This is a genomic window from Chryseobacterium sp. KCF3-3 (genome assembly GCF_045865955.1).
GTDB lineage: Bacteria > Bacteroidota > Bacteroidia > Flavobacteriales > Weeksellaceae > Chryseobacterium.
The window spans coordinates 747,749-805,419 of sequence record NZ_AP035792.1 but is presented as its reverse complement, the minus strand read 5'-3'; the positions used below and the strand labels follow the sequence as shown (position 1 = coordinate 805,419).

At 35.9% G+C, this 57,671-nt stretch carries 50 protein-coding genes and 1 pseudogene (2 of these 51 running past the window's edge); 23 read left to right on the top strand and 28 right to left on the bottom strand.

Annotation, left to right across the window (positions count from 1 at the left end; all coding sequences use genetic code 11):
• Together ACKTTZ_RS03655 and folK are read right to left on the bottom strand one after the other, a co-directional pair.
• A protein-coding gene (locus ACKTTZ_RS03655; RefSeq protein ID WP_034694972.1) for a hypothetical protein crosses the window boundary here: on the bottom strand, positions 1-144 show its start. Its footprint begins 972 nt before the window's first position; 144 of the gene's 1,116 nt are visible here — the first part of the coding sequence; it begins with the start codon at positions 142-144; its stop codon lies off the left edge, out of view.
• Positions 145-161: 17 nt separating this feature from the next.
• Complete coding sequence (gene folK / locus ACKTTZ_RS03650) at positions 162-578, bottom strand: 2-amino-4-hydroxy-6-hydroxymethyldihydropteridine diphosphokinase (protein WP_034694973.1); 417 nt, start codon at positions 576-578, stop codon at positions 162-164.
• A gap of 20 nt (positions 579-598) precedes the next feature.
• Here folK and sppA point away from each other — a divergent pair, with 20 nt between their 5' ends.
• Positions 599-2,356, top strand: coding sequence for a signal peptide peptidase SppA (sppA, locus tag ACKTTZ_RS03645; protein WP_034694974.1), 1,758 nt, complete (start codon positions 599-601; stop codon positions 2,354-2,356).
• A 79-nt stretch (positions 2,357-2,435) separates the two neighbouring features.
• Here sppA and ACKTTZ_RS03640 read toward each other — a convergent pair whose 3' ends face one another.
• The 6 genes from ACKTTZ_RS03640 to rpmB all read right to left on the bottom strand — a co-directional run bounded on the left by ACKTTZ_RS03640 (position 2,436) and on the right by rpmB (position 4,899).
• A complete protein-coding gene (locus ACKTTZ_RS03640; protein ID WP_034694983.1) occupies positions 2,436-2,696 on the bottom strand; it encodes a GlsB/YeaQ/YmgE family stress response membrane protein in 261 nt (86 codons plus the stop codon).
• A gap of 72 nt (positions 2,697-2,768) precedes the next feature.
• Entirely contained in the window at positions 2,769-3,722 is a 954-nt protein-coding gene (ftsY, locus tag ACKTTZ_RS03635) for a signal recognition particle-docking protein FtsY (protein WP_034694984.1), read from the bottom strand.
• Between the two features lie 15 nt (positions 3,723-3,737).
• A complete protein-coding gene (locus tag ACKTTZ_RS03630; protein WP_253317436.1) occupies positions 3,738-4,205 on the bottom strand; it encodes a RidA family protein in 468 nt (155 codons plus the stop codon).
• Positions 4,206-4,294: 89 nt separating this feature from the next.
• Positions 4,295-4,447, bottom strand: a complete 153-nt coding sequence (locus ACKTTZ_RS03625; protein WP_002976755.1) for a DUF4295 domain-containing protein — start codon at positions 4,445-4,447, stop codon at positions 4,295-4,297.
• Positions 4,448-4,467: 20 nt separating this feature from the next.
• Positions 4,468-4,650, bottom strand: coding sequence for a 50S ribosomal protein L33 (gene rpmG / locus ACKTTZ_RS03620; protein WP_027373683.1), 183 nt, complete (start codon positions 4,648-4,650; stop codon positions 4,468-4,470).
• 6 nt (positions 4,651-4,656) lie between these two features.
• Positions 4,657-4,899, bottom strand: coding sequence for a 50S ribosomal protein L28 (gene rpmB / locus ACKTTZ_RS03615; protein ID WP_002976757.1), 243 nt, complete (start codon positions 4,897-4,899; stop codon positions 4,657-4,659).
• A gap of 243 nt (positions 4,900-5,142) precedes the next feature.
• Here rpmB and ACKTTZ_RS03610 point away from each other — a divergent pair, with 243 nt between their 5' ends.
• A complete protein-coding gene (locus tag ACKTTZ_RS03610; RefSeq protein WP_407847390.1) occupies positions 5,143-6,852 on the top strand; it encodes a T9SS type A sorting domain-containing protein in 1,710 nt (569 codons plus the stop codon).
• A gap of 225 nt (positions 6,853-7,077) precedes the next feature.
• Here the strand turns inward: ACKTTZ_RS03610 and lnt are convergent, their stop codons facing one another.
• On the bottom strand, positions 7,078-8,712 hold the full coding sequence (lnt, locus tag ACKTTZ_RS03605) for an apolipoprotein N-acyltransferase (protein WP_407847388.1): 1,635 nt from the start codon (positions 8,710-8,712) through the stop codon (positions 7,078-7,080).
• A gap of 56 nt (positions 8,713-8,768) precedes the next feature.
• Between lnt and ACKTTZ_RS03600 the strand changes: the two genes are divergently transcribed.
• Positions 8,769-9,182: a VanZ family protein gene (locus ACKTTZ_RS03600; protein ID WP_034694990.1), complete on the top strand. Its 414-nt coding sequence runs from the start codon at positions 8,769-8,771 to the stop codon at positions 9,180-9,182.
• Here ACKTTZ_RS03600 and proC read toward each other — a convergent pair.
• The 4 genes from proC to ACKTTZ_RS03580 all read right to left on the bottom strand — a co-directional run bounded on the left by proC (position 9,172) and on the right by ACKTTZ_RS03580 (position 13,133).
• On the bottom strand, positions 9,172-9,975 hold the full coding sequence (gene proC / locus ACKTTZ_RS03595; RefSeq protein WP_253317433.1) for a pyrroline-5-carboxylate reductase: 804 nt from the start codon (positions 9,973-9,975) through the stop codon (positions 9,172-9,174). The two genes, ACKTTZ_RS03600 and proC, sit on opposite strands and share 11 nt — an antisense overlap.
• 439 nt (positions 9,976-10,414) lie before the next feature.
• On the bottom strand, positions 10,415-11,428 hold the full coding sequence (gene murB, locus ACKTTZ_RS03590) for a UDP-N-acetylmuramate dehydrogenase (protein ID WP_034694994.1): 1,014 nt from the start codon (positions 11,426-11,428) through the stop codon (positions 10,415-10,417).
• A gap of 3 nt (positions 11,429-11,431) precedes the next feature.
• Complete coding sequence (locus ACKTTZ_RS03585; RefSeq protein WP_034694995.1) at positions 11,432-11,917, bottom strand: hypothetical protein; 486 nt, start codon at positions 11,915-11,917, stop codon at positions 11,432-11,434.
• Positions 11,918-11,927: 10 nt separating this feature from the next.
• Entirely contained in the window at positions 11,928-13,133 is a 1,206-nt protein-coding gene (locus ACKTTZ_RS03580; protein WP_034694997.1) for a pyridoxal phosphate-dependent aminotransferase, read from the bottom strand.
• Between the two features lie 227 nt (positions 13,134-13,360).
• Between ACKTTZ_RS03580 and ACKTTZ_RS03575 the strand changes: the two genes are divergently transcribed.
• Positions 13,361-15,853, top strand: a complete 2,493-nt coding sequence (locus ACKTTZ_RS03575; protein ID WP_407847384.1) for a GEVED domain-containing protein — start codon at positions 13,361-13,363, stop codon at positions 15,851-15,853.
• 100 nt (positions 15,854-15,953) lie between these two features.
• Positions 15,954-16,409, top strand: a complete 456-nt coding sequence (locus ACKTTZ_RS03570; RefSeq protein WP_253317432.1) for a DUF1801 domain-containing protein — start codon at positions 15,954-15,956, stop codon at positions 16,407-16,409.
• A gap of 253 nt (positions 16,410-16,662) precedes the next feature.
• Here the strand turns inward: ACKTTZ_RS03570 and ACKTTZ_RS03565 are convergent, their stop codons facing one another.
• The 5 genes from ACKTTZ_RS03565 to ACKTTZ_RS03545 are packed head-to-tail and all read right to left on the bottom strand — an operon-like array spanning position 16,663 to position 25,584.
• Positions 16,663-17,928, bottom strand: coding sequence for a TolC family protein (locus ACKTTZ_RS03565; protein ID WP_407847382.1), 1,266 nt, complete (start codon positions 17,926-17,928; stop codon positions 16,663-16,665).
• The gene (locus ACKTTZ_RS03560; protein ID WP_407847380.1) at positions 17,918-21,013 is read right to left on the bottom strand and encodes an efflux RND transporter permease subunit; all 3,096 of its coding nucleotides are present in this window, start codon (positions 21,011-21,013) and stop codon (positions 17,918-17,920) included. Before ACKTTZ_RS03560 ends, ACKTTZ_RS03565 begins: the two co-directional genes overlap by 11 nt.
• Positions 21,014-21,028: 15 nt before the next feature.
• Complete coding sequence (locus ACKTTZ_RS03555; RefSeq protein WP_407847378.1) at positions 21,029-22,132, bottom strand: efflux RND transporter periplasmic adaptor subunit; 1,104 nt, start codon at positions 22,130-22,132, stop codon at positions 21,029-21,031.
• Positions 22,133-22,189: 57 nt separating this feature from the next.
• A complete protein-coding gene (mgtA, locus tag ACKTTZ_RS03550; protein WP_034695004.1) occupies positions 22,190-24,862 on the bottom strand; it encodes a magnesium-translocating P-type ATPase in 2,673 nt (890 codons plus the stop codon).
• A gap of 23 nt (positions 24,863-24,885) precedes the next feature.
• On the bottom strand, positions 24,886-25,584 hold the full coding sequence (locus ACKTTZ_RS03545; protein ID WP_034695005.1) for an MgtC/SapB family protein: 699 nt from the start codon (positions 25,582-25,584) through the stop codon (positions 24,886-24,888).
• A gap of 405 nt (positions 25,585-25,989) precedes the next feature.
• On the opposite strand from ACKTTZ_RS03545, the gene ACKTTZ_RS03540 reads away from it, so the two are divergent.
• Positions 25,990-26,841, top strand: coding sequence for a DMT family transporter (locus ACKTTZ_RS03540; protein ID WP_034695039.1), 852 nt, complete (start codon positions 25,990-25,992; stop codon positions 26,839-26,841).
• 83 nt (positions 26,842-26,924) lie between these two features.
• Here the strand turns inward: ACKTTZ_RS03540 and ACKTTZ_RS03535 are convergent, their stop codons facing one another.
• Both ACKTTZ_RS03535 and ACKTTZ_RS03530 read right to left on the bottom strand, forming a co-directional pair.
• The gene (locus tag ACKTTZ_RS03535; RefSeq protein ID WP_034695007.1) at positions 26,925-28,286 is read right to left on the bottom strand and encodes an ATP-binding protein; all 1,362 of its coding nucleotides are present in this window, start codon (positions 28,284-28,286) and stop codon (positions 26,925-26,927) included.
• Positions 28,287-28,317: 31 nt separating this feature from the next.
• On the bottom strand, positions 28,318-29,019 hold the full coding sequence (locus tag ACKTTZ_RS03530) for a response regulator transcription factor (RefSeq protein ID WP_034695040.1): 702 nt from the start codon (positions 29,017-29,019) through the stop codon (positions 28,318-28,320).
• 101 nt (positions 29,020-29,120) lie between these two features.
• Here ACKTTZ_RS03530 and ACKTTZ_RS03525 point away from each other — a divergent pair, with 101 nt between their 5' ends.
• Positions 29,121-29,795, top strand: a complete 675-nt coding sequence (locus ACKTTZ_RS03525; RefSeq protein ID WP_407847375.1) for a YiiX/YebB-like N1pC/P60 family cysteine hydrolase — start codon at positions 29,121-29,123, stop codon at positions 29,793-29,795.
• A 160-nt stretch (positions 29,796-29,955) separates the two neighbouring features.
• Positions 29,956-30,267: an NIL domain-containing protein gene (locus ACKTTZ_RS03520; protein ID WP_034695009.1), complete on the top strand. Its 312-nt coding sequence runs from the start codon at positions 29,956-29,958 to the stop codon at positions 30,265-30,267.
• A gap of 384 nt (positions 30,268-30,651) precedes the next feature.
• On the opposite strand, the gene murA is transcribed toward ACKTTZ_RS03520, so the two are convergent.
• Positions 30,652-31,959 carry a UDP-N-acetylglucosamine 1-carboxyvinyltransferase gene (gene murA, locus ACKTTZ_RS03515; protein ID WP_034695010.1) on the bottom strand — a complete coding sequence of 436 codons (1,308 nt, stop codon included), beginning with the start codon at positions 31,957-31,959 and terminating at the stop codon, positions 30,652-30,654.
• Complete coding sequence (locus tag ACKTTZ_RS03510) at positions 31,959-32,627, bottom strand: DUF4290 domain-containing protein (protein ID WP_034695011.1); 669 nt, start codon at positions 32,625-32,627, stop codon at positions 31,959-31,961. Before ACKTTZ_RS03510 ends, murA begins: the two co-directional genes overlap by 1 nt.
• Before the next feature lie 187 nt (positions 32,628-32,814).
• On the opposite strand from ACKTTZ_RS03510, the gene ACKTTZ_RS03505 reads away from it, so the two are divergent.
• Entirely contained in the window at positions 32,815-34,254 is a 1,440-nt protein-coding gene (locus ACKTTZ_RS03505; RefSeq protein ID WP_034695012.1) for an alpha-amylase, read from the top strand.
• Between the two features lie 423 nt (positions 34,255-34,677).
• On the opposite strand, the gene ACKTTZ_RS03500 is transcribed toward ACKTTZ_RS03505, so the two are convergent.
• Both ACKTTZ_RS03500 and ACKTTZ_RS03495 read right to left on the bottom strand, forming a co-directional pair.
• Positions 34,678-35,088 carry a thiol-disulfide oxidoreductase DCC family protein gene (locus ACKTTZ_RS03500; protein ID WP_034695014.1) on the bottom strand — a complete coding sequence of 137 codons (411 nt, stop codon included), beginning with the start codon at positions 35,086-35,088 and terminating at the stop codon, positions 34,678-34,680.
• A gap of 4 nt (positions 35,089-35,092) precedes the next feature.
• Positions 35,093-35,560: a heme-binding domain-containing protein gene (locus ACKTTZ_RS03495; RefSeq protein WP_407847371.1), complete on the bottom strand. Its 468-nt coding sequence runs from the start codon at positions 35,558-35,560 to the stop codon at positions 35,093-35,095.
• A gap of 474 nt (positions 35,561-36,034) precedes the next feature.
• Here ACKTTZ_RS03495 and katG point away from each other — a divergent pair, with 474 nt between their 5' ends.
• The 6 genes from katG to ACKTTZ_RS03465 all read left to right on the top strand — a co-directional run bounded on the left by katG (position 36,035) and on the right by ACKTTZ_RS03465 (position 49,030).
• Positions 36,035-38,311 (top strand): catalase/peroxidase HPI, encoded by a 2,277-nt coding sequence (gene katG / locus ACKTTZ_RS03490; protein WP_407847369.1) that lies wholly within the window; start codon positions 36,035-36,037, stop codon positions 38,309-38,311.
• 137 nt (positions 38,312-38,448) lie between these two features.
• Positions 38,449-40,071, top strand: a complete 1,623-nt coding sequence (locus ACKTTZ_RS03485) for an IS1182 family transposase (RefSeq protein WP_407845762.1) — start codon at positions 38,449-38,451, stop codon at positions 40,069-40,071.
• Positions 40,072-40,659: 588 nt separating this feature from the next.
• Positions 40,660-42,201 (top strand): T9SS type A sorting domain-containing protein, encoded by a 1,542-nt coding sequence (locus tag ACKTTZ_RS03480; RefSeq protein ID WP_407847367.1) that lies wholly within the window; start codon positions 40,660-40,662, stop codon positions 42,199-42,201.
• A gap of 5 nt (positions 42,202-42,206) precedes the next feature.
• Positions 42,207-45,155 carry a hypothetical protein gene (locus ACKTTZ_RS03475; protein ID WP_407847365.1) on the top strand — a complete coding sequence of 983 codons (2,949 nt, stop codon included), beginning with the start codon at positions 42,207-42,209 and terminating at the stop codon, positions 45,153-45,155.
• 4 nt (positions 45,156-45,159) lie between these two features.
• Positions 45,160-48,720 carry a DUF6443 domain-containing protein gene (locus ACKTTZ_RS03470; RefSeq protein ID WP_407847363.1) on the top strand — a complete coding sequence of 1,187 codons (3,561 nt, stop codon included), beginning with the start codon at positions 45,160-45,162 and terminating at the stop codon, positions 48,718-48,720.
• Between the two features lie 10 nt (positions 48,721-48,730).
• Positions 48,731-49,030, top strand: coding sequence for a hypothetical protein (locus ACKTTZ_RS03465; protein ID WP_407847361.1), 300 nt, complete (start codon positions 48,731-48,733; stop codon positions 49,028-49,030).
• Positions 49,031-49,068: 38 nt separating this feature from the next.
• Here the strand turns inward: ACKTTZ_RS03465 and ACKTTZ_RS03460 are convergent, their stop codons facing one another.
• Positions 49,069-49,695 (bottom strand): hypothetical protein, encoded by a 627-nt coding sequence (locus ACKTTZ_RS03460; RefSeq protein WP_407847359.1) that lies wholly within the window; start codon positions 49,693-49,695, stop codon positions 49,069-49,071.
• Positions 49,696-49,920: 225 nt separating this feature from the next.
• Between ACKTTZ_RS03460 and ACKTTZ_RS03455 the strand changes: the two are divergent.
• The 7 genes and pseudogenes from ACKTTZ_RS03455 to ACKTTZ_RS03425 all read left to right on the top strand — a co-directional run.
• Positions 49,921-50,469, top strand: a pseudogene (locus ACKTTZ_RS03455) (RHS repeat-associated core domain-containing protein); the annotation flags it as partial.
• 719 nt (positions 50,470-51,188) lie between these two features.
• Entirely contained in the window at positions 51,189-51,533 is a 345-nt protein-coding gene (locus tag ACKTTZ_RS03450; RefSeq protein ID WP_407847358.1) for a hypothetical protein, read from the top strand.
• Between the two features lie 164 nt (positions 51,534-51,697).
• Positions 51,698-52,696 (top strand): RHS repeat-associated core domain-containing protein, encoded by a 999-nt coding sequence (locus ACKTTZ_RS03445; RefSeq protein WP_407847356.1) that lies wholly within the window; start codon positions 51,698-51,700, stop codon positions 52,694-52,696.
• On the top strand, positions 52,668-53,147 hold the full coding sequence (locus ACKTTZ_RS03440; RefSeq protein WP_407847354.1) for a hypothetical protein: 480 nt from the start codon (positions 52,668-52,670) through the stop codon (positions 53,145-53,147). The genes ACKTTZ_RS03445 and ACKTTZ_RS03440 overlap by 29 nt, the downstream gene beginning before the upstream one ends.
• 191 nt (positions 53,148-53,338) lie before the next feature.
• Complete coding sequence (locus ACKTTZ_RS03435) at positions 53,339-53,608, top strand: hypothetical protein (RefSeq protein WP_407847352.1); 270 nt, start codon at positions 53,339-53,341, stop codon at positions 53,606-53,608.
• On the top strand, positions 53,541-53,837 hold the full coding sequence (locus ACKTTZ_RS03430) for a hypothetical protein (RefSeq protein WP_407847350.1): 297 nt from the start codon (positions 53,541-53,543) through the stop codon (positions 53,835-53,837). The genes ACKTTZ_RS03435 and ACKTTZ_RS03430 overlap by 68 nt, the downstream gene beginning before the upstream one ends.
• Before the next feature lie 204 nt (positions 53,838-54,041).
• Positions 54,042-54,479, top strand: a complete 438-nt coding sequence (locus ACKTTZ_RS03425; protein ID WP_407847348.1) for a hypothetical protein — start codon at positions 54,042-54,044, stop codon at positions 54,477-54,479.
• Between the two features lie 43 nt (positions 54,480-54,522).
• On the opposite strand, the gene ACKTTZ_RS03420 is transcribed toward ACKTTZ_RS03425, so the two are convergent.
• A complete protein-coding gene (locus ACKTTZ_RS03420; protein WP_407847346.1) occupies positions 54,523-54,966 on the bottom strand; it encodes a hypothetical protein in 444 nt (147 codons plus the stop codon).
• A 398-nt stretch (positions 54,967-55,364) separates the two neighbouring features.
• On the opposite strand from ACKTTZ_RS03420, the gene ACKTTZ_RS03415 reads away from it, so the two are divergent.
• Positions 55,365-55,733, top strand: a complete 369-nt coding sequence (locus ACKTTZ_RS03415; RefSeq protein ID WP_407847344.1) for a hypothetical protein — start codon at positions 55,365-55,367, stop codon at positions 55,731-55,733.
• A 284-nt stretch (positions 55,734-56,017) separates the two neighbouring features.
• Here the strand turns inward: ACKTTZ_RS03415 and ACKTTZ_RS03410 are convergent, their stop codons facing one another.
• Positions 56,018-56,218 (bottom strand): hypothetical protein, encoded by a 201-nt coding sequence (locus ACKTTZ_RS03410; RefSeq protein WP_034696783.1) that lies wholly within the window; start codon positions 56,216-56,218, stop codon positions 56,018-56,020.
• Between the two features lie 9 nt (positions 56,219-56,227).
• On the bottom strand, positions 56,228-57,671 hold the 3' end of the coding sequence (locus ACKTTZ_RS03405) for a CotH kinase family protein (protein WP_407847342.1). 3,380 nt of this gene lie beyond the right edge of the window; only the last 1,444 of its 4,824 coding nucleotides appear in the window; its start codon lies off the right edge, out of view; its stop codon occupies positions 56,228-56,230.

The following is a 57,671-nucleotide window of genomic DNA, read 5'->3' as shown; positions in this document are numbered from 1 at the left end:
TTTGTTGTCGAAAGTTTGTACATTAGCGGAACCTGAGGAGAATGTATTAGGGTACTCTGTGGAAGAGTTTACTGTAGTGCCGCTGCTCTGTGCGAAAGCTGCAATTGGCAATGACGTAGCCAATAATAATAAACCTAATTTCATACAATATGTTTTATGTTTTAAATAAAATCTTTCAATAATATTCTGGAAAAATCCCTTTCAAAAAGATGTTTTTTATGAGGGACTTCTAACCTTTCTGACTTAAAATTTAACTCATTATACTTAATGATATCAATGTCTATAATCCTGTCAGTATAACCTCCGGATACTTTTGAATCATTAATTCTTCCCATCTCAATTTCTATATTCTTAATACAATCAAGCAGTTGGATTGGTGAAAGATGAGTGAATATTATTGCTGCAATATTACAAAAAATATTGGAACTGACAAACTCTACAGGGTCAGACATTAAAAATTCGCTGGTTTGTGAAATGTGATTTCCGGCTTCATTTATCATCTTTAATGCAAGCTCTACATTTTTTTTTTGCTCTCCTAAGTTACTTCCTAGTAACAAAACGACCTTATGCTGCGACATATTAGAAAATTGATTGATTTATGAGAAGTTTCTTTAAAAATGTTTTGGCAAATATAGTAGCAATTATCATACTTTGCGCTCTATTTTTCATCTTTTTCATTATGATGCTTGTGTTCAGTGCGATGGGGAATGATAAGTCGGTGGCGGTAAAAAAGAACTCCGTTCTTACGATTAATTTAAAGACAAATATAATCGATAGCCCCACTGAAGAAGAGATGGGATTATTCGGTTTAGGAGCTCAAAATAAAAGTATCCTTATATATGATGCATTGGAAGCTATCAATAAAGCAAAAACGGATGATAATATTAAAGGAATCAGTATAGAAACTGATTATTTATCTGCAGGACTTACTCAGATTGATGATCTTAGAAACGCTATTGAAGATTTCAAGAAGAGTGGAAAGTTTGTGTATGCATATGGAAACGGCGTATCACAGTCTGCTTATTATTTAGGATCTGTTGCTGATAAATATTATCTGCATCCTGCAGGAATGGTAGAATTAAAAGGTCTTTCTACAGAGGTTACTTTCTTCAAGGATTTTGCAGATAAATACGGGATCGGAATTGAAGTAATCCGTCACGGTAAATTCAAGTCTGCGGTAGAACCTTTTATAAGAAATGATATTTCACCTGAAAATAAAGAACAGTTAAGTACGCTTTTGAATGACCTTTGGAAAAATACTTCCAATAAAATGGCAGCTTCAAGAAAAATTGATACTGCTCAGTTCAGAATGATTACAGATAGTTTATATGGAATGATTCCTGAGCAAAGCCTAAAATATAAACTAGCCGATAAGCTGATTCAGAAATCAGAATACGAAGATCTTCTTAAGGCGAAGTTAAGTGTGAAAAATGAAGATAAACTGAACAAGATTTCTTTGACAAGTTATATCAACTCTTATGCGGATGAAGATAAATCTGGTGAAAAGATTGCAGTACTTTATGCTTCGGGATCTATTAATAACGGAGATGAATACAATGATATTCATTCTGAGAAATATGTGAAGTATATTAAAAAACTTCAGGAGGATGATAAAGTGAAAGCAGTTGTTTTCAGAATCAACTCTCCGGGAGGAAGTGCTAATGCTTCAGATGAAATCTTATTTGAACTACAGCAGCTGAAAAAGAAAAAACCACTGATCGTTTCTTTTGGTGACTATGCGGCATCAGGAGGATATTATGTAGCGATGGCTGCGGATAAAATTTATTCAGAGCCTAACACGCTTACCGGTTCTATCGGAGTGTTCGGGGTGATGCCTTACTACAAAGATATTGCAGCTAAAAACGGAATCCGTGCAGATATTGTTTCCACCAATGCCAACTCTATGTATTATTCCGGATTAAACGGAGTAACCCCTTACGGAGTGAATATGATGACAAGAAGTGTAGAAGGTACTTATAAGAGATTTGTACACTTTGTGACTCAGAACAGAAAGAAAACTTTTGAGCAGATTGACAATGTAGGAGGTGGTAGAGTATGGAGTGGCGTTCGTGCAAAAGAAATAGGATTGGTAGACGAATTGGGTACTTTAACAGATGCAGTGAAGTTTGCCGCTCAGAAAGCAGGATTAAAATCTTATCATGTAGAGGCTTTCCCTAAGAGAATGACTCCGTTTGAGCAAATCTTTAAAGACCTGAATGAAGAGGACGTTTCTGCCAGAATTATCAAGAACAAGATTGGGAAATCCAACTATGAGATTCTGCAGCAGATTACAAACAAGAAACTGCAGTCTGAGGTGAAAATGGAAATGCCTTATCAGATTAGAATTAACGACTAACTAAATTTTATATTGTATACAAAAATCCCGGACCTGAAATTTCAGATCCGGGATTTTATTTTTTTTATCAGCCTTTATATCAGCTTTTCTTTGTTGCCATTCCGTAAATCCAGAGAATGATTAAAGCGCCTCCAATTGAGAGAATCCAGCTTCTAGGATTCCAGAATGAAGTAACATCTCCCCAGTGTAAAACGTAAACTCCTATAGCTCCTCCTACAAATGCTCCAAGAATTCCAAGGATAATAGTGATAAGCCATCCTCCTCCCTGAGTTCCCGGCATGATCATTTTAGCGATAGCACCTGCGATAAGACCAAATAGGATCCATGTTATAATTCCCATAGTTGCAAATTTTTTTATTGTTAATATTTAAAAATGATTTGTTTGCTAATATAAGGGAAAACATGATATAAATCATCTTTTCTTGAAGAATGAGTCTACAAATTCCGTACCATTAAAAAGTTGTAAATCCTGCATTTTTTCGCCTACACCAATATACTTCACCGGAATTTGGAACTGATCAGAGATACCGATTACAACACCTCCTTTGGCTGTTCCGTCCAGTTTGGTTACTGCTAAAGCATTTACTTCTGTTGCTGCTGTAAACTGTTTTGCCTGTTCGAAAGCATTCTGTCCTGTAGAACCGTCAAGTACCAATAGAATCTCATGAGGTGCATCAGGAATTACTTTCTGCATCACTCTTTTGATCTTGGACAATTCATTCATCAGGTTGATCTTATTATGAAGTCTTCCTGCGGTATCAATGATGACAACATCGGCATTTTGAGCAACGGCACTTTGTACTGTATCGAAGGCTACTGAAGCAGGATCTGATCCCATTTCCTGTTTTACAATAGGAACACCCACTCTTTCGCTCCAGATAACAAGCTGGTCAACAGCAGCAGCTCTAAAGGTATCTGCAGCTCCAAGAACTACTTTTTTACCTTCCGATTTGAACTGGTGAGCCAGTTTTCCGATGGTTGTTGTTTTTCCAACTCCGTTTACTCCTACAACCATGATGACGTAGGGTTTTTTGGAAGTATCGATATTCCCTGTGCCGGCATGAGGATTTTCAAGCAATAATCCTGAAATCTCATCACGAAGAATTTTGTCAAGTTCATTTACTCCTACATATTTATCTCTGGCAACACGTTCTTCAATTCTTTCAATGATTTTGATAGTGGTAGAGGCTCCTACATCGGAAGCAATCAGTACTTCTTCCAGATCATCCAGAACTTCGTCATCTACTTTGCTTTTACCGACTACGGCTTTCGTCATTTTTTCAAAGAATCCCTGGCTGGATTTTTCCAATCCTTTATCTAAGGTTTCTTTTTCTTCCTTTTTGAAAATATTTTTAAACCAACTCATAGTTTTAGTTTATTCTTATTTATTTTTAATCACTGCTGTGGCTTCTACTTCTATAAGTACATCATCTCTGAAAAGCCTGCTCACTTCTACGAGGCTGCTTACGGGAGGATTTTGAAGATTGACATACAAATCCCTTACTTTTCTGAAATCAGGTGTTTTTTTGATGTCTGTGGTATAAATTACCAGTTTGATAATATCTTTTCCTGTACCTCCATATTCTTTCAGGATATTATCAATATTCTTGAAAACCTGCTGCGTTTGCTCTTCAATCGTATTTCCCACAAGATTACCTTCAGAGTCCAGAGGAACCTGTCCGGATAACAAAATCATTTTAGAATTTCCACAGTCAATACTTACTGATTGTGATAATCCTTTAATGTTGAAAACTTTTGGCGAACTTTTATATTCTGCAGAATTCATCGTTTTCTGACTGAATGAAAATAGAAAAGTTGCTGTGCAGGCCAGAACAAGTATCTTTTTCATACTTTACTGATTAATAATCTGGTGAGCAAAGATAACAAAAAAACTACCCAAAAAATGAGTAGTTTTTTATATTGTAAACAAAGTACTGATTATTTTTTTAAATAACCATCTACTTCATCAGCATTCATTACTTTTTCTTCGAAAACGTAAGCTCCTGATTTAGAAGACTTAACCATTTTCACCACTTTAGTCATCTTCTTAGATTGACCGCTTTGTAGGGTTGCTACTACTTTCTTTGCCATGGTAAGTTATTATTTATAAATTACTTAATTTCTTTGTGAAGGGTAGATCTCTTAAGAACAGGATTGTATTTTTTCAATTCCAATCTTTCTGTAGTGTTCTTTTTATTTTTTGTAGAAATGTATCTAGACATTCCTGGCATACCACTTTCTTTGTGCTCTGTACATTCAAGGATTACTTGAACTCTATTTCCTTTTTTTGCCATGATTTATTAATTCTTTTTAATCAATCCGTTTCTAGTAGCTCTTTCAATAGCTTCCTCGATTCCAATCTTGTTAATCACTCTCAATCCATGAGCTGATACTTTCAGTGTAACGTGCTTATCTTGCTCCGGAAGGTAAAACTTCTTCTCTAATAAGTTAATTTCAAAACGACGCTTCGTTTTGTTATTAGCGTGAGAAACGTTGTTACCAACCATTGCACGCTTTCCTGTTATTTGGCAAATTCTTGACATATCTCGATGTTCTTATTTGTATAATATTTGAGAGTGCAAAATAACGAAGAATTTTTTAGATAGACAAATCTTTTGGAAAATATTTATAAATAAGTGGCTGATTAATAATAATGAATTTTTAAAATAGTAGAATCCTTGGGATACAGCAGATAAAGGGTGCTGATATATTTCATACACGCTTTTTTTTACCCGCAGAATTTAATATTCTATCTTTGTTTTTAATTAATCTAAATAAAAACAACTATGAGGAGGATTTATATTTTATTGTCTATGGTACCTGTCAGTCTGATGGCTCAGAACTTTACTGAGGTGCAGACCAGCATGAGTAATTTTTATTATTCTGCAGCTGATATCGCAGATATAGATAACAATGGTACGCTTGATATTGTGCTCAATGGAGCGATTGATTCCGATGGTGACGGAAATGTAGATAGTACTTATAATGAAGTATATCAGAATAATGGGACAACTTTATTGCCGTTTGTTGGGTTGGGAGCAGATGTGACCCATCTTGGAGATATTAAATTCATTGATTATAATAATGATGGCCTGATGGATATTATTTCCACAGGACTCAGCTATATGGATGTTGTTAATTATAAACAATACCGATTCAAAAATACAGGTGCAGGATTTGTAAAAGAAGCAGAATTGCCGGGAAAAATTTATGGATCTCTGGAAGTTTTTGATTTTAACCATGATGGGAAATCTGATTATGCAATTAATGGAACTCAGTATGCTCACGGAGGAGGTTTTGGAAATAGTTTGGATTATTACAAAAATACGGGTACCGGTTTTGATCTTACAGGAAATTGGGTAGATGGAACTCAGAGCGGAAGTTTTAAAGTGGTAGACCTTAATAATGATAACCTGTTGGATCTTGTGATTATCGGATCAGATATCAATGGAGATGCAGTATCCAAAGTGTACATGAACCATGCTGGAGTTCTCACTCCTACACAAGATCTTGCGCCTGTAGCAGTGGGCAAAATAGATTATGCAGACTTTAATGCAGATGGTTTTCAGGATATTGTGGTGATTGGAAGAGATGGGAATGATGATCCCTATTTTGCTGTTCTCATGAATGATGGTACCGGGACATTGACTCCTCAGGCGATTGCCGTAAACGATATTTCAGATGTAGCATTGAGTGTTGGAGATTTAAATAACGACGGCTATTACGACTTTATTATTTCAGGAAATGAAGATTATAACGCTGTTGTGAAAACCTATATCTATGATGTTTCCAATCATAAATTCAATGAAGGAACTGTCATTGGTATTACTGCGCTTGGAGGTCCGGGACTGGTACAGCTTTTTGATTTTAATAATGATCATCATCTGGATATCTTATTGGGTGGATTCGATTGGGCTACTTCTGATCTGCCTTCACTGACTAAAGTATTTAAAAATAATTCCACAGCAGCCAATGCAAAACCTGCAGCACCTACTCAATTGAATCTGACTAAAAACGGAAATCGTTTTAATTTCACATGGAGTGGGGCATCGGATGATAAAACTCCGGTGAATGCATTACGTTATGAAATTACCGTAGGATCTACACAGGGCGCTCATGATATTGCAAAATATGTAGTAACAACACCATCATGGTTTCTTGAGCTTGATCCGTCCATTCAAAATGTATACTGGAGTGTGAAATCTATTGATGCTTCAAAAGTATATTCTGATGCTTCTGCACAGAGTGTGTTGGGAACAGCTGAAATCAAATCTGAAAAACAATTGGTTATCTACCCGAATCCGACATCAGATAAAGTATATATCAAAGGAGAAAAAGTTTCGGAAGCCGAAATGTATTCGATGGATGGAAGAAAACTGAATATCAGTGTAAATGGAGACCAGTCAATTGATGTTTCTCATTTACCTAAAGGAGTCTATTTATTAAAACTGAAGATAAAAAACGAAATAACCACAAAGAAGCTTACGATTAAGTAATTGAATCAATTCTATCTTCTATCAATGAGAAAAGCCAGACGTCCAGCTGGCTTTTCTCTTTTTTAAGTCTTAATATTTTACCTATTTAAAGCAAAGTAAAACTTCATAAAATAAAAATCAGCGTAATCTGCAAAATCAGCGAGAAAATATAAGGCTCGCAAATCTTGCAGATCACGCAGATCTTGTGTTATTTGTGCATCAATTTGTGCAATTTGTGTTCAAAAACTATCCTTTCTTTGTTTTCTTTTTGAACCATTCAATCAGGTAATAAAATAATAAAAACCCTAGCGCAAATATGGAAAACCTTGAAAGAAGGTCACCTGCTCTGGTATAAAAGGTCATACCATCATACAGATTCACTTTCGCAAATAAAGCGGTTTGATCCCCATAGAAAGTATCGGCAGTTATTTCACCTTTAGCATTGATATGGGCAGAAATTCCACTGTTGGCAGCACGGGCAATTTCTCTTCTGGTTTCAATAGCTCTTAGTTTAGCATAAGATAAAAGTTGTTTGTGTCCTTCTGTAACGCCCCACCAGGAGTCGTTGGTCATAATACCTAAGAAGTTAGCTCCTTTTTTTACATAGTCTGTTACAAATTCACCATAAATACTTTCATAGCAAATGATAGGAGCCAGCTTTCCTTTATTGTAAGGGTTTGAAAAGGCAACTCTTTCTTTATCTGTTCCCAAAGAAGCTACTGTTCCTCCCAGATTCAGCATGGCATCTCCAAGCAATGGTTTTAAAACATTCATATAAGGAAATATCTCAACACCTGGTACTAATTTTCCTTTGTGATAAGCCTGAACTTTTTGGTTAGGAACCAATTGAATAGCTGTGTTATAACTACTCACCCAAACACCACTGTTAATCTGGTACGCTTCCTTAGGCAAGTCGGCAGGGTTATAAAAAAATCGGTGTGAAGAAATTCCTGTTGCAAAAACAGATCCTGGATGATTGGATAAAAATCCTTTGATATTGTTTAAAAGTAAACTCTTTTCAAAAGCTGTTTCGGAAATAGATCCTCTTCCCGGCAGAGCTGTTTCAGGAGCAATATAATAATCAATTTTACCGGTTGAGTTTTTTTCAGCAAGTGCTAATAAATCCTGTTCTATGGTCAGGCTGTCTTTCGAATATTTTTCAGCATAAGGGTCAAGATCCGGCTGCAGCATCAGAACATTAACCTGTCCGATTGGTTTTTCATCAAAATTATTGTATTTGATTACTGAAATAATCATTGGTAAAGCAATTAAAGCTCCAATAATAGCCGAGTTTTTGATCAAATCCTTCCTCTTTCTTCCGGCTTCCCACGTTCTTACTGTGTAAAAAATCAGTACATTAATCAGGAGAATCCAGAAGCTTCCTCCGGTTGCTCCTAGAGTGTCATACCATTGGATTAGTTTTGGGTAGTCTGAGAATACATTCCCAAGGTTCAGCCAAGGCCAGGTAAGTTCCCATCCTAAATGAAATTTTTCAAAACTCATCCAGATAGCAATTAAAAATCCTAATCCCCAATAGGTTCCCTGAGCATTTTTGTACCAATGGTAGCATTGAAATACCAAAGAGTATAAAAGAGAATTAACCAGCACCGGAAATAAAACAGCCATCAGAGAGTGGCTTCCGTCAGGGTTTTTGGAACCATACAGCCATCCTGTAGTCACTACATTCCAGATGATAAAACACAGGTAAGACAATCCGAAGACCATCCAGCTTTTCCTTTTATAATCTGAAAATTTTGAAATTCCATGCTCCATCATAAGAAGAGGAACAAGAGCGAAAAATATAAAAAACGGAACTCCATAAGTTGGCCATGAAACCGACAGCAGCATTGCTGAAATAAGTGTAAGTAGAACGTATTTCATTAAATTATTTTAATACACAAATTTAATGTTTTTGAAATGAATATATTAGCAGTTCGATGTTAAAGAAAATTTATAAAATCATTATTGTTCCGTATACTCTGTTTTTGCTCTATCTGATGTTCTTAGGAATGGGCAGATTTCAATATGAGGAAAATCTTATTACGGTAGAACCTTTTTTTTCTACCATAAAATTTATTCAGGGACCTAATAAGACAATAGATATTGTGAGGATTGTTTTAGGGAATATCATAATGTTTATTCCTTTTGGTTTTCTGGGTTGGGTCATTCCCGAACTGAGAAAACTGAAGCCGTTATTATTTGGTTTTATCTCATGCATCGTTATTGTAGAAGCACTTCAATATTTTACCAGGATGGGAATATTTGAGGTAGACGATATCATCCTGAATACTTTTGGGGTGTATCTGGGATGGAAGATTTGTGGATTGATTGAAAAAAGATTTAACTATTAAGTTCCTTTGCTCGTTTTTCGGCGTTCAGAATTCCTTGTTTCAGAATTTCTTTAAAACTGTTTTCTTCAAACGTTTGTAAAGCAGCTTCAGTAGTTCCGCCTTTGGATGCAACATCTTTAATCAGTTCTTCAAGATTCTTTTCTGAATTATTGATCAGATGATAAGCACCCAGCATAGTCTGTTTTACAAAAAGTTTGGAAAGATTTTCTTCAATTCCCATTTCAATACCTGCTTTAATCATAGCATCGATGATATAATAGAAATAAGCAGGACCACTTCCTGAAAGGGCGGTGACACCATCCAGAAGTTCTTCATTCTCCAGATAAACCGATCTTCCTGTGCTGTTCAATAATCTTTCAATATTGATTAACTGGCTGAAAGAAATTCCATTGGCTGCAGTATATCCTGTGATTCCCATTCCCAGAAGGGTAGGAGAGTTCGGCATGGCTCTTACAACAAGCGGATGATTCAGTAATTTCTGGATTTTTTCAATATTGATTCCTGCCATGATGGATAAAACCATCTGGTTTTCTTTGAACGTAAATTGAATATTTTGGGCTATTGCATGAAAATCCTGAGGCTTTACAGCGATAATGATCAGATCAGCATCGATATCTTTTACTTCTTCAAAAGTGGAAATTTTAGATTTGGGAAATTCCTCAGCTATTTTGGCAATTTTTTCCTGATTTCTGATAATAAGATGCAGATTTTCAGGTTTGATCAGTTCATATTTCAAAAATGATTTTGAGAAAGAAAGCCCCATATTTCCGGCTCCAAGAATGGCTATTTTCATCGCAAATTGTAATTTTTAAGCTAAAATAATGATTTTCCGGAGACTGGATATGAATTGGTTCTGAATTAATTTTTGTTGGATAAGCGCAAAGTCACAAAGATTGTAAATAGTATGCCATTTAAGGGCAAGAATATTTCGATTTTGCTCAATATGAGATTTTTATTTTCGTCCTTTGCTTTTCCACCCCATCTATGCATAGATTCCTAATCGGAATGACAAAGTGTACGGATAAGCTAAGCGTTGTATTTGTCATTCTGAAAGAATCCAGCCTTACAATTTTCCAGCTATTATGCAGCCATAACGCATTCTTAGATAAAATCCTTGTGCCTTAAAATAATAACAAAGAAAATAAAGGATCCTTGCGTTAATCCAACACTTACAGATAATAAGCAATAAAAAAGACTGAAATCATATGAATCAGCCTTTATCTATTTTTAGATTAAATAATATTCACTTCCCGTTCAAGCTCTATCCCGAACTTTTCTTTTACAGAATTAATGATTTCCGTAGAAAAATCGAAAATTTCTTTTCCGGTTGCATTTCCTGTAGCATTGACGATGACCAGGGATTGCAATTTGTGTGAAGCCACATTTCCGATCTGCTTTCCTTTCCATCCACATTGCTCAATCAGCCATCCGGCAGGAACTTTTACCATCTCTCCATTCGGGTAACCCTGAATATTTTCAAACTGTTGTTTTAATGCTTCAAACTGAGTTAAGGGAATTGTAGGGTTCTTGAAAAAACTTCCGGCATTTCCGATTTTTTTTGGATCCGGTAATTTGCTTTGTCTTATATTGATTACAGCTTTGGAAACATCCTGAATGGTTGGGTTTTCAATGCCAAGATTTTCCAGTTCAGATTTGATTGCTCCATATTCTGTTTTGATAGGGTGATTTTTCTGAGTAAGCTTAAAAGTAACTTCCAGAATAACATATCTGCCTTTTCCTTCCTGCTTGAAAATAGAATCCCTGTATCCGAATCTGCATTGTTCAAGATTGAATGTTCTCAGTTCAAGATTTTCTAAATCCAGTACTTCACAGCTCACAAAAATATCTTTGATCTCTGTTCCGTAAGCTCCGATATTCTGCATGGGAGAGGTTCCTACATTTCCGGGAATTAACGAAAGATTTTCAAGTCCTCCATAATTTTTTTGCAGGCAGTACATCACGAATTCATGCCAGTTTTCCCCAGCTTTTGCAGTTACCCATACTTCATTTTCATGGATATGCTCTTCAGAAATTCCTCTTAAATTAAGTTGAATGGCAAGACCGTCAAAATCTTTGGTAAGAAGAATATTACTTCCGCCTCCTAAAAAAAGAAGCTGAAGAGATTGAGACTTCGAGAAAGTGAGAGCTTCTTTCAATTCATCAATAGAATTGACTTCAGTAAAATATCGGGCCTTGGCTTCAACACCAAATGTGTTATAAGGTTTTAATGAAAAGTTTTCTTGCATGTTTTATTGGTATTCTTTGGGAAGAATCTTGTATAGTTGTTCTTTAACTTGCTGTAACTGTTTGTAATGTAAAGTGTCTGCATAAGCATTCACATAGATATGAGACTTTTTTGGAGTCCGGATCTGGAAGGTTTCATCTATTCCGTCCACGGACTGTTGGCTGTGAGAACTTTTGATATGATCAAGATCTACAATATGAATGGATGATACAAGCTTTTTCCAGGTTTCAGAATTGATGGCAGATGACCACGCTTTATGGGTTTGATTGGCGGTCATTCCTTTTTCTGCAAAAACAGAATCTTTTGTAGCTTTAATAATCCTGTAGTTTCCGAGGTTTCCTTCAACATCAGATACACTGATGAAAGTAATCTCGTATGGATTTTTGTGGGGAACAGACTGTTCCGTTTTTTTAGAATCACATGAAAAAAATGCCGACAGCAAAAGAATCGAAAACAGGATTTTCAGATGGATTTTTTTTGTTGTCGGCATAGGATATATTTTACAGACTGAATTCTTCTCTGTACTTCTTTAAAGCTTCTTTAAGAATTTCAGCACTTCTTTTTAAATCTTCTTCTTTCAGAACGTAAGCAATTCTTACCTGCTTCTTACCTAATTCAGGATTGCTGTAGAATCCTCCAGCAGGAGCCACCATGATGGTTTCGTTATTAAGAGAATATTTTTCAAGTAACCACTGAGCAAATTTTTCAGTATCATCCACCGGAAGTTCTGCCACACAGTAGAAAGCTCCTCTCGGCTTAGGGCAGATTACCCCAGGAATAGCATTTAAAAGATCTACCAATACATTTCTTCTGTGAGTATATTCTTCTCTTACGGCTCTGATGTAAGGACCGTCGTTCTGGTGTGCTGCTGTTGCGGCAATCTGTCCTAAAAGAACCGGGCTTAATCTTGCCTGTGCAAAAAGCATGGCTGCATTACGGATCTTGTTGGAACGTGTTACCATACATCCGATTCTTACTCCACACATAGAGTAACGCTTGGATTCGGAATCAATGATGATACAGTTTTCAGCTAATTCAGGGAAGTCAAGCATTGAGATCTGCTGCTTTCCATCATATACGTACTCTCTGTAAACTTCATCAGAGATGATTACGATATCATATTTCAAAGCAATTTCTGCCAATTTCTGAAGTTCCTCACGGGTATAAAGATATCCGGTAGGGTTTCCAGGGTTGCAGATAATGATTGCTCTTGTTTTTTCTGTAATTTTTTTCTCGAATTCTTCAACAGGTGGCAAAGCAAAACCAGTGTCAATTGTAGAAGGAACTGCTACTACATTCACATCAAATGTGCTGGTGAACCCATTGTAGTTAGCATAATAAGGTTCAGGAATAATCACTTCATCCCCTTCGTCACATAAAGTAGAGATGGCAAAGTTTAGTGCTTCAGAACCTCCGTTGGTAACAATAAAGTTATCAGGAGTAAGATCTGAGAAACCTAAAGAATGATAGTATTCTGTAAGGGCTTTTCTGTATTCAATATTCCCTTCAGAAAGCGCATATTCCAATACTTTTAAATCGATGTTTTTTAAAGCATTTAAAGCTGTTTCCGGAGTTTCAATATCAGGCTGTCCGATATTAAGGTGATATACTTTTATTCCTTTTTGTTTTGCTTGTAACGCAAAGGGAACCAGTTTTCTTACCGGCGATGGCGGCATATGCAGTGCTCTGTTTGAAATATTCGGCATTGTTCAAAAAATTTGTATGACAAAAATAGGATTTAATTTCTCAATAATAAAATTATGAGTTAATTAAGAAGGAGTCCATTAAGTTTTTATATTCCCTTTAGATTCTGTTTATTTTAATGTAGTTTGATGTTGATGTTTTATTGATTTTAAATAAATGTTGATTTTTTATTAAAAATAATTATTTTGTATTGTTATTTTTCCTAAATTTCGCCACAAATGTGATTAAAATGGTAATAAATTTATTTTCTAGAGTGGTGCCTGCCGCTGCTCTATTCTCGGCCAGTGTAATGATGGCTCAAAATTTTCAGACAATGCCGGTTTCTTCAGGGTATACGGCAGACGTAATTGCTAATGGAATAGGTTCCTCAACAGTTTCAACAAACAATGATGTAGATGGTGTTTCTTACGCTTTTGTAGCTAAAGATTTCCAGCTGACTTCCACAAGTGCGGCTATTACGTATGGTATTCCTGTTGATGGGGTTATTAATTCTGTAGTGGGAACCACGCCAGGATTAAGCTTTCAGCTGGCAAGTTTAAATGCAAATAATTCTTTAAGATTGGCTGCTGTAAGTGATGTCGGAACTCTGGCTTTTACAACACCTAAACCCGTTACTAAACTGTATATGCTTGCTGTGAGTGGAAGTGGTACTTCTACGGTAAGTGCGGTGGTAAATTTTACAGATGGTAGTTCGCAGACATTTTCAAGTATCAGTCTTACCGACTGGTATGGAGGATCTAACTTTGCCATCCAGGGGATAGGAAGAATAAAAAAACCAGGTGCGACTCCTGCCAGTGGAGATGATGTTCCTTCTCCTGAAGGTGGAACAAACCCAAGGTTATATCAGATTGAGCTGGCAATAGATGCCGCCAACCAGGCAAAACCAATACAAAGTGTAACGGTTACCAAAGCGAGTGGCTCAGGTTTACCTAATATCTTTGCTTTTTCTGCAGATGTATATTCAGACTGTGCTCCGCCAGTATTGCAGGCGGTTTCCGGAATTACAGCTAATTCTGCTTTAGTTTCATGGACAGGTAGTGCTGCCAGTTATGATGTATACCACAGTACTTCAAACACAACACCATCAAGTTCAGTAACTCCTACTTATCCGGGAGTAATAGGAACAAGTACAACGATAGGAGGTCTTAATTCCAATACAACCTATTATTATTGGGTAAAATCCAACTGTAATACTGCAACGAGCCAAAGTGTATGGTCTTTTGCAGGAACATTTAAAACGGCTTGTTCTACTTTCACAGTTCCGTATACAGAGAATTTTGATACAACAAGTACAGGTTCTACCTCAAATACCAATGCTCCAAGCTGTTGGGCATATCTGGAAAGTGCATCATTTGCGGGGTATGGATATGTAAATGGATCCAATAGTTATTCAGCACCCAATTCTTATTATATGAATAATTCAAGTGGGACAACAGGTAGCCAAATGTTGGTTGCACCTCCTACTATCAATCTTTCAGATGGTACGAAGAGGGTAAGATTTTATGCAAAAGCGGGAGGAAGTAATTATACACTGTTAGTGGGAACATTATCAAACCCTGCAGATCCTGCTTCTTTCACACAAATTGGTTCTCCTATTGCTTTAACAACTACCCACACTCAATATACAGTTAATATTCCGGCGGGTACTGATTTACAGTTAGCATTTAAACATGGTTTAGGAGGTTCTTCACGTTCTATTTATATTGATAATATTACCGTTCAGAATATTCCTTCTTGCCTTGAACCAACGACACTTACGTCATCAAACGTAACAATGAACTCAGCAACAATCGGTTGGACGGCACCAGCTTCAGTTCCTGCAAACGGATACGAAGTATATTACAGTACAACCAATACTGCACCTGATGCTACAACGGTGTTGAATGCTACCAATTCTGTAACTTCTACTACTATTTCTGCGCCATTGAGTTCGTTATCTGCTGATACGAATTACTATGCATGGGTAAGATCTGTATGTAGTGCTAGTGACAAAAGTATCTGGAGTGAAGCTACTGCATTCAGAACAGGGTACTGTCTGCCTTCATCCAGTTCTCAGAATTCCTGGCTTTCTGACTTCAGTTCTACAGGAGGACTTGTAGATATGGCGTATTCATCCGGTTCAAGTGTTGCAGGTGGGTATCAGAACTTAACAACAAGTAGTAACAAAATAATCAATGCTCCGGGATCAAGTACTTCAGTATCTTTCACTGCCGGTGGCCCTACATGTGGAATTGGGGTTTGGGTAGACTGGAATAATAATTTAACTTTTGAAGCTTCTGAAAGAATGTTTGTTACGAACACTTATATTACAAGTACTTCGGGATCTATCACGGTACCTGCAGGAACACCTCTTGGAACTTATAGAATGAGAGTGGTAACGGATTATAACAGTACAGCACCTTCCAATCCTTGTACTGCTATTTCAAGAGGAGAGTTCATTGACTTTGCATTTGAAGTGGCAACCTCTTTATCCACTTCAGAAACGAAATTGAAGAAAAAAGAAATGAGTGTATATCCTAATCCTTTCAAAGATGTACTTCACATTGCAGATATCAAAGATGTTAAATCTGTAACAGTTACTGATGTAGCAGGAAGAGTAGTGAAAACTATTGACAATCCTACCACAGAACTGCAGTTAGGTGAACTGAATGCTGGTTTATACTTAGTGACAATGAACTTTAAAGATGGTTCAAAATCAACAGTAAAAGCCATTAAGAAATAAAATTTTTTGAGTTAATAATTTCTGTAGGCAGTTGCATTCGTGTAGCTGCCTTTTTTGTGATAATTTTATAAAATAGTCGTATTTTAGAAAAAATTACAATATGCAGATTCAGTCAGTTTCTATAGAAGATTATATCTCAAAAATTCCTGAAGAAAGACAGGAAGCTTTTAAAAGGCTTTACAATACGGTGAATGATAATCTTCCAAAAGGTTTTGAAGAGGCCACCAATTACGGAATGGTAGGATGGGTCGTTCCTTTGGCAACATTTCCTGCAGGATATCATTGTGCGCCCGGGACACCGCTGCCATTCATCAATCTTGCTTCCCAGAAAAATTTTATAGCACTGTACCATATGGGACTGTATTCAACGCCGGAACTTCTTGACTGGTTTGTGGCGGAATATCCTAAACACTCCAAAAAGAAACTGGATATGGGAAAATCCTGTGTACGCTTCAAGAAAGCAGAAGATATTCCTTTTGAGCTGATCGCTGAACTCAGTAAAAAAATGACTGCAGATGATTGGATTAAAATTTATGAATCGCAGTATAAGAGATAAAAAAAAGCTCTGAAATCTATCTGATTTCAGAGCTTTTTTTATGCTGGAAGAGGGAGGATTGAAGCTGGAAGTAATATTTGTGTTTTTAGAATCAATATGAGACAGGAAGTTGGAAGCTGGAAGTAATATTTGTTTTTAAAACTACCGATCGTCATTCCTTCATGAACATTCTAAATATTTAAAAGTTAATTAAATGGTCTGTATTTATTCACCGACTTCCATAAACCTCGGTCCTCCAGCTCCCATCTTCCAGCTAAAAATGAATATCCCAGATTCCGGCTTTCCGTTCAAGTTCAATCAAAGCTGCTGCGTTATCGGCAAGAGCCTGGTAATAATCTTTTCGCACATTATTATAGGTTCTCTGGGCATTCAGAACTTCAAGGATAGAACTTTCGCCTCTTTTGTAGCTGTAGATGATCCCTTCCAGAATGTTCTGTGCTTCTGAAAGCATGCCGTTATGAAACTGCTTGAGCTGTTTCTGGGTTGCTGTATACTGCTGATAGGCCTGCATTACTTCGGCTTTTATCCCTTGCTCAATCTGTTTGTATTCAACTTCTGCCTGCGAATGGCCCATTTCTGCTATTTTCAACCCTGCATTTCTTCTGTTGGAAAATTTTAAAGGAATACTAATGCCCATTTTTACAGCATTTACAGTGGGAGAAGGAGCAATTTCATTGGTAGCTTCGGTGTGTCGTTCTGCTCCGGCACTGATGCCAAGATTTATGACACGATTGGCTTTTTCAAGATTAATCTGGCTTTTGGCAACTTCTGTATTTTGTTTGGCTGCCAATAGATCTGCTCTTTCATTCAAAGCCTGAAGAATAAGATCATCCATACTGAAATCTCTATTGAAGGCATTAAAATCTCCGGAAACATCTCTGCCAGTTATTTTGTTATCTCCAAGAAATACTGACAAACCGATGATAGCCTGTTGTTCTGCACTTTGTGCCTGATATACTTCATTGAGTAAAGAAGCGGCTTCCAGTTTACTCTGTTTGGAAGCGACTAATGTTATAGTACCTAATTTGTAACGGATACTGTCGGATTTTGCCAGTTGCTGCATATTTTGATAAGAATCCTGTTGCACTTCAAGCAAAGCTTTGGATTTTAAAGCATCAATATATCCTAAACTGGCATCTGCACGGAGATTCCTGAAAAAATCCTGCAACTGTATTTTGCTCAGCTCAGATTGGTTTCTGGCCAGATTAACACGAGCTTTTCTTTTACCACCCAATTCAAGTGTCCACCCGATTGATGCTCCGTAAACATATCCCATACTTTGATTTATTCCGTTATTGCTGGTTTCCATTTCCAGTTCAGGGTCAGGAAACATATTAGCGGTCTGGATAGCAGCTTCGGCCATACTTACGTTGTATTTCTGAGAAGCATAGCCCAGATTCTGATTTCCGACAAGCCCCAGATATTCTTCAAATGGTAAAAGCTCTTTTTCCTGTGCCTTTATCCCTGTAGTGCTTAATAATACTACAGATAATATGATAATATGAACTTTAATTTTCATCTGATTCTAAATTTTGTTTTTCGTTGCGGTGTTCAGCCATAAAATAAATAGCAGGCAGCACGAATAGGGTTAAAATAGTAGAGAACATTAATCCATAGACGATTACTGTTGCCAGTGGACGCTGTACATCAGAACCGATTCCTGTAGCTAATGATGCCGGGAAAAGCCCGATTACAGCAACTGTTGCAGTCATCAGTACAGGTCTGAAACGGTCTTTTGCCCCTTTGATAGCCGCCTGTTTCAATTCATATCCTTTTTTACGCAGATCGTTGATGTGGGAAATCATAATGACCCCGTTCTGGATGGCAACTCCGAAGAGTGCGATGAATCCTACTGCAGAAGACACATTCAGAGACATGCCTCGTATATTGAGTGCCAGCATTCCGCCAAATAAAGCCAGTGGAACAATAGACATCAGAACCAAAGCCTGTCTGAAATCTCCAAATGCACCATATAACAAAAGAAACATGATCGCTAATGCCAATGGAACAATAAATGCCAATCTGGAATACGCTCTGTTTTGATTTTCAAACTGTCCACCCCATTTGATCTGGTATTTCTCATGATCGTATTTAATCTCTTTTTCAATTTTATCCTGAGCATTTTTCAGAAAAGAAGAAAGGTCGGTTCCTCTTAAATTCAGCTTTACCGTAAGATGTCGTTTATTCATTTCTCGGGTAATAGTACTTTCACCTGTACTTAATTTTACTTCTGCCACCTGAGATAAAGGAATTTTTGCTCCTGAAGCTGAGGTCAGCATCAGGTTTCCGATTTTATCTGGTGTGTCGCGGCTGTCTTCTGTGTAACGGCATGAAATATCATAGACCTTATTGCCGATAAAGATCTGGGAAATGGCCTTTCCACCTAGTGCAACTTCAATGAGATCGGCTACATCGGCTACATTCAAACCGTACTGAGCGATTTTGTCTCTGTTGGCAATAATCTGCAATTGAGGCAATGGCGGTTCCTGATCGATAGCAAGATCTGCTGAACCCGGAATTTTATTTAAAGTAGACAATACATTATCTGCAATTCGTCTGGTTTCTTTAAAATCTTCACCATATACTTTTACTACCAGTTCGCTGTGAGCTCCGGAGATTTTATCCATCACTCCGTCAATCATAGGTTGTGAGAAACCTACGGTGAATCCTGGCATATCTTTATAATCAGCTGCCAGTTCTTTGATGAGGTCTGCTTTTGTTTTTCCGGCTGGCCATTCGCTGTAAGGTTTTATTCCGACAGAAACTTCAAAATGGGAAGCCGTCCACGGGTCGGTACCGTCATCGTTACGTCCTGCCTGAACCATCATATAAGTGATTTCGGGATGCTTCAAAGTTCGGGCACGTAATGTATCACTCATTTCTTTTGATTTGGCTAAAGAAATTCCGGGTGGCAGCTGCACCTGCAACCATATAGAACCTTCATCCAACTCGGGAAGGAAATCTTTTCCAACATGATAGGAGAGAATTCCGGCAGAAACTAAGACAATCATAATAGGAATGATTACTCTTTTTGGGGTCTGCATTATTTTTTCAATACTCTTTCCGTAGGCTGTGCTTATTTTTTCAAGCCATTTATTGTGATAGATCTTCTGTGGTTTACGATAGATCACATAAGCCAATCCGGGGATCAGAATCAATGCTACAGCAAGTGCTCCTAATAGTGCATATCCTACAGTAAAAGCCATGGGGGTAAATAATTTTTTCTCTACTCTTTCAAAAGCGAATAAGGGCAGATAAGCGGTAATGATAATGATAGTCGAAAAGAAAATAGGTTTTGCCACCTCAATTACTCTTTGGGTAATGGTTTTTTCTTCCAGCGTTTCTTCAGAATTTTCTTCCCGTTTCTTCAGAATGGTTTCCAGCATGACGATGGCTCCGTCCACAATGATTCCAAAATCAATAGCTCCCAGTGAAAGCAGATTGGCCGGAATATTTGTGAATTGCATTAATATAAAAGCAATTAATAAGGAAAGCGGAATGGTAATAGCCACTAATAACGCTCCACGCCAACTTCCAAGAAATACAATCAGTACAATAATAACCAATACAATTCCTTCGGTAAGGGTATGGGAAACGGTAGTAAGTGTTGTTTTGACAAGGTCTGTTCTGTCCAGAAAAGGATGGATCTTTACACCGGGAGGAAGCGTTTCATTATTCAGTTCTTCAATCGCTTCATGTACTCCTTCCAGTACTTGTGAAGGGTTTTGACCTCTGAGTAAAAGTACGATACCTTCCACACTTTCAGAATAGTTTCGTTTTCTGTCGGTATAGCCAAGAATCCCTTTTCTTTCCAGATTTCCGTATTTCAATGTTCCTACATCATTTAAGAAAACAGGAACTCCGTTTTGGGTTTTGACTACAATTTTTCCAAGATCATCTAAGTCTTTTACCAAACCTATTCCACGGATTACATACGCAAGATTTCCACGGGGAAGCATACTTCCTCCGGCACTCACATTGTTTTTGGAGATGGTTTCGGTAACTTCTGAAAGAGATAGTGAGTATTGTTCAAGTTTATGCGGATCCAGTTCAATCTGAAACTGGGTAGTAATTCCCCCGAAATTGGTGACATCAGCAATTCCTGAAACCTGTTTGATACGGGGAATAATCACAAATTTTTGTAAATCCGTAAGTTCCCGCAGACTGTGGTTATTACTTTCGATAATATAACGGTACACTTCGCCAATGGGAGAGGTGAGTGGATCTAATCCGGGCTGTGCACCATAAGGAAGCTCCACGTCTGTCAGTCTTTCCTGAATACGTTGCCGTGCCCAGTAATCGTCTATACCATCATCAAAAACAATGGTAATAATGGAAAGGCCGAAAGTGCTTTTGCTTCGCATCACATGCATTCCCGGAAGTCCGTTCAGAGATCTTTCCAACGGAATGGTGATCTGCTGTTCTACTTCTTCAGCGGCCAGACCCGGAACCTGTGTTACCACCTGAGAGGTTACATCAGCAATATCAGGATAGGCTTCAATGGATAATCTGGTCCAGGAATAATACCCGAAGAACCCCAGTAAAAGGAATAGCGCCAGCATCAGCCATCTTTTCTGTATAGAGATTGTTAGTAATTTCTTCATAGTTTTTCTTTTACATTATTTCGCATCCAGCATATAAATTCCTCCTTCAGTCATGATGGTTTCTCCGGGTTGTAAGCCGGATGTAATTCTTACTGTTTTCTGATCAGTTTCTCCTGTTGTAACGAAGCGTTTAGCATATTGATTCTTACCTGCTTTCACCCATACATATTGAGAATTGTCCTGCTGCATCAAAGCGGTTACAGGAATCATCACTGCTTTTTCAGGAGTTGTTGAAAAATTGACGGTAGCATACATCCCCGGTTTTAATTTTCTGTCAGGGTTATCACATTCAATAAGAACTTTTATACTTCGGGTATCTTCGTCTACAATTTCATTGATGTGGTATACTGTTCCGGTAATATTTTTGTCGGGATAGGCGCTTACCTTGACGGAAACCTGATCTCCGGTATTGACAAAACGGATGTCTTTTTCCTTTACGTCACCGGAAATCCAGACTTTTGATAATTCTGCGATAATCATGACGGGATCTGCATCTCCTTTCAGATATTGGCCGTTTACAATTTTGTTGGAAATAATTTCTCCGTTAATGGGAGCTCTTACCACAAGTGGACTTCCTATACCTCCACCTTTACTGTTGTAGACTTTCAAGGCAGAAGAAGCATTGGATAGGGATGTTTTTTTATTTTTAAAATCAGTTTCTGCTTCGTCCAGTTCTTTCTGAATCCCCACTCCATGTTTTACAAGATCCTGCTGTCGTTTGTAATTTTTTTCTGCGAGCTGTACATCATTCAGTGCATCTGTATAATCCTTTTGAACTGAAAAATAATCTGAAGAAAGAATTTCAAAAAGAGGACTTCCGGCGGAAACATTTTGTCCAAGCTTAATAAATGATTTGGTAATTCTTCCGGAAAAAGGGCTGGCAATTTCTGCATAGTGATTGGGAATGGCCTGAATTGTTCCCGCTGAAACCACACCATCACTGTGTTCCTGTTCAGTAACAATCTGTGTTTTAATTTTTTTGAAAACAGGACTGCTTTCAGGAACAGTGACCTGATCATTTTTTAGGAGGAGATCCTGCGCCTGCGGGGTTTCATTTTTTGGATTTTTACAAGAGGTAACAAATGTTAAAAGTACCATTGTTAAGACTGTTTTTTTCATATAAGTTATTTATAACCATTGTTTTATTGATAGATCGGCAGGCAGTGAATTTTGCTATTAAAGCCACTGCCCGAATTTTCTGATAAACCATTGTTTCACAAGCTGGGTTAAAACACAATATCCTGTAAGAATTCCTATTAAATAGGGGAAATAGCTTAGAGGTAAAGACTGCATTTTGAGATACACGGCCATTGGAGTGAAGGGAATCAGAATTCCGATCAGCATGATTAAACTTGTTAAAGCAACTACCGGTGTGGCGGCCCAGCTTTGGATAAATGGAATTTTCTTTGTTCTGATGATATGAACAATCAAGGTTTGGGATAATAAGCCTTCCACAAACCAGCCTGTCTGAAACAAACCTTGTTGTTCCGGTGTATTGGCTTTGAAGATAAAAAACAGTACTGCAAAAGTCACATAATCAAAAATGGAGCTCAAAGGACCTATATATAACATGAACTTTTTGATGCTTCCGGCATCCCATTTTTTTGGTTTTTCCAGAAAATCTTTATCCATTGTATCCCATGGAATGGAGGATTGTGATACATCATACAGTAAATTCTGAGTCAGAATCTGGAGCGGAAGCATGGGCAAAAACGGAAGTAATGCACTGGCTCCAATCATACTGAACATATTTCCGAAGTTGCTGCTGGCAGTCATTTTTATATACTTCACAATATTCCCGAAAGTTCTTCTTCCGTAGATCACTCCGCTTCGGAGGACCATCAGATCTTTTTCCAGCAAAATGATATCTGCACTTTCTTTGGCAATATCTGCTCCGGTATCAACAGAAATTCCCACATCTGCTTCTTTTATAGCTGCAGCATCATTAATTCCGTCACCCATAAAACCAACGGTATGGCCTTTCGATCTTAATATTTTTACAATACGTTGTTTTTGTAACGGGCTTACCTTAGCAAAAACAGAATAGAGATCCATATCCTTGCGAAGTTCATCATCGCTAAGATGTTCCATTTCATCACCAAGCATAATGGTATTGATAGGAATTCCTACATCATGGCATATTTTTTTAGCAACAATATCATTATCTCCTGTTACTACTTTCACTTCTACACCCAGCTTGTGTAAAGCTTTGATGCTTGGCTCTGCAGAGGGTTTTGCCGGATCAAGAAATCCCATAAATCCTGTAAGGGTAAGGGTGTTTTCATCAGCAACAGAATAATTCAATGGATGATCCCCGTCAAATTCACGGATGGCAATTAGTAATACACGAAGTCCTTCGGCATTCAGCTTTTCAGACATTCTGATAATCTGCTGTTTCATAAGATCATCCAACGGAACACTATTGTCATTCTCAACATGCAGACTGCGATCGTCTCCAGGATCTAAGGCATATTGACATAAAGGAAGCATTTCTTCCACTGCTCCTTTGCAGATCATAAGATGTTTTCCTTTCGATGTATTCAGGATGACAGACATTCTTCTTCTTTCAAAATCAAAAGGAATCTCATCCACTTTTTGATACAATTCATCTGCCTTCATCAGATTGTGAACTTCAGCATGATCAAGAACAGCCTGATCTAATAAATTTTTGAGACCAGTTTGGTGGAAACTGTTGAGGTAGCCCCATTTCAATACTTCATCATCTTCAATACCACGAACATTGAGGTGGGTTTCCAATACAATTTTGTCCAACGTAAGGGTTCCTGTTTTATCCGTACACAAAATATCCATAGCTCCGATATTCTGGATGGCATTCAACCTTTTAACGATCACTTTCTTTTTACTCATGTTGACTGCACCTTTGGCAAGATTGGCAGTAACAATCATAGGAAGCATTTCAGGAGTCAATCCTACAGCTACAGCAATGGCGAATAGCATTGCCTGCATCCAGTCACCTTTTACCAATCCGTTGATCAGGAAAATAACCGGAGTCATGATCAGCATAAATCTGATCAGCAGATAGCTCACTTTATTGACTCCGATATCAAATGCAGTCTCAGGTCTTTTAGACGCCAGACTTCTGCTGATGCTTCCGAAATAAGTGAAAATACCTGTGTTCGCTACCACTACAGCCGCTGATCCACTTACCACATTGGTTCCCATAAAACAGATATTCTGAAGACTGAGAGGATTACGGTCTTTGGCATCTTTGATGGGAAGTGCATTTTTTTCAACGGGAAGAGCTTCTCCTGTAAGGATAGATTCACTGATGAAAAGATCTTTGCTTTTAAGAATTCTGCAGTCAGCCGGAACCATATCACCTGCGGACAGAATAATAATGTCTCCGGGAACAATTTCTGTGATTTCTATTTCTTTGCTTTCATTGAATTTTCTTTTGGTGAGACAGCTTGTTTTTACCATCTTTTTTAAGGCTTCTGCTGCTTTGTTGCTTCGGAATTCCTGAATGAATCTTAAAACCGTACTGAAGAGCAGCATCACCGAAATAATAATACTGGTGCTGAAATCTTTTTCTCCTGCAGGGACAAGAATAGCATCAATAAATAAGGAAATAATGGCAATGCAGGCCAGGATATAATTAAATGGATTAAAGAATGAATGAGCAAACTGTTTTATCCATGAGGGAGCTTTTTGGGTAGCAATTTCATTCTTACCATAAATTTTCAGACGGTCTTTTACGGTGTTTTCGCTAAGTCCTTCTTCTGAGGTTTCCAGTAGGGCATACACCATTTTTTCATTCTCGGCTGCAGCTTCTTTTAATTTTACAAGAGCTGCAGAATTGAGATTTTTGTTTGAAGATTTTTTTAACATCGCTTCAAAGGTTGTTTTTAATGTTACAAATCGTTTTCGGTACCTATAATTTCCCAGCTTACTTTGATGACTTTATCTTCAATTGTGAGTCGGCTGGCTGTTTTTTCCATAAAACTGTCCTGTGGTGTGGAAGCGTGAACTTCTGCTGTAATGATGGCGTTTTCAGGCAGACCATTGTCATCGCTGGTAAGAGATTTCAGCAATACTTTATCATTTCCGCTCAGAGACTGCATGAGTTGTACACGGACGTGATTTTCTACTTCACTTTTGCATTTGATGCTGAGAAGGTATTCTGTATAATGGTTTCTGCTGTTGATATTGTTGCCCAGCTTGACGCCTAGAGGACGAAGAATCATATGGGTGAGAATAATAAATCCGCTGGTAATAGCTGCTTCTACGGGAAATCCCATAGCACTGAGAGCTCCTACAGATGCGGAACACCAGATGGTAGCAGCGGTATTGAGTCCTCTCACGGTGAGACCATCTTTCATGATAACGCCTCCTCCTAAAAAGCCAATTCCGCTTACGATATAAGAAGCTATTCTGCCTGTAGCGTCGCCTCCAATCCTGATGGAAAGAAGAACGAATGCTGCTGAGCCAAGACATACTAAAGTATTGGTGCGAAGACCTGCACTTTTCTGACGCCATTGTCTTTCAAAGCCAATGCTGGCACCAAGGGCAAATGCGGTAAGGAGACGGAGGGTAAATTCTAATGTAGTCATAACTTTTCCTGTTGTTATAAAGCTTTTCAGCTGTACGGGAAAAGTGAGTACAACTAAAGCTTTTAAGATTGATAATTACTGTAGGGATCTGAGTCCATATGCTTTATTTTTTACTGTGCAAAAGTAAAACTGCCAGTTTTTTTTTACCGTTAGAAAAGCTTTAGAATGTTATTAGAAAATCATTAGAGAAAATTCCTTTCTGTTTTTTTGAAGATTCTGTAAGAAATATTTATTTATTATATCCTATTAATATGTGTAAACTGTACCCATGGTAAGAGATAAAATTTCAATACATTTGGAGGCTGGTTTTTTGTATGATGAATTTTACAATTTGTCTTATAAAATAACGGCTTGTTTAATCCCGGAGACTTCCTTCCAATATCTTTTGAATTATATATTTTAGAAATGAAAAAATCAAACTTAGCAATACCAGCTACGCTTTTAGCGATTATCTGTGTGCAGGGAGGAGCTTCCATTGCAAAGCAGCTTTTCCCTGCTATCGGAGCTATTGGTACAGTTACTTTAAGAATTGTACTTTCTGCAGTTTTGCTTACGTTGATTAACCGTCCGAAATTTTTACAATTTGACCGTCAGAAATGGAAATATTGTGCAATCTATGGAGTTGGATTGGCTGCCATGAATCTTATTTTCTACATGGCGATTCAAAGGATTCCTCTGGGGCTGGCTGTTACTGTGGAATTTGCCGGGCCATTATTTCTTGCTTTAGCTTTGTCCCGAAAGATGCTGGATGTTATCTGGGCGTTACTGGCTTGTGTGGGAATTCTGCTGATTGTTCCATGGAAAAGTGATCATGTAGATTTATTAGGACTTGGACTTGCCTTTCTTGCAGGAATTTTCTGGGCTCTTTATATCGTTATGGGCGGAAAAGTTTCTAAAATAATGGATGGGAAAGATGCGGTTACCACAGGGATGATTTTTGCAAGTCTTGTGATTATTCCTTTTACGATATGGGATGGTGCTGTTTTCAATATTACCCCGACTATTTTTATGAAAGGACTTGGTGTGGCTATTCTTTCGAGTGCTTTGCCTTTTTCATTAGAAATGATGGCCTTGAAAAAACTTCCTGCGAAAACTTTCAGTATTCTGATGAGTCTGGAACCTGCATTTGCAGCGCTTTCCGGATTGGTTTTTCTTGCTGAAGAATTATCTTTTTTACAGTGGATTTCTATTGCCTGTGTGATTGTGGCCAGTATTGGAACTACTGTTTTCAATAAGAAATCTCTTTCTCATGATTGATGAAAATTTTAAACCATTAAGTTAATTAAGGTTTTAAGAAGCATTAAGATTCAAATAAATTTGAATGAAGTTTTTTTGATACGTTAGCCGATCATAAACTCAACTGTAAAAGTAGTCTTGTTATCTTCTGATACAACGTTGATTTTTGCGTGATGGAGCAGAATAATTTTCTCAGTAAGGAATAGTCCTATTCCGTGACCTTTTTCGTGTTTTGATGTTTCACTTCTGTAAAAAGGTTCGAAAATATGCTGTAAATCTTCTTTATTAATGCTGTTTCCGGTATTGGTAAAAAGTATTGTAAGAATTCTTGAATTAGCCTGCACGTGGATGAGGCAAGTATGTTCAGGTGAATATTTGCAGGCATTGTCAATAAGATTGTTGAAGGCCACCTGAAGAAGATACTCATTTCCCTGAATGATAAGCTGATGCTCTTCTACGGAATCCTCTATGTTCAGAGAAACTTTATATCCTGAATTTTCTTTGGTGATTTTGGTATAAGATTCCAGAAGAACCTCATCAAGACGTACTTCCGAAAAACTGATCTCATTGGGATCATAGCTTGCTTTGGCAAGATCCATTAAACTATTCGACAATTTTACCATATTTCGGGCATCTTCCAGTGCATATTGGATGGTTTCCTGGTATTCTTCTTTGGTTTTATCCTTTTCTGAAGCGAGTTCCAATTCAGTAATGATGGCGGATAAAGGAGTTCTCAGTTCATGTGAAATATTGGAGACAAAATGTTTTTGTGAATCAAAAGAATTTTCAAGCCGTTCCAGCATTCCATTGAAATTTTGAGCAAGTTCATTCAGTTCGTCTTTTTCTTTTGTTGTTTTCAGACGTAATTGAAGTTTTCCGGCTGTAATTTTTTTAATCTGAATAACCATTTCACTCAGCGGACTCAATGCTTTTTTGGAAAGAAATATTCCTGCCAGATAAATTAAAATCAGGATAATAAAAAAAGAGATAATGCTGATGGTAAGAAGATGTGTGAGATAATCATATCCGTATTGATCGTAAGCTGCTGCAGTTACCGCATATGTTTTTCCTTCATAATGATACACCATTCCGATCACCTGCAAATCTTTCAGAAAGAAATTGATTTTCTTCTTTTGGAATATCTGAGCAAGCATTTCCGGAGTCTCCTTTACGTAATCTACTTTGGCATCATCATGATAAATCAGTTGTTTATTGGCATTATAAATGGCAACCTGTACTTCATTAAGAGTTCTGGTATTGTTTTTATAAAGCTTATGCATTTCCTGTTCGGGAAGTGAGCTTCGGAAAAATAAATCAGCTTTGGCAATCGCTTCGTTCTGTAGTTCGCTGTAAAAAGATTTTTCTCTGGCTTCTTTGGATGAATAATAGATCGAAATACTGTAAATACTTAAAAGCATTGCAGTGATTAAGGTAAAAAGCAGGGTAAGTCTGGTTCTTATTTTCATCCCGATATTTTTAGTTTATCTCATTGATTTACTATACAGTACCTGATTCGTAATCTTTTTTCAGAATAAATCCCATACCAGCTTTGGTGTGGATGAGTTTGGTTTCAAAATCTTTATCTATTTTCTTTCTGAGATAATTGATATAAACATCAATAAAGTTAGTGCCCGTATCAAAATGTGTTTCCCATACTTTTTCAGCAATTTCACTTCTGGAGAGAACCCTTTCGGAATTTTCCATCATGAATTTTAAGAGATTAAACTCTTTCGGAGTCAGTTTTATCAAGGTATGATCACGGCTCACAGTTTTTTGTTCCAGATTCATTTCAATGCCTTCATATTTAAGGACAAAAACTTTTTGCTTCAGCTGTTGTGAAAAACGTTTCAGAAGTACTTTTATCCTTGCTACCAGTTCCCGCATTTCAAAAGGCTTGGTGAGATAATCATCTGCTCCGGCATCAAATCCTTCCAGCTTGTCATCAGTAGTTCCCAGTGCAGTAAGCATAATGACAGGAAGATTGGGTTTTAAAGTTTTGATTTCATGGCAAAATTCAAGACCGTCTTTTTTGGGAAGAATAATGTCGGTCACTACCAGATCAAAATTTGTCTGTAAAGCCAGTTTCAGGCCTGTAACTCCGTCATATGCCACAGTGACCTCAAATTCAGCTTCCTGAAATCCCTTTGCAATCAATTTTGAAAGCCTGTCGTCGTCTTCAACTAATAAAATATGGGGCATAAGATTCTTGGAATGTTTGGGTTGGTGTGAGGAATAGATCAATATTCCCACAAATGTAATGAATTCTATTTTGTAATTTTGGTACCGAAAAGTATAATAGAATGTCCGAATTTAAAACATTTTTTAGCAAAAGAATCAAAGAAATAATGGTTACTGGATGGTTGTCCTGTTTAATGGTTTTGTTGATCCAGTGTAATCACTCTTATCCAAGCAATGTACAACTCAAAAATGGAGATCTTCTTTTTGTAACAGCAAAAGAATCGGGTCTTTCCGGAGCAATCAATAATGTTACTCAAAAACAAAAGGTGGCTTCATTTGATCACATAGGAATTCTGGAAAAAGAAGGCAACCGGATGTTTGTTCTGCATGCTGCTCCTAAAGGCGGTTCTCAGAGACAGGATTTGAAGGATTTTATTAAAGATCAGAAAGAAGAAGGGCAGGAGGTGATTGTTTACCGTTTAAAACCGGAATATCAGAAAGCAATTCCTGAAGCCGTTAAAAAAGCAAATTCCATGTTGGGAAAACCATACAATTTCAATTATATTCTGGATGAACAATCCTATTACTGTTCAGATTTTGTGGAAAGAGCTTTCCGTGCAGAAAATATTTTCAAACTGGAACCCATGACGTTTATTGATCCGAAAACAGGAAAAACGAATGCATTCTGGGAGGAGTTTTACAACAAAAAAAATATCAAAGTCCCTGAAGGTGAGCCTGGTTGCAATCCTAACGGACTGGCCGGTTCTGACAAATTGGAAAGAATAGGAAATTTTTAAAATATAGGAAGAAGCTGAACAGGCTTCTTTTTTTTATGTTAAATTTTTAAAAATATTAGTCTACTGATTTGGTGGACTAATATTTTTTTATATTTTTGTCACAGATTTAAATGCAGAACGCAATATGATCTGACAATGTTTAACCCAAAAATGTTTAGCAATGATTACACCTAATCCCGGCCTGCAGGTTTTGCAAAATAAAATAAGCCTGCCTAAAAAAGAATTATTACTGGAAATAGAGTTGAATGGCAAAATGAAATTTGAACATTTAATGAATACCATCTATAATCAGTTTGGAATTTGCCATAGAGTGTTATCTGCTAATGTAGAGTACGTGAACGGATATAGTTTCGGTTCGGTACAGTTATATATTAATGTCAATTCAGATGATTTTCAGCAGCTTGAAGTCTATCTGAATAAAAATAAACTTATCAATACGACGGTAGAATATACCTGCAGAACCTATTTTTAAGTGAGATTCATATAGTTTTAATTACCAAAGTGTCCGGTTTTTTACCGGGCACTTTTTATTTTTTACAAAAGAAGATGATAAATACATTAAAAAGGTCAATTGTTAATCGGGACAAAATTCCCCTCCAGAGGAGGGGTGGCAAAAATTTAAAGAATTTTTGACGGGGTGGTAAAACAAAAAAAGCGCTCAGATATTCTGAACGCTTTTAAATAAAATTCTTGACTTATCCCTTTATTTATACTTAAGATTAATAAGTAATAAAGGTTTTCTTATTGATAACCCTTCAACAGGCTGAGGGTGACAGCCCTAATACCAACCGAAATTTTAAGCGTTGTCAGGCTGAGCCTGTCGAAGCTATTAAAGGATTAGCTCAATAAAATAATTTTAGATTCTTTCGATGTCAGCACCAATAGCTCTTAGTCTTCCATCAATATTTTCATATCCTCTGTCGATTTGCTCGATATTGTGGATAATAGATTTTCCTTCAGCAGAAAGTGCAGCAATAAGTAGTGCGTTTCCGGCTCTGATATCCGGGGAAACCATTGTTGTTCCTCTTAATGGAGCTTCCTGGTTTAATCCGATTACTGTAGCTCTGTGCGGATCACATAAAATGATCTGAGCTCCCATATCGATTAACTTATCCACAAAGAATAATCTGGACTCAAACATTTTCTGATGAACAAGGATACTTCCTTTTGCCTGAGTAGCTACCACTAAAATAATAGATAATAAATCCGGTGTAAATCCAGGCCATGGCGCATCCGAAATGGTAAGGATAGAACCGTCAATAAATTTCTGGATTTTATAATGCTCCTGAGCAGGAATGTAAATATCATCACCGCTTTGCTCAAGCTCAATTCCTAATTTTCTGAAGGTATTCGGGATCACACCAAGCTGGTTCCAGTTTACATTTTTGATGGTGATTTCAGATTTTGTCATGGCTGCAAGACCAATCCATGATCCGATTTCCACCATATCCGGTAGCATCGTGTGCTCCGTTCCTCTAAGGTAGTCCACCCCTTCAATCGTAAGAAGGTTGGATCCGATTCCTGAGATATTAGCACCCATTCTGTTCAGCATTTTGCATAATTGCTGAAGATAAGGTTCGCAGGCAGCGTTGTAGATTCTTGTTTTTCCTTTTGCCAGAGCTGCCGCCATTACAATATTAGCAGTTCCGGTAACAGAAGCTTCCTCCAACAGGATGAATTTTCCTCTTAATTCTTTAGCTTTTAAAGAATAGAAATATTCCTCTTCATCATAATTGAATTCAGCACCTAATTCAACAAGTCCCTGAAAGTGAGTGTCCAATCTTCTTCTTCCGATTTTGTCACCACCCGGAGTTGGCATATAAGCTTCTCCATAACGGGCAAGCATTGGTCCCATCAGCATAATGGATCCACGTAATTTTGCTCCGTCCTTTTTGAACTCGTTAGATTTAATATAATCAAAATTAACCTGGTCTGCCTTGAAAGTATAATCTCCCTGTCCGTTTTTAGTAATTTTTACACCAAAATCTCCAAGAATTTCAATCAGTCTGTTCACATCATGAATATCCGGAATATTTTTGATTCTTACTTCCTCGTCCGTCAGAAGAACCGCACATAAAATTTGTAGAGCCTCATTTTTGGCTCCTTGTGGAGTTATTTCACCCTGCAGTCTTTTTCCTCCCCTTATTTGAAATGTTCCACTCATTATTTCCTGTTTTTATGATTGTTATTGTGCCTTCTCTTATTAGGCTGGTTATTATTGTTTTTATTATTGTTGTTATTCCTGTTGTTATTGTTATTATTTCGGTTGTTGTTATTGCTGGTGTAATAGATTTTACTCTTTTCAAGAGAGTCTATTCCGGTAAGATCCAACCTGTTTTCAGACAGTTCTTTCAGGTGGCGGAAAATCACATCATCCGTCACATGTTCTTTATTATAGACATTATAAGACTTCTTCATATTGTTGGCAATCACCTCAATAAGGGCTTCTTTTTCATCACCCGTTTCCAGTTCGATTGCTTTTTCTATCAATTGAAGAATACTTTTTCCGTAGAACTTAAAGTCACCTTGAAGTTTTGGATATTCCATTCTTTTAGGTTTTTCTGCCAGCTCTTCCATCGTAGGGAAGGGATAAGGAGAATCTACATCCAGATCATGATTGGCAAGAATATAAAGATGGTCCCAAAGTTTATGTTTATAATTTTCCTCGTCGCGAAGTTGTGGGTTTCTCTGACCCATAAAATCGATGATTGCCATAGCCATTTCGTTCCTTTCCTCTTTGGTAGGAAGTTCTTTGCAGCGCTCAACCAACTGTTGTATAATTCTGCCATATTCTGGCATATGAAGCTGAGTTTTTTGGGTATTGTATTCCATAGTATGCAAATATATGGATTAAAAGAAAAATTGTCTCGGGATTCTGAAAAATTTATGATTTTTTAATGAAAAATTTAGATGCCTTTCTTATTGATTTATTGTGGAAAATGAAAATATTTCCCATTCATTTGAATTTGTTTTTAATAAAATTGTATCTTGTTTAATAGATTGATAATTAATTAAAGCGATGAAAAAAACAAACTTTTTCCTTTCACTGCTGGCTTTAGCATTAGTAAGCTCATGCAGAACCAGTGATGAATTGACAACTGAACCTTCCAGGCAAGAAGAGGTTCACAACAAAACAGTGAATGTTACCCATCACGATGGCCGACCCTTCAGTACAGGAAGTGGTTCAGGTTCTGCACAAAGTAAATTCACAGCCGGACCGGGCGGTGGAGTTCTGATGCAGGGGTTTTACTGGGATGTTCCGGAAGGAGGTAACTGGTGGAATACTGTTAAAGATAAATTAACCGCATGGTCTACTGCCGGAATTGGAGCTGTATGGTTACCGCCAGCATCAAAAGCTCAGAATGGGGCTTATTCTATGGGATATGATCCTACCGATTATTATGATTTTGGAGATTTTAATCAAAATGGGAGTACCGAAACCCGTTTCGGATCCAGAGCTGAACTGGAAGCATTGATTACCAAAGCGCATGCTGAAAACATGCAGGTGTATGCAGACATTGTCATTAATCACAACAGTGGAGGACAATCTGAAGCCAATCCTTTTACAGGAACCAATACCTGGACGAATTTTTCAGGAGTGGCATCCGGAAAATTCCAGAGAAACTACAATGACTTTTATAAAAATTCTTACGGGAATAATGATGAAGGAGCTTTTGGTGGCTTCCCGGATTTGTGTCACGCTAATCCTCATGTGCAGGACTGGCTTTGGGGAAGAGATGATTCCGTGGCGAAATATTATAAAAACGTGATGAAATTTGATGGCTGGAGATTCGATTATGTTAAAGGGTTCGGTCCATGGGTTGTCAATACCTGGAATTCAAACGTAGGAGGATTTTCAGTTGGAGAATTATGGGATTCCAACGTCAATACGTTAGAGTGGTGGGCAAATAATGCGAACAGTTCTGTGTTTGATTTCGCTGCCTATTATAAAATGGATGAAGCCTTTGATAACGGAAACTTAAACGTTCTGAATGATGATATGATGTGGAAAAGAAATCCATACAAAGCAGTGACTTTTGTTGCGAATCATGATACTGATATTATTTATAATAAAATGCCGGCCTATGCTTATATCTTAACTCATGAAGGTTATCCCACCATTTTCTACAGAGATTATGAAGAATGGTTAAACAAAGAAAAGCTGAACAATCTGATCTGGATTCATAATAATAAAGCTACCGGAACTACTTCTATCTTATATACAGATAATGACGAATATATAGCAAGACGTAACGGCTATAACGGTAATCCAGGGCTTGTTGTTTATATCAATACGTCTTCAAGCTGGCAGGAAAGATGGATAGAAACAAATTGGAGCAGTCAGCAGATCAAAGATTTCACAGGAAATTCAAGTTGGTATCCAACAACTCAGGGAGATAAATGGGTGAAAATCCAGTGTCCGCCGAATTCTTATTCTGTGTGGTCGCCTAATTTATAAGTAATGAGCAATCGGTAATGAGCAATAATAAATGATGAATTATAAATTATAAATTATAAATTATGAAGTTGTTATTCAGTTTAATTTCCATTAAACATTAAACATTAAACATTAAACATTAAACATTAAACATTAAACATTAAACATTAAACATTAAACAAGAACAACTATACGTCTTATTTGTCATTCCGTAGGAATCCATACAATCCATTATTTTCAATGTCAAATTGTATGAGTTTCTTACGGAATGATATTTTTGAATATAATTAAAACCATTAAGAAAGGTTTAAGAAATAAAGTGTAATTAAGATGAATCATTCTGATTGTTAAGCTTAAAGCGAAACTCATCTTATCTTACTATTTCAAAAATAAAAGGTTTAAACAGATTCTTTATACAAGATTAAATGTAATACTAAGGAAAGATTACACCTGAATAAATTTTTTCTTCTGATGCTGATCTGGTAAATAACATTTTTGATTGGCCAGTTTCATTCTGTTTCTGGAAATAACATCATACACTTTATCACTTAAAGAGGCAGGCAGGATTTTCCCAACAAAGGAAAGTTTATAAACTCCTCCCAGTAAATTAGCGATTTCCAGTACGGCTCTTGATTTGATCTGATAATACCGTCCGGGTTTCCAAAGATACATCGTATTGAAGACATTGGTTTCAAGTCCTCTTTCGGATAAAAACTGCTGTCCGAAATCAGATTGAAGAGAAGCAAACATGAATTGGTCTTTTTTATCTCTCTCCAAAATCCATTGCACCCAGAAATTGCATACACCGCAATCTCCGTCAAAAAATACAATATGTTTATTTTCCCAGTTTTCCATGACCTTATTTATTAAACATGATTCCTCTCTCAGTGTCTTCTTTTACTTTTTTGAAATATTGAACAAGATCTGCACGCTGTTCATCAGACAGTTTAGCATCCTGATGCCCTAAATAATAAGACTCGAGCGGCATTTCTTTTTTCTCAACCATTTCTATACATTCTTCAAGTTTATGAAGCTGTCTTTTAGGTTCATATACTGCAAAGGTAGAAAAATTAAGATGTTTTCTTCCTTCATCAATGTGATTTTTTACCCACCATGAAGTTGGGGAAATACTGCTATACCATGGATATTTGGTTTCATTTGAGTGGCAGTCATAGCAGGACGTTCTGAGGGTACGGGAAATTTTTTCCGGAGTATTTTTAATCTTCAGAAAATCCATTCCCGGAGTAAGCGGTGGATTTGTTTTATCAATGGGGAAAAACTGGATGATGATAAAGGCAACGAGAACTACAACAATTATTTTTTTCATAGCAGATGTTCATGTTTGATCTATATAAAGGTAGTTAATTTATTTTTAGTGGGATATAACTATAAGCTGGAAGCTGGGAGAGGGGAGAGGGAAGAGAGGAGAGAGAAGAGCTTTTAGAAATTGTTGAAATAGCGTGTTTTTTCAGAAATCATCAGGTTGTTTTTCATGATGCTGCTCAACTTCCTTCTTCCAGCCTCCAACTTTCTTTCTTCTTTAAAATTCTTACGTTGAGTAATTCTAAATTGCGTTGTATATACCTGTTTTTATTTAAGTTGATCTGAAAAATGACTAACTTAATACCTCAATTATGTCTTAGCTTTAAAGCTTTTGAAAATATTTATTTATAGTTTTTAACTATCGTTGAAATAAAAATTAATAGATTGTATTTATCGATTAAACGTTGTAGGTTTGTCATGTTCTTACAACAGAGAATTGAAACTGTATTAATCAACATAAAAAATAAAATAAACGACAATGGAAAAAGATTTGAATGACATCAGTAAATGCCCGTTTCATAACGGAACAATGAAAAAGAGTGTAGCAGGAGGAGGAACCCAGAATTCTGATTGGTGGCCTGATCAGCTTAGAGTAGATCTTCTTCGCCAGCATTCTTCCCTTTCTGATCCTATGGATAAGGATTTTGATTATGCCAAAGCATTTGAAAGCCTTGATCTGGAAGCTGTAAAAAAAGACCTTCATGCATTGATGACAGATTCCCAGGACTGGTGGCCGGCAGACTTTGGTCATTATGGTCCTCTGTTTATCCGTATGGCCTGGCATAGTGCCGGAACATACCGTGTAGGTGACGGAAGAGGTGGAGCAGGAGCCGGGCAACAACGTTTCGCACCATTAAACAGCTGGCCTGATAACGTAAGCCTTGATAAAGCAAGAAGATTGCTATGGCCTATCAAGCAGAAATATGGAAGAAACATTTCATGGGCAGACCTTTTAATCCTTACAGGAAATATCGCTCTTGAATCAATGGGCTTCAAAACATTCGGATTTGCCGGAGGACGTGCAGACGTTTGGGAACCGGATGCTGATATCTATTGGGGATCAGAAAAAACATGGCTGGGAGGTGACTTACGTTATGCTCACGGCTCAGAAGGAGTTGTAGAAGGACAATCAGCAGTGCTTCCTACCGATGATAATGCGGATGGTGATATTCATTCAAGAAATCTTGAAAATCCATTGGCTGCCGTACAGATGGGACTTATTTATGTAAATCCTGAAGGTCCGGACGGAAATCCGGATCCTATTGCTGCCGCTAAAGATATCCGTGATACTTTTGGTCGTATGGCGATGAATGATGAAGAAACCGTAGCATTAATTGCCGGAGGACATACTTTTGGTAAAACCCACGGTGCTGGCCCTGCAGATCATGTAGGCAAAGAACCTGAAGGAGCTGGAATTGAACAGCAGGGACTTGGATGGGCAAGCACTTATAAATCAGGAAGCGGAAGAGACGCTATTTCCAGTGGTCTTGAAGTAACCTGGACAGAAACTCCGACTCAGTGGAGTAATTATTTCTTTAAAAATCTTTTCGAAAATGAATGGGAATTGACAAAAAGCCCTGCCGGAGCTCACCAATGGGTAGCTAAGGATGGAGCAGATATTATTCCTGACGCATTTGATTCTTCCAAAAAGCATAAACCAACCATGCTTACCACAGACCTTTCGTTGAGATTGGATCCTGTTTACGAAAAAATTTCAAGACATTTTTATGAAAACCCTGATGCGTTTGCTGATGCTTTTTCAAGAGCATGGTTTAAGCTGACACACAGAGATATGGGACCACGTGCCCGTTATTTAGGTCCGGATGTTCCGCAGGAAGAACTGATCTGGCAGGATCCTATTCCTGAAGTGAATCATGAACTGGTTGACGGAAATGATATAGAAGCATTGAAATCAAAAGTATTAAACTCAGGATTAAGCAATGCCGAACTGATCTCTACAGCCTGGGCTTCTGCTTCTACTTTCAGAGGAAGTGATAAACGTGGTGGGGCCAACGGAGCCAGAATCAGACTGGAGCCTCAAAGAAACTGGGAAGTAAACAATCCTTCACAACTTAATAAAGTATTAAACGTACTGGAAGGAATTCAGAAAGAATTCAACGATTCTCAAAACGGAGGTAAAAAAATATCATTGGCAGACTTAATTGTACTAGCAGGAAATGCTGCTGTAGAATCTGCCGCAGGAAATGCTGGTCAGGAGGTGAAAGTTCCTTTTGCTCCGGGAAGAATGGATGCTTCTCAGGAACAGACAGATGTAGAATCTATGGGTTACCTTGAGCCTGCTGCTGACGGATTCCGTAATTATCTGAAAAGAAAATATACGGTATCAACAGAGTCTTTATTGATTGATAAAGCACAGCTTTTAACTCTTACTGCCCCTGAATTGACGGTATTAGTAGGAGGAATGCGTGCTTTGGATACGAACTTTGACGGTTCAAAACATGGCGTATTCACCAGCCGTCCGGGAGTTCTTACCAATGATTTCTTCGTGAATCTTCTGGATATGGGAACGCAATGGAAAGCAATGTCAGATGACAGAGAACTGTATATGGGAACTGACCGTTCAACAGGTCAGCCAAAATGGACGGCAACACGTGCGGACCTTGTTTTCGGATCTAATTCTGAATTGAGAGCTATCGCTGAAGTATACGGAAGTGCTGATGCACAAGGTAAGTTTGTGAAAGACTTTGTGGCAGCATGGACGAAGGTGATGAATTTGGATAGGTTTGATATATAAAAAGTAATTTTTAGATAATAGGAGAGGCTGTCTAAAAAGTCCAAAAAAATATCCCCGTTACTTAAAAAGTTTCGGGGATTTTTTTGTTGTTTGTCCTTTAAGATTTATCTTTAAGGTGCACCCAAACAAACATTGATATGAAAGTACGGTTTAAATCTTTACCCACCAATACTCCCAGCTTATTTCCTGAAGATATTTTTGATAAGATAGGTGCTAATGATCCGGTACGTCTTATCAATGAATTAGTGGATAACTTGAATATCGATCATATTATAAGTGAATATAAAGGCGGTGGAACGACAAGTTTTCACCCCCGGATGATGATCAAAGTTTTATTCTATGCCTATTTCAACAATATTTATTCATGCCGTAAAATAGAAAAGGCACTTGGAGAAAATATTCATTTCATGTGGCTTTCCGGCAACAGTAAGCCTGATTACAGAACCATCAATTACTTTAGGAGCAAACGGCTTAAAAACCATATTCACCGTCTTTTTGCAGATGTTACCGTTGTTTTGCAGAATTTAGGTTACGTAAGTTTAAATGTTCAATATATAGATGGTACAAAAATAGAATCATCTGCCAACCGATACAGCTTTGTATGGAAAAAATCTGTAGAAAAGAATAAATTAAAACTGGAAGCTCAAATTCATTCCGTACTTGAAGATATTGAATCCCAAATCAAAGAAGAGCGTTATGAATCCCATGAAAAGACCCTTCCAAAATCTATTGACAGCAGAGAGCTTCAGGATAAAATAGCAGAACTTAATCACTCTGTGGCACAGGACAATAAAACCGGTAAGAAGCTCATTAAAAAGCTTCAGCATCAGGACCTGCCCAGATTACAGAAGTATGAAGATCAATTAAAAATACTCTCAGGCCGCAACAGTTATAGTAAGACAGATCCCGACGCCTGCTTCATGCGGCTCAAAGACGACCATATGAAAAATGGGCAGCTTAAGCCAGCCTATAATGCACAGATCAGTACTGAAAACCAGTTTATCACCCATTACAGCATTCATCAGACTCCTGGAGATACCACTACATTGAAGGATCATCTTAACAGCTTTGAAAATCAGTATCACAAACAAAGTAAAGAGGTAGTAGCAGATGCCGGATATGGAAGTGAAGAGAATTACGAAATGATGGCAGAAAAAGCTATAGAGGGCTATGTAAAATATAATAATTTTCATAAAGAACAGAAGCGCAGTGAGAAGAACAATGCGTTTGCTGTACAGAACTTATATTATAATGAGGAAAATAACTTCTATGTATGTCCCTGCGGACAGCAAATGAACTTTATCGGTAAAGGCAAAAGAATCAGCAGTAACGGATATGAATCTCAGGTACATTATTATCAGGCTTTCAGATGTCAGGGTTGTCCTCTTAGAGAAAGCTGCCATCAAAGCCAGGATAATCGATTAATCGAAGTGAATTATAATCTGAACCATCACAGAATGAAAGCCAGACAAAGGCTGATATCTGAAAAAGGGCATTACCACAGAAGTAAACGGCCTATAGAAGTAGAAGCTGTATTCGGGCAATTAAAAAGCAATAATAAATTTTCAAGATTTACTCTAAAAGGACTTGAAAAAGTAAATATTGAATTTGGATTAATGGCATTGGCACATAATCTTAGAAAATTAGTGAAAAACAGAAAACTTAACCGTAAAAATTGGCTAAATACACTTAAATGCAAACAACATATGCATCTTTTCCATAAGTATATGAAAATCCAAAAGTATAAAATTGCTGCATAACTATACGCAGTCTCAAAACAAAAAAAAAGAGGCTGACCTTTTTGGACAGCCTCTTTTGATTTATCAATACTAATTGAATTTTGCTGATTTTGCCAAATATTAAACTATTCATAATCAGTTTTAGTATAAATGTTAATCACATTGTTTAGTGGAAAAATATTATAGAATATTTATTCAATTGAGAAAAAAATAAATTTATAAATGGCTAAAATTTAGATGTTTAAGTTATGTGATAAAATCACAACAAAAAAGTTGTAGTTGATCAGAAACTATCCTATTTTCGAATCAGATATAAAAAAATTATCAAGAAATATCATTGGAGAGTACTTATCAAAAGTTTACGAATTTAATATTATTACTTTAAAGTTTTTTATAACAATTTAATACGACAAGTTTTGTCGCTTTGCAGGTATATATTTGCTTTATTAAAGAGAGTTAAAACATTTTCTTTGGGATAAAATTTAAGAATCCCTAATTTTGAACACATTAAAAACATAACTATGAAATAATAATTCTACTATACAATTTGTGATTTCCATATCACAATAAATTAATCAATATTTACTTAACAATAATTACAACACAAGTATGAAAAAACTCTACATGGGTGCATTGTCTCTATGCACTATTACGGGCATATTTGCCCAAGAAGTACTTTGGCAGAAAGATGTAAAGTCCTCAGCCCAGGATTTTTTAAGCCAGATCACTACAACAATTGACGGACAATATCTTGTATCAGGAAGTTCTATTCAGAGTGATAAGCTTCAACAAAACAGCAAACAGAACAACGGTTACGATTTCCATCTGATAAAATTAAATCAGAAGGGAGAACAGGTTTTTGAAAAATATTTTTCAGGAAACAATCACGACTATTTATCTTCAACTGTCACTACTCAGGAAGGTGGTTTTCTGATCACAGGTTCATCGTATTCAGGAAAAGGACTGGATAAAAAGGAAGATTCTAAAGGTGGTTCAGACATTTGGTTAATTAGAATCAATGAATTTGGTGATGAATTATGGCAGAAAACTTTAGGAAGCTCATCAGATGAAGAAGCAAAAGCTGTGATTCAGACTACAGATTTGGGATTCTTTGTTACTGGAAGTGTACAAAATTCCCCTAAAGGTTATGGTTCAAAAGATGTTCTGATCATTAGGTTAGATAAGGACGGAAAGGTTCTGTCTGACCAAACATTGGGGGGACGTGGACTTGATGAAGTAGAGAAGATGATCCCTACTCGTGATGGAGGAGCACTACTTGGAATTTATTCCAGAAGTTCTATAAGTGGGACAAAGAAAACAGAAAACTTTGGCGAAGGCGATTACTGGATCGTAAAGCTCGATAAAAACGGAAAAGTAGAATGGGAAAAGAACTTTGGAGGAAAAGATGATGATCATTTGAGAACTCTGGCATTAACTTCAACTGGCTTCATCATTGGCGGAGAATCCAGATCAGAAAGATCAGGAAACAAAACCGTCGGATTAGAGGAAGGAACAGACCTTTGGCTGATTGCTTTAAATGAAAGAGGAGATGAACAGTGGCAGAAATCTTACAATTTTAAAAACAGAGATATCCTGATGGGAATGAGTGTTCTTCATTCAGCAGATGACAAATCATCCAAAGGAATCTTATTAGGTGGCTATACTCAGGCAGAAGGAAGAATACAAACAGATGATGAAACCTTTTGGATGCTCTATCTTGATCAGAATGGAAATGAACAATGGAGAAAACATATCAAAGGAGAATCGAAAAAGAAGGAAGAAAGACTTTCAGACTTAAAGTTGAATAGAGATGGGTCAATCATTCTGGCCGGAACCAGTGCAGAAGAATTAGGTAAAGAAAACTGGAAGATTGTTAAACTGGGAGACAAACAGGTTGATCAGCTCATTGAAAAATACGATATCAAAATATATCCGAACCCTGTTTCTGATTATACTTATGTAGAAATTGGTTTTGACTTCAGAGTTGCGGATATTCTGCTGTATGATATGTCTGGAAGACAGCTTCAAAGTCTCACCACTAAAAACAGAGTCACTAAAGTTAATACTCAAGCTTTGGTTCAGGGGGCTTACCTGGTGACAATTAAAACAGATACAGATAAAACAGCTAATGCTAAACTAATAAAAAAATAAACACAATGAAAAAAATAAAGCTAAGTATTCTTTTACTAGGAGTATGCTTGGGAACAAATGTTATTGCACAAGATAGGCCATCAGAGAGCTTATCTTTAATAAACGGAGTGACTACAAATAATGATTTATATAATGGTGCTGTTAATGTAACCATCCCACTATTTAATATTCCAGTTGGAAATTTGACACTATCTAATGAGATATCTAATGCATCAAACGGATTTATGCCAAGAGTTGATGAAAGTATTTTTGGATTGCACTGGTATGCTAATCAATTTGGAAGTATTACCAGAGAGGTTAATCGTGATTTTTTGCTAACAAAATATGCTTCTGTTGATGCAGAACATGGACTTGCGGGAATTTACCCTCCTGAAGGAGCTCGTGATAGAGAAACCAATGATTGTATCATTCAATCTCAGGAATTTGGTAATGGATTTAATCCTACAAAAAAGAGAGTTCTACAAGACCCTAATAATAGCGGTATTAGATCTGAATTTATTCCAGATAAATTCTATTTCGATTTTTTTGGATATAAAGGTTATTTTATATTTGATAATATGGGAACTCCTTTTGTATTTTGCGAAAATGCAAAATTACAAGTCTTAGGAGCAGCTTCTTTGGCCTCTAAATGTTACTCTACAATAGCTCCCATCGATTTTCAAAATAAAAATGTTAATGAGATCAGAATCATTGATGATAAAGGGAATACTTTTTATTTTGGAGGTTCTTATGATGCTTTGGAAGTAAATTATTCTCAGTTTAATTTTATAGGTAGTTATTACAATCCTGTGCTTCAATCAACTTACTCATTTTCAAATGCAAGTAGAGCAAACTATATAGTATCATGGTTCTTAAAAAGAGTCGAGTTGAATAACGGAGAAATAATAGAAGCGGACTATAAACATGGAGATTCTAATATATTTAACTCTTTTACACAGAAAACATTAACAGACTCTTCTGGATTCCCAACAAGTTATCCTACCGCATCGCAAATAGATGCCTCAAATAATGAGGTGTCAAAATCATATGAGGTTTCGACCGCCACAATTGATAATTTTGTAAGTATAGAAAATTATACTAAAAGGGCAATTGTAGAAAAGATACAAGTCATTGGAAAAAATACAACTGTTAACTATAATTATTTTAAAGATTCCAAGAATCTAATACATCTCGGATCAATAAATTTAAACTATTTTGGGAAATCACAGGATATAACTTTTAATCAAGCTCCTTTAGGTGGAGACAACTACAGATATTTTTTGACATCTGTAAATAAAAATAATGAAACTTATTCTTTTCAGTATGAAAAAACGGATAATCTTCCTCCTAAGAATACTTATGGAACAAATGATTTTGGATTTTGGAATGGAACAAGTTTTAAAGGAATAGGTAATTCTAGCAGTTTTTTTAATGCTACATTATTAAAAAAAGTAATCTATCCAAATAAGGGATATACTATGTTTAATGGTGAAAAAGCAAACGTATCAAAAGAAATTTACGAAAATTTAGCTGATAATATTAGTGAGATTCCGATAAATAGACTTGCAAGTAAAATAGATTATGATGGTAGTAATGAATACAAAACAAATTATCTTTATCAACTGAGCAATGGTAAAAGCTCAGGAATACTAGTACTTAGAATGATTAGTGGGAAATTGCTTAAACAACAAGTAAAGTATAGCCAGGTTCAGGAGGTTACTGAAAATAAAGGTAAAATAGAATATTTTTTTAGTGATTTTGCAACTAATCCAGACGATTATTCTATTAAACGATTTAATACTTCTTATCTTTTCTTTAATTATAAGGATAATAGAGCGCATCAAAGAGGAAAATTGTTTAAAAAGAATATATTTGATGCGACCAACAAGTTATTAGAAGAACACCAATATGAATATCAAAGTTTTCTAAGATCAGAAAGTGAGTTGGTTGACTTAGGGTTGATTAACTGTACTACATGTAAATTGTCAGATGATGCTTATTATGTATTAACTGCTATTGATAGATCATCTATGCAAAACGGAGTTTCAACCAAAACGGCTACAATGTATGCCCCTGTAATTCCATATTTACTAAAAAAAGAAAAAATAATTAACTATCTTAATGACAAGCAGGTTTCAGTAGAAACAGATACAAAGTATAGAGAATCTAACATATTCTGGCATCCTTACCCAGAAGAAATACAAATAACAACCGCTGCAGGGATAAGCATTAAGAAGTATGTTTACCCATATGAATTAAAAACTGGATGTCCAGGTTTAAGAGGATGTTCTGATGATAATACCATTGTAGGAGGACAGTTTGCCAGTTATTCGACAATGGTTAATTCCAATATCTGGACTCCTGTTATAGAAATTGTAAAAAATGAGAACAACAAGTATTCTCTTCAGGAAAATCTATTTCATACCTGGCCAATTGTACCTAAAAAGATCAGGAATTCCAAGCTTAATGCTGATCTGGATTTTACAAACTATAAGATCAGTCTAGATAAAACTGTAGATCAGGTAAATTATGATGTAATAGACAATAGAGGTAATTATATTCAAACAACAGATAAATTAGGTATTCCAACAGTAACAATTTATGGATATAAGCAAAGCCTGCCTATTTTAAAGATTACAGGTCTTACGTATGCACAGCTTATGCAAACATTAGGACAGTCAACTTCTTCTACTGATTATTTAAATCTTAGTATTGTGACTAAATCTAATGCGGATATAGATACATCTTCTGAACAGAGTTTAATTGATGAACTGAATACAGTAAGAAATAATCAATCTTTAAAAAGCTATCCAATTACAACTTATACTTATGACCCTTTGATTGGAGTAACAAGTGTTATCCCTCCTTCAGGAGTTAGAGAGAATTATATCTACGATTCGGCAGGAAGACTTCAGAAAATAGTAGATGTAAATGGACTGACTGTAAAGGAAATGAAGTATAACTATAAAAACTAAACTGATGAAAAAATTAATAATACCGATAGGGGCCTTGCTTTTATCCAATATAACTTATGCCCAGCTTTCAATTATTTCAAATAATGAAAATTATATTCAGACCAAGACCTATCTGGATTATAATGGAACTTCTCCAACAAAATCCTCGGAAACGGTACAGTATTTTGATGGGCTGGGAAGACCTAAGCAGATTGTCAATTTACAAGCTTCACCTCTGGGACGTGATGTGGTTACTCATATTGAATATGACCAGTTTGGAAGACAGGTAAAAGATTACCTGCCTGTTCCCCAGCTTTCTACCAGCAATGGAAACTATTATTCAGGACCATTGGGTGTTTATCCTACAACCTATGGTAATGAGAAGATTTACTCCGAAAAAGTATTGGAAAACTCGCCTTTAGATAGAATTTTGGAACAAAAACAAGTGGGTAGTGACTGGAACGGAAAGTCTGTGAAATTCGGATATGAAGCCAATTCTACCTTAGATAAGGTCAAAAAGTTTACTGCTCCTACAACATGGGTAAATAATGCTACAGAGTCAGATGTCGTTAACAATGGGATGTATGGAGATGCTCAGTTATATAAAAATACAGTAACGGATGAAGACGAAAATAAGACTATAGAATTTAAAAATGGTAAAGGACAGGTCATATTGGTAAGAAAGATTATAAGTACTACCGAGAATGCAGATACATATTATGTTTATAATGAATATGATCAGTTAACATTTGTTATCCCCCCATTGTTATCTAAATTAGATAGTTGGACAATAGTACAGCGAGATGCTTTAGCATATCAATACCGCTATGATACAAAGGGCAGATTAGTAGGGAAGATGCTTCCAGGTAAAGGCTGGGAATTTATGATCTATGACAAACAGGATAGGCTTGTGGGAACTCAGGATGCTGTATTAAACGCAAAAGGGCAATGGCTATATACGCAGTATGATCAGTTTGGAAGAGTTGTTATTACGGGACTTGCTACAGGAGGAGACCGCAATACGGAACAGACATTGGCTGATGGTTCAAATAATATGACACGGACTAGTTTTGTAGTCTTTACCAGACAGGGAATGGATGTTTATTATGATCCTGGTGTCACTTATCCTCATGCCTCTAAGTGGGTTACTTTATTATCTGTAAACTATTACGATGGCTATCCGGCATATAGTTTCAATCCAGCATTTCCCACTGCTATTATTGGAGAGCCTGTATTGCCTGAAACACCTGCTACAGATGGAAGAAGTACTAAAGGCTTACCCGTTATGAGTTTAGCTAAGAATATTGAAGATGACAATTGGACAAAGAATTATATCTATTATGATAAGAAAGGAAGAGTGATTGGTACCCATTCTATCAATCATTTAGGAGGGTATACCCATACAGAATCTAAATTGGATTTTGCAGGAGTTACCAAGCAGACTGTAACCAGACATAAAAGACTTACTACCAATACTGAAAAAGTCATCACAGAAACATTTGATTATGATAACCGGAACAGGCTGCTGGTACACAAACATCAGGTAGACAGTAACCCGGTAGAGATTTTAACCCAGAATACGTATAATGAAATTTCTCAGATAACCACTAAGAAAGTCGGGGGAACTGATGCTGCCAATCCGTTACAATCTATAGATTATAAGTATAATATCCGTGGATGGCTGACGAAAATTAACGATCCGGCTGCTTTGAATGGAAAACTCTTCGGATATGAAATTAAATATACTAATCCTGTATACACAAATTTAGCTTCAGGAAGATATAATGGAAATATAGCAGAAGTAGATTGGAGAAATGCTTCAGAGGGAGCATTGAAAAGATATTCTTATGTTTATGATTCTCTGAACAGACTGAAAGATGCTATTTATACAGAACCTGGAGCTACCAACCCGTATAATAATAATTTCAATGAAAATCTGACTTATGATCTGAATGGAAATATCATGACCCTGAAAAGGAATGCTTATCCCGTATCAGGAACTACAGCCACACAGGTAGATGATCTTGAATATAAATATACAGGAAACCGTCTGAATCAGGTAATAGAAAACTCATCTAATCCATCAGGATATGAAGGAGGAAACAATATTATTGGTTATGATCTTAATGGGAATATGACAGATATGAAGGATAAAGGAATTCAGTCTATTATTTATAATAATCTGAACCTTCCCACATCAATAGGGATACAAAATATCGGATATATGGGGCAGATCAGTACAACGAATATAAATCATTTATATCGTGCTGACGGTGCAAAGCTTCGTAAAACCATTGTGCAACAGTCTTATATGGGGCTTCCCATCACCCGAATGACAGATTATCTGGATGGTTTTCAATATTCTTATATAGATGACGGAGGTAGCTGCATTACTTGTAGAACAGAAACAGCGTATGAGCCTCAGGCTTATTCAAAATTTGCAGGACCAATACTTACCACACCTAAGTGGAAGTTAGATTTTGTACCGACTTCAGAAGGGTTTTATAGTTTTGTTGAAAATCGTTATATTTACAATTATAAAGATCATTTAGGAAATGTGAGGGTCACTTTTGCAAAGAACAATGCTGGTGTAGTTCAGTCAATGGATACGAATAATTATTATCCATTTGGATTAAACCATATAGGGGGAACCTCAAGTTCAAACTTTGGTAGTTATTACAATTATAAGTACAACGGTAAGGAGTTGCAGGAGACGGGAATGTATGATTATGGTGCGAGGATGTATATGGCAGATATTGGACGTTGGGGTGTAATCGACCCGCTGGCGGAAACTTCGAGAAGATTCTCAACGTATACATACGCATTAGATAATCCTATAATGTTCGTTGACCCTGATGGTAGAGAAGCTCAGCAATGTTGTGGAAAATTATGGGACATGACGAAGGCTTATTACTCTGGTTTATACCAAGGTGCAAAATCTACAATTCAAGGAACTGTTAATTTTGTTAAGCATCCAATAAATACTTTAAATGCACAAGGTAGAGCAATGGCAAAAGACCCTGTAGGAGCTATGAATAATCAATTGAAAAGTGTTGCTAAAACTGTTTTACCAATAACTAATGTTTATAGTTTAGGATATACAGCTGCAACAAAAGGTGTACATGCCGCAGGAAAAGAAGCAGGAAGTGATTTAACACAAAAAGCAATTGATTTAACTGTTACTGCAGGATTAAAAGGAGCTGGAAATTTAATAAGTAAGGCAAAGGCACCTGCAGGAGCGGGAGCTGTAACTGAAGGGACTAATTATTCTAAACTTTTAAATCCTACAAGTGAATTTGACCCTGTTAAGACTTTGTATAGAGGAACTACAGGTTCAGAATCAAAAAGTAGTGCCTTATTCCTTACAGATAATGCTGAAGTAGCTGGAACCTATACAAAAAATGGCGGACAGGTAATGCAGTATGATTTAAGTAATTCTGGTTTATATATGTTGGAGAAAACAGGTGAACTTGAATATAAAACAGGGATAAATGCGGGTTCAACTACCGTATCAACTGAATATTTATTTAAAGGTAAAAATTTAGTAAATGCAGTGAATGAAAAGGCTACACCACATAATCCTTAAATTTAAAATTATGAATAATAAAAAGTTTTGTTGCGAAAAATTTGCATTTCGCTATAATGGTGAAAAAACAATGGGATTGAATTTCAGAGTAGTAAAGTATAGCGAGAAATTTCTTGAGAAAGAAGCTGAAATATATAATAAGAAAATAGAAGATATTTTTGATAAGGCTTACTTTGTTACTGATGGATATAGCGGATTAATTACTGATTTTAGCATTAAGAAAATGGTCATAAATTATTGCCCATTTTGTGGTCAAAAGTTGAGTGACTTTTATAAATCGGATGACTATGCTCAAGAAATGATAGGATAATTTTTAATAAAAAAAAGCCACCAAATTCGGTGGCTTTTCTATTTATCTTTCTTTGGAAATTTCAGTAATATATGATACAGAAACACTTCTTTGCCTTCTCTGAGGTGCGAAGTTTTTAAGATTCTATTGTTGGTGTATTTAGTTTCAATATCTTTACTATCGCCATTTTTAGAATAGAGAAATTTCATTTCAGAATCAATAAATTGCTGATAGGACTTTGTAAAATCTTCAAATTTATTCTCAGCAAGATTACAGTAAACTATTACATATTTATTATAAAGCCCTTTAGAATCATAGTTTTGCTCCAATTTATTAATATGAGATGTAATATTGTTGGTATCAATATATTCTAAGTTAAATGCTTCTAAAAAATATTCCGTCCCGGATTCGTCTTTTACAACTCCATCAATACTGCCTTGCTTTATTCCTGTTCCCGATTCCCCGTACCTTGACTGGTCTTTTGCTTCATATTTTTGTGGCAGTAAATCTAAAATTTGTCGTGTTCTCGTATCTTCATCAGCATTCCAAAATATTTTATTCTCCTGTAACTTATAAGATGCTTTCATCAAGTCATTTAACAACGGAATCACATTACTAAAGGCGACAAAAGGATTTTTTTCAATAATTGGTTTTATTTCTTTAATAAATTGAATCTCATCTTTCAACCATTCTTTTAGAATTTTTCGGTATTTAGTCTCACCAGCTGCGCAAAGTCTTCTGACCCCAGCTGCGCAAAGTCTCCTGACTTTGAGCCAGTAATAAAGTTCATTTTTAGAATAAATCCTCGCAATTTGCGAGGATTTTTGCTTATTTTTACTTTTGGCCCTCGCTGCCGCACGAATCCTTTCTTGTGGTGAAATAAGTTTATAAACAGGTTCTGGTAATTATATTCCTCCATCCAATATAATTATCTGAATTTACCAGGAAAAGTTACCCAAAATTCCAAGATAACTGATTATATTTACAGAGCAGACGGAGTGAAAGTAAGAAAGGTTTTCGGAACAGAAACAACCGATTATCTGGATGGCTTCCAGTATACCAATTCTGTATTGAAATTCTTCCCAACGGCAGAAGGATATTTTAATGTTGAAACTGGAAAGTATGTGTATAACTATACTGACCATCTGGGAAATACAAGATTAAGCTATGCTAAGAATGGGGTAGGATTAGAGATCATTGAAGAAAGTAATTATTATCCTTTTGGATTGAAGCATGAGGGGTATAATGTATTGACGGGAAATTCTTTGTATAAATACAAGTACAACGGCAAAGAACTTCAGGAGACGGGAATGTATGATTATGGTGCAAGAATGTACATGGCAGATATAGGTAGATGGGGAGTAATAGATCCACTGGCTGAAAAGATGACAAGACATAGCCCTTATAACTATGCTTTTAACAATCCTTTGAGATTTATTGATCCTGATGGAAGGCAGGCAACAGATTGGTATCGTAACAAGACGACAGGTAATTATGTATGGAAAGATACTAATAAACAAATTGCAGGCTATGAACATTTAGGCAAAAATTATCAATTTGGAGAATCCTATAATGGACAGGACAGAATGTATTATATGCATGCCAATGGTTCTGCTACAGCTAAAACAGGTAATAATAGTGTTACCCTTGCTCATGTTGAAAATGGCAACTCAATTAGAACCATTAATGGTGAAAAAATTACATCATCTGCAACAAGTGTAAGTGGGTTAGCTGCTCAGGTTTCATATAATCAAAAATTAATGGGCTCTGTTGGTGTTACAGGAAGTTTTGGTTATGTGGCAGATTCAAATACTGGGACTTTTGGAGGGAAATTTTATTATTCTTACGGCTGGTCTGTGTCAAATAATAGTGGTTTTTCAGCCGATTTTAATACAATAAAGTCTACAGACCCAGATACTTTATTTAAAGTTAATGACTTTAAAGGTTTTGGAAATAGTGTAACAAGTGGATTTGGAGGTGGATTTTCTTGGGGAGGATCTTCTTTAACTCAGAAAGCTGATGGCTTAGATATTTCACGTGGTCAAGAATGGGGCAAATATCCGGGAGGATATACTACGTTTGGATTTTCATATGGTCTTCAAAATAAGCCTTCATTCGGGATTTCAATATCAAGAACACAAACTAGATTTGTTAGCGATATACCTAAAGATTGGAAATAATGGATAGAAATAAGAGTTTGTTAACAGCGTTAATTATTATTGCGATAATATTTTTGTACAATCGTATATTTTCATCAAAAAGTGGAAATGGTTTTTTAGATGAAGTGAAAGAAAAGGAAATAAAATCATTAGTTATCAAAAAGTATATAAATTACGATAATCACAATATACCATTCCTTGTCTATGGAAATAAGGATAGTATAGTGATTTACAGGGACTGGTGGGAAAATATTTTTGTTGGTGATTCAATAATAAAACCGAAAGGTTCTTTAGAAATAGTTATAAAAAATCCTAATGGAATTGAACGGTTTAATTATCAAGATAAATTTGGTTTAGAGAATTAGTGGCACCACTTTCTCCCCCGCTGCCGCAGATAAACAAAAAGCCACTGCAAAATTGTGGTGGTTTTATCTATTTTTCTTGAAACCGTTATATTTACCAATATAAAGATCATTTAGGAAATGTGAGGGTCACTTTTGCAAAGAACAATGCTGGTGTAGTTCAGTCAATGGATACGAATAATTATTATCCATTTGGATTAAACCATATAGGGGGAACCTCAAGTTCAAACTTTGGAAGTTATTACAATTATAAATTTGGAGGAAAGGAACTACAGGAAACTGGATGGACTGACTTTGGAGCCAGAATGTATATGAGTGATCTTGGTAGATGGGCAGTAATAGATCCTTTGGCAGAAAAGATGAGGAGGTGGTCTCCATATAATTATGCATTTGATAATCCAATCCGATTTATAGATCCAGATGGAAGAGCTCCTCTTGATGATCATTTTAATAAGTTCGGGCAATATATTGGTACAGATAAGAAAAATACGCATAACGTTATTGTGCATACTAATAGCTCTGCTACAAAATTATCTGAATTGAAAGGAGATACAGGAGCCGCAATGTTATCTCAATTAGATTATAGTAGTAGAGGAACAACTAGAGCTGTTTCAAAGGTTTTGGCTCATTATGCTGGAGAAAAAGGTATCACAGGCTATATAGGGTTAGCTCAAATGGCAAGTGAAACAGCGGGAGCCTTTAATAATCCTCAAACAAAGAATACATTTTTTAACATTAATCAATTAGAGAATGGGCTATATGATAATGCATATAATATTAGATCTTCATTAAATCATGAAGCAGGAACCCTTGGTCATAAGAATGAAAATATTCCAGCTGATAAATATAAGTTTGTTGATCATGCAACTATTTATTTAAACGAAGCTAAGAATCCTGACTTTGGTAAGACAACAGAGAAATATAGATATGGACAAGCTGCAAGTTTTGGACAACGAGTTCTAAATGCAGCAGAAAAAGAAGCAAGTTACGGTAATAATCCAATGAATATGATTAATGAATATAACAATGGAAATACAGGAAGTGTGACTATCATACCATATAGTGGTGGAAATCAGATGCCAACAAACACAACTATTACAGTTCAAATAGGAAATAATACTTATAAAGCAAAATCATATGAAGATATTAAGAATCCCCAAGATTAATTATTTATTTTTAACTTTCTTTGTATTTTCATGTAAAGAAAATAAGCAAGCTAAAATAAAATCAGTTTTTTCAGGAGAAACCAGTAAAAAGTGGTACAGCTATAGTGTAGATAGTATACATGGTTCTCAAGCTTTTTACCCCTTTAGGGTCTTTGAATTTTTCAAAGATGGGCGACAAATTCAATATATTAATAATTTTACTACTAAAAATTTGGACACAATACCTGAAAGTGATATGTATAACCCTGGTAAATGGTTTGTTATTAATGATTCGATAGTTAGTATAAGCTCCGTAAGAAATCCAAAGAGTGGATATTATTATAAGTTTAATAGAAAGATACTTTACTCCAACAAAGACACAATTATTTTACAAGATGGAAAAGATGGTAACTACAAAGGTGTTTTAATCCTTACTAGATATAAAGGAAAAGAAAATAAACCTAGTAAATAGATAATAAAGCCGCCTAATTGGTGGCTTTATTTACATGCAAAATGCTTTGCAGATTAGTTTATTTGTGAAATACGAATGTAGAATAGAAGTGTAACATTTTTAAAGGGGGAGAAACAATAGGAACTTTAGCATCAACTCATACAGCTGGAAGTGTTGAGAGTTGGGGTGCGTCACTGTAAAAAGAAAATAGTATGAAAAATTTATTTATTTTACTTCTTGCTATGTTAGGATGCTCAGGAAGTAATAAGAAAGAAACCAAAATACAGAATGAAAATAATATAATTATCAAAAGTCCTGAATTTAAAACTGTATTAAAGAACTTTTATAAAGATGCTATTTATTACAATTCTCCAGGTTTAAGGAATGATACTATTTCGGTTTTTATTGGTAAATATGGAGAAGGTAAATATAAAGAATGCTCCAGACATAGCTCCTTATGTAAGTTCAAAAGAAGTGGATAAACTAGGAAAGGCTCTTTCAGCCCAATTATATGTTCCTGCTTATATTATGTCCGGGGGAACAGGATCTGCAATAGGAGACTATCTTATAGCAGCTGGACAACGAGGATTAACAGATCTTTCCACACAAACCTATTTCAAAGGCGGCATAAAGAATGTTGATGGAAGACAATTACTTATAAATACGGAAATGGAAGTGAAAGCCTTCAGGTCGCAGGTAAGATTGCATTAACAAACTTAACTCTTAATACATTTAATAATTTTGGGACATCTTTATATAATGGTAAATTCGAGGAAGATGCAGCAATAAATACTGCAAAGATATTTACCGGAATCTTAGGAAATACTGCAGGTGTAGTAGGTGGGAATACTTTTACCAATACTTTGCTACCAAGTATTTATATGAATGGAACAGATAAATTATTAAATGATGCAAATGATACATATTACAAAAATCAATCGACTGATAAAAAATAATTATCATATAATCCTTGCACTTGCTACATTCGTATTTATTATTATAGCATTCTTTCTATCTCATTTTAACTTAGAGGGCGCAAAGAAAAATGCAAAATATACTGTTGCTTATATAACGAGTGACTGGCATCAAAAAAATAATAACGGGGTTGGAACTGATTTTAAATATTATGTAAATGGAGAAAAAATCGAAAAAACTTGTGCTAACAATCTAAAAAATGGTACAAGATATATTGTACTATATGACTCTATACATCCTAAGAATTATATAATGTTATATAATCATCAATTGCCAAATAAAATAACAGCTCCCGTGAATGGATGGAAACTTGATCAAGTCCCCATTAAGCTTGATTCTGCGGATCTAAAATACTATTTTGAAAAATTGGGTTTATAAAAAAAAGGCTGTCTTAAACTTGAGATAGCCTTTTTTAAAGGTATTATTTATTCAGAAACAAATAATCACCTTTTATTAAATCTGTTGCAAATCCTTCTAAATTATGCTGTATAGTATCGCTAATAGGAATTAAATTGATATTTTTTTTATTGTGGTTTAGTTTTTCAAATAATTTAACTAGACTTATTAAATCTTCTTTGGAGTATAAAGAAAACGTATTATAAATAGTGTCTTTGAATTGATTAAAATGTATACTTTTTATAATTTCCTGCGTTTTCTTTTCATTCCAGTTATTTTCTTTGGCAGCTTGTTCTATTTTTTCAAGACAATAGCTATAAATATATTTTTCAAAACCTGCTGTTTTAATAAGATTATCAATAACAATTTTATTTTCTACTGTGGGCATTGATGGTGGTGGCGGTGCAGTTTCTTGTGCAAAAGTGAAGGAAGCAATAAATAAAGAAAAAGTAATAATAATTTTTTTCATAATATAATTTTTAATAAACAATAATGGTAGCAAGTCATACTTTTTTCTTCTGTCCAAAAGAAAGAACAGATAAAAAGAAATAGTTATAAATTGAGTTTCAATTTACACATTTTTTTAATTTTCCCAAGCTGCAGCACGAATCCTTTCGTGTGGTGAAGTATAATAACCACTGCTATTTTTGCAGTGGTTTTTGTGTTTATAAATGGGTTTAAATAATTATATTTCCCGATTCAATAATTATCTAAATTTACAAGGAAAGATTTTTCAGAACTCTAAAGTAACGGATTATATTTACAAGGCAGATCGCGTGAAGTAAGAAAGTTAATTATTTGGATTGCTTCTAGTATGTCCTCCAGTTTTTACTATTTCTCAACCATTACTAATTAAATAATATAAAAATGGATGAAGTTTTGAAAATATTTAATAATCTTAAAGATTATATAGATCAACATAGTATTGTGGAAAAATCTAATATTGAAATATTACATAGCTCTATGCTTGGAGATTCTGGATTGAATTTTGAATATGAATCTAAGAAATTAGGTGTTTCTATTTTGGTTTGGAGCTCTGGTGTAATTGATATCTCTTCAATTTTTATTAATGAAAAAGATTTTTTGAAAAGTCAGGAAATATTAAATTACATATATAATCCTCCTAATTGGCGAAACTTGAATAATAACTTTCCTCAAGACTCAATTGAAATATTAAATAATAAGATAAAGATTATTAAAGAATCTTTAGAGGAAAATTGTATATTATGGCGATAAGCAGAGAATAAGGTTTAACATTTAATGGAATTGTAAAAAACAAAAACCACCCTTAAAAAAGGATGGTTTGTAGTCAAAATCGAACAAATGTCGAACCAAATAGTTGAAGACCTGATAGCTCTATCAAAGCTTCTAACTGATTTGCCATTATATTCGGTAGTATTTTGAGATTTTTAAACATGTAAATTTTATAATTATTTATTTTTATCCTAAGATCTTTATCATAGTGTCAGGACTAGTTATAAATTTCCGTTCGGGAAATAAATAATTGAATTTATCATATTTTAATTAATTTCTTCTGTTCGAACCTCGATATCAATTTCTTCAAAATCATCAGGACTTTCCTGAATTGGTTCTTGAAGTCTTATTCCATCAAGATAATAAGTTGTTCCCAAATAGATTTCATCGCCAAAAACAACTCCATCTATTTTTCTTTTAAAGCATTTCCCAGGATCCGCTTTAATTATATTGTCTGTCTGTGTCATATTTTATTATTATGTTATCGGATAAATTTTTGCGGCAAAATAGCTCCAGTTGGTTGCCGCTTTATAAGCAGAAACGCTTGCTGCGGGTACATGAATTTCTACTGTATCTATTATTATCCCATCAGCAACAAAGTTAGTTCCCACCAAAATAGGAGGTGTCGTTGCCAATACTTTAATTATTACTCTTGTAACGCCAAATTGGCCTGCAGCTGGGTACATAGGCATGCAGTAGTTTTCTAGGTAGTTAATTGAAGCCGGAAGAATAATAGTAACTTCATTCTCTCCCCTAAGAGGCCTTAAAGTCAAACCATACGAATCCATTCTTTCTAAGCTCGTACACCCGGATAAATCAACAAGATTGGAAACAAGCTCTTCAACAGTATAATTATTTACATTATTAGTAAGCATATTCTTGAAAATTCTCGTGATATAAGGAAGGTTATATTTCCCCGCTCTCGGATACATGAACTGAAATGAATTTGTTGTATAAATCTTAACATTCTTAAATAAATTGATATCGAAGTATTTTCCATAAAATGGAATTTCGCCAAGTTCCTCTAGCTTATCAAAATTTCCGACTACAACAGCATTATACTTAAAGTAAAATGCATTAGAACCTATCTTCTTTATATTGGGAGGAAAAATAATGCTTTCCAATTCATTTTCATATGAATTGAATGCTCTATCTCCAATTGTCTCCACATTCGTGAAAAATCTAAACTCATCAAAACTGTAAGAGAGCTTTCTCGAGGTATTAACAGATGTGTTGAAAGTGTCAGCAGGAATATCGATAACAGCTCTTGCTTCCGCAAAACTGAGTTCTCCATCACCGTTGGTATTAAAGACATCTAATAATGTAGCTTTCCTGGTCGCACTCGAAATTTGAATGAAAGTGGCAACATTTGAAAATGTAAATTTAAAGTCTGGCCAATTAGCTTCCATGAAATCTTTATCTTCTTGATATATGGTAGTAAAGTTCCAAGTTCCTTCAACTATAGAATGAGGCGTTGTGTTACCTGAATCATCAATCCCCTTAGCATTGATAATTGGGAAAAACATCTCACTCGAAGCACTACTTCCATTTAGATTATTAACTCTCACTCTGCTCAAATTTTTAAGATTTGAAACAATGTCATTAACATTAATTAAAGGGCAATCTTTGATAACAAGTGTTTTAATTGAACTTGCTGTAAAAGTTAAGTTAGAATAGGTAATAAATTTTTGATTATCTAATATTAAAGTACTTGCTGTACTTGGCAAAATTAAGGAAGTAAGCAAACCACCTTTTGGCAATAAGACCGACGATATTCCTGTTCCTGCAGCAGAAACTCTTTTAATACTTGTACAAGCAGTAAGATCTATTGACTGTTTTAGATTTGGACAATTCGTTACATCCAACTCCTCCAGAATTGTATTATTACCAATAAACAAGTTTCTCAAATTTTGATTTGAA

Coding starts and splice junctions, on each gene's coding strand:
- folK (WP_034694973.1), bottom strand. CDS start 578: ATGTCGCAGCATAAGGTCGTTTTGTTACTAGGAAGTAACTTAGGAGAG.
- sppA (WP_034694974.1), top strand. CDS start 599: ATGAGAAGTTTCTTTAAAAATGTTTTGGCAAATATAGTAGCAATTATC.
- ACKTTZ_RS03640 (WP_034694983.1), bottom strand. CDS start 2,696: ATGGGAATTATAACATGGATCCTATTTGGTCTTATCGCAGGTGCTATC.
- ftsY (WP_034694984.1), bottom strand. CDS start 3,722: ATGAGTTGGTTTAAAAATATTTTCAAAAAGGAAGAAAAAGAAACCTTA.
- ACKTTZ_RS03630 (WP_253317436.1), bottom strand. CDS start 4,205: ATGAAAAAGATACTTGTTCTGGCCTGCACAGCAACTTTTCTATTTTCA.
- ACKTTZ_RS03625 (WP_002976755.1), bottom strand. CDS start 4,447: ATGGCAAAGAAAGTAGTAGCAACCCTACAAAGCGGTCAATCTAAGAAG.
- rpmG (WP_027373683.1), bottom strand. CDS start 4,650: ATGGCAAAAAAAGGAAATAGAGTTCAAGTAATCCTTGAATGTACAGAG.
- rpmB (WP_002976757.1), bottom strand. CDS start 4,899: ATGTCAAGAATTTGCCAAATAACAGGAAAGCGTGCAATGGTTGGTAAC.
- ACKTTZ_RS03610 (WP_407847390.1), top strand. CDS start 5,143: ATGAGGAGGATTTATATTTTATTGTCTATGGTACCTGTCAGTCTGATG.
- lnt (WP_407847388.1), bottom strand. CDS start 8,712: ATGAAATACGTTCTACTTACACTTATTTCAGCAATGCTGCTGTCGGTT.
- ACKTTZ_RS03600 (WP_034694990.1), top strand. CDS start 8,769: ATGTTAAAGAAAATTTATAAAATCATTATTGTTCCGTATACTCTGTTT.
- proC (WP_253317433.1), bottom strand. CDS start 9,975: ATGAAAATAGCCATTCTTGGAGCCGGAAATATGGGGCTTTCTTTCTCA.
- murB (WP_034694994.1), bottom strand. CDS start 11,428: ATGCAAGAAAACTTTTCATTAAAACCTTATAACACATTTGGTGTTGAA.
- ACKTTZ_RS03585 (WP_034694995.1), bottom strand. CDS start 11,917: ATGCCGACAACAAAAAAAATCCATCTGAAAATCCTGTTTTCGATTCTT.
- ACKTTZ_RS03580 (WP_034694997.1), bottom strand. CDS start 13,133: ATGCCGAATATTTCAAACAGAGCACTGCATATGCCGCCATCGCCGGTA.
- ACKTTZ_RS03575 (WP_407847384.1), top strand. CDS start 13,361: ATGGTAATAAATTTATTTTCTAGAGTGGTGCCTGCCGCTGCTCTATTC.
- ACKTTZ_RS03570 (WP_253317432.1), top strand. CDS start 15,954: ATGCAGATTCAGTCAGTTTCTATAGAAGATTATATCTCAAAAATTCCT.
- ACKTTZ_RS03565 (WP_407847382.1), bottom strand. CDS start 17,928: ATGAAAATTAAAGTTCATATTATCATATTATCTGTAGTATTATTAAGC.
- ACKTTZ_RS03560 (WP_407847380.1), bottom strand. CDS start 21,013: ATGAAGAAATTACTAACAATCTCTATACAGAAAAGATGGCTGATGCTG.
- ACKTTZ_RS03555 (WP_407847378.1), bottom strand. CDS start 22,132: ATGAAAAAAACAGTCTTAACAATGGTACTTTTAACATTTGTTACCTCT.
- mgtA (WP_034695004.1), bottom strand. CDS start 24,862: ATGTTAAAAAAATCTTCAAACAAAAATCTCAATTCTGCAGCTCTTGTA.
- ACKTTZ_RS03545 (WP_034695005.1), bottom strand. CDS start 25,584: ATGACTACATTAGAATTTACCCTCCGTCTCCTTACCGCATTTGCCCTT.
- ACKTTZ_RS03540 (WP_034695039.1), top strand. CDS start 25,990: ATGAAAAAATCAAACTTAGCAATACCAGCTACGCTTTTAGCGATTATC.
- ACKTTZ_RS03535 (WP_034695007.1), bottom strand. CDS start 28,286: ATGAAAATAAGAACCAGACTTACCCTGCTTTTTACCTTAATCACTGCA.
- ACKTTZ_RS03530 (WP_034695040.1), bottom strand. CDS start 29,019: ATGCCCCATATTTTATTAGTTGAAGACGACGACAGGCTTTCAAAATTG.
- ACKTTZ_RS03525 (WP_407847375.1), top strand. CDS start 29,121: ATGTCCGAATTTAAAACATTTTTTAGCAAAAGAATCAAAGAAATAATG.
- ACKTTZ_RS03520 (WP_034695009.1), top strand. CDS start 29,956: ATGATTACACCTAATCCCGGCCTGCAGGTTTTGCAAAATAAAATAAGC.
- murA (WP_034695010.1), bottom strand. CDS start 31,959: ATGAGTGGAACATTTCAAATAAGGGGAGGAAAAAGACTGCAGGGTGAA.
- ACKTTZ_RS03510 (WP_034695011.1), bottom strand. CDS start 32,627: ATGGAATACAATACCCAAAAAACTCAGCTTCATATGCCAGAATATGGC.
- ACKTTZ_RS03505 (WP_034695012.1), top strand. CDS start 32,815: ATGAAAAAAACAAACTTTTTCCTTTCACTGCTGGCTTTAGCATTAGTA.
- ACKTTZ_RS03500 (WP_034695014.1), bottom strand. CDS start 35,088: ATGGAAAACTGGGAAAATAAACATATTGTATTTTTTGACGGAGATTGC.
- ACKTTZ_RS03495 (WP_407847371.1), bottom strand. CDS start 35,560: ATGAAAAAAATAATTGTTGTAGTTCTCGTTGCCTTTATCATCATCCAG.
- katG (WP_407847369.1), top strand. CDS start 36,035: ATGGAAAAAGATTTGAATGACATCAGTAAATGCCCGTTTCATAACGGA.
- ACKTTZ_RS03485 (WP_407845762.1), top strand. CDS start 38,449: ATGAAAGTACGGTTTAAATCTTTACCCACCAATACTCCCAGCTTATTT.
- ACKTTZ_RS03480 (WP_407847367.1), top strand. CDS start 40,660: ATGAAAAAACTCTACATGGGTGCATTGTCTCTATGCACTATTACGGGC.
- ACKTTZ_RS03475 (WP_407847365.1), top strand. CDS start 42,207: ATGAAAAAAATAAAGCTAAGTATTCTTTTACTAGGAGTATGCTTGGGA.
- ACKTTZ_RS03470 (WP_407847363.1), top strand. CDS start 45,160: ATGAAAAAATTAATAATACCGATAGGGGCCTTGCTTTTATCCAATATA.
- ACKTTZ_RS03465 (WP_407847361.1), top strand. CDS start 48,731: ATGAATAATAAAAAGTTTTGTTGCGAAAAATTTGCATTTCGCTATAAT.
- ACKTTZ_RS03450 (WP_407847358.1), top strand. CDS start 51,189: ATGGATAGAAATAAGAGTTTGTTAACAGCGTTAATTATTATTGCGATA.
- ACKTTZ_RS03445 (WP_407847356.1), top strand. CDS start 51,698: ATGGATACGAATAATTATTATCCATTTGGATTAAACCATATAGGGGGA.
- ACKTTZ_RS03440 (WP_407847354.1), top strand. CDS start 52,668: ATGAAGATATTAAGAATCCCCAAGATTAATTATTTATTTTTAACTTTC.
- ACKTTZ_RS03435 (WP_407847352.1), top strand. CDS start 53,339: ATGAAAAATTTATTTATTTTACTTCTTGCTATGTTAGGATGCTCAGGA.
- ACKTTZ_RS03430 (WP_407847350.1), top strand. CDS start 53,541: ATGGAGAAGGTAAATATAAAGAATGCTCCAGACATAGCTCCTTATGTA.
- ACKTTZ_RS03425 (WP_407847348.1), top strand. CDS start 54,042: ATGATACATATTACAAAAATCAATCGACTGATAAAAAATAATTATCAT.
- ACKTTZ_RS03420 (WP_407847346.1), bottom strand. CDS start 54,966: ATGAAAAAAATTATTATTACTTTTTCTTTATTTATTGCTTCCTTCACT.
- ACKTTZ_RS03415 (WP_407847344.1), top strand. CDS start 55,365: ATGGATGAAGTTTTGAAAATATTTAATAATCTTAAAGATTATATAGAT.
- ACKTTZ_RS03410 (WP_034696783.1), bottom strand. CDS start 56,218: ATGACACAGACAGACAATATAATTAAAGCGGATCCTGGGAAATGCTTT.